This window comes from Palleronia abyssalis, from assembly GCF_900302445.1.
Lineage (GTDB): Bacteria > Pseudomonadota > Alphaproteobacteria > Rhodobacterales > Rhodobacteraceae > Palleronia > Palleronia abyssalis.
Window position 1 is genome coordinate 112356 of sequence record NZ_ONZF01000001.1, and the last position, 56934, is coordinate 169289.

The window sequence follows — 56934 nt, forward strand, 5'->3', positions numbered from 1 at the left end:
CCCATGTCCTGATCGTGGAAGACGAAGCGTCGCAGCGCGAAATCCTTGCCTATAACCTCGAGGCAGAAGGGTTTGCCGTCACGCGCGCGGAAACCGGCGACGAGGCGCTGACCCTGTTCGAGGAAGCCGCGCCGGACATCGTCGTTCTGGACTGGATGCTGCCGGGCGTCTCGGGGATCGAGATTTGCCGACGGCTCAAGCGCAAGGATACGGGGCAGGGGGTCCCGGTCATCATGCTCTCTGCCCGGACCGAAGAAGGCGATCGCGTCCGGGGCCTGGAAACCGGGGCGGACGACTATGTCACCAAGCCCTATTCCGTCGCCGAGCTGATGGCCCGGGTCAGGGCGCAGTTGCGTCGTAGCCGGCCCATCACAGTGGGCGAGGCTCTGACCTTCGACGGTATCATCCTGGACCCGGAAACCCACCGCGTCACACGCGAAGGCCAGGAATTGCGCCTGGGCCCAACCGAGTTTCGCCTGCTTGCCACGCTTCTGGAGCGACCCGGCCGTGTCTGGAGCCGAGAGCAGCTTCTGGACAGGGTCTGGGGTCGCGATATCTATGTCGATAGCCGCACTGTCGACGTTCACGTGGGTCGTTTGCGCAAGGCGCTTGGCGTGCCGAAAATGCCTGACCCGATCCGAACGATCCGGGGCGCGGGCTACGCGTTGGGCTAGGTGCGGAACCTCGGCCAAGCCGCGGCGTTCCGTCGCCATGAATGATGACCAGGCCCGGCGCATACAGACCGCCAGCAATATCGCACTGATCGTTGCCGGCGTGGCCGCAATCTGCTGGGGCCTCTATGTGGCCCAATCGGTTCTGGCACCGACGGTTTTGGCCTTGGTCTTCGGCGTCGTGCTGTCCCCATTGTCCGATTTCTGGGAGAGGCTTGGACTGATGCGCGGCCTTTCCGCGCTTCTCAGCCTCGTTTTGTCGCTGTTCCTCATCGTCCTGATCGCCGGCCTCGCGCTTCCCGTGGCTGAACGATTGATCACGGCATGGCCGACGATCTTGGAGGAGACCCGGGGCTTCGTTTACCAATTCCAGGCGATGCTCCAGGGCCTCGAAGCGGCCGGCGAGGAAATGCGCGAAGCCGTCGCTGGCGCGGAACAGCAGGCCGCCGAAACGGCAAGCGAGGATGCGGCGTCCGGCGGCGCGGCATTCGCTTTGCCGTCGACGGCGGACGCCCTCTTTCTGGCACCGTCTGTCTTGGGCCAGTCGATCACCTTCGTCGGCGTCCTGTTCTTTTTCCTACTGACCCGCAACGAGGTCTACGCCTGGATCGCGACCCATGTCGCGCCGGATGACGCGGAAAAGGAAACTGCCCGACGTCTGAAGCATGCCGAACGCGAAGTCGCCCGGTACTTTCTGACGATTTCAGTGGTCAACCTCGGCTTCGGGATTTGCACCGTCATCGCGATGACAATTCTGGGCGTTCCGTCACCGCTGCTGTGGGGTGTGGCCGTCGCGGTCCTGAACTTCGTCCTGTATCTTGGCCCAGCGATCATTTTCGTGGCGCTTCTGCTGACCGGGCTCGTCGTGTTCGATGGTTGGTTCGTGATCGTGCCTGCGCTTACGTTCCTGGGCCTGAACATGATCGAAGCGCAATTCGTCACGCCCACGGCGATCGGTCGTACTATGAAGGTCAATCCGCTTCTGGTGTTCTTTGCCTTGGTTTTTTTTCTGTGGCTATGGGGCCCGGTGGGTGGCTTCGTGGCCATTCCGATGCTGCTGTGGGCTTTGTCGCTTTCTCAAGAGATTACGGCCACACGAAAGGAGTTACGGCGAGAAATCGAACCAGACCGCAAATGACTGGTCGATCGGTTCTTTACATAATCATGATTATCAGATGCAATGACGCATTGGTGACTGTTAGAGCTTCATGATGACAGGCACCTTCTGCTGCTCAGCATGGCCCCTGTTTTTCCAAGGAACGAGAAAGTCCGACCGAGCCGTACAGATCACCCTGCAGTCTTCGCGTGCAACGCTGCCATGATCGTTTACTCGTCACGCCGACAAACAACGATCTGGAACTTCCATTTCCGTGGTGTGGATCGCTTCGCGTTTGGAGCCGATAAATCGGATACTCCTTGGCGTCCACCATATGACCGGTTGTTCGCCTTGTTCGCCGTGACCTAAGCTGCGCCAAAAATGACGAAGGCGCCCCGTGGGACGCCTTCATGTTTTGTGATAGCGCGTGACAGGCTTAGCCCTTGCCGGCGGCCTTCGCGACTTCGGCCGCAAAGTCTTCCTTCTCGACCGCGATGCCCTCGCCAACTTCCATGCGCACGAAGCCCAGAAGCTCGATCCCGGCTTCCTTGGCGGCGGCGCCGACCGTCAAATCGGGGTTCACGACGAAGGCCTGATTGACCAGCGTGATCTCGGACAGGAATTTCTTCATCCGGCCTTCGATCATCTTCTCGATCACCTGTTCGGGCTTCCCGGACTCGCGCGCGATGTCCATCTGCACGGCCTTTTCCTTCTCCACGATCGACGGGTCGAGCTTCGACTCGTTCAGCGCGGCGGGGTTTACGGCGGCGATGTGCATGGCGATCTGGCGTGCGGTGGCTGCATCGTCACCCGAATAGGCTACGAGGACACCGATCTTGCCCATGCCGTCGGTGGCGGCGTTGTGAACGTAAGCCGCGACGTTCTGGCCTTCGATCTTTTCCATCCGGCGCAGGGTCATGTTCTCGCCGATCTTGGCGATGGCGTCGGTGATCCGCTCTTTCACCGGCTTGCCGCCCATATCCGTCTCGGACAGGTCCGCGACGGTGTTGGCACCCAGGGCCGCGCCTGCGATATCGCCGGCCAACTGCTGGAATTCAGCGTTCTTCGCGACGAAGTCCGTTTCCGAGTTCAGCTCGACCGCGACACCGGTGCCGCCTTCGACCTTGACAGCGACGAGGCCCTCGGCCGCGGTGCGATCGGCTTTCTTGGCGGCCTTGGCAAGGCCTTTCGTACGCAGCCAGTCCACGGCGGCGTCCATGTCCCCGTCGGTTTCGGTCAGCGCCTTCTTGGCGTCCATCATGCCCGCGCCGGTGGATTCGCGGAGTTTCTTCACATCTGCTGCGGTGATCGCCATGGCTCGGCTCTCCTCATATCTTCAAAAGCCCGAAGCAGGGGCTACCCCGCTTCGGTGACAGGTCCGTAACGGAGGTGCCGTTACTCCTTGTTTTCCAGCTCGTACGGCGCATCCTTGGCCTTCGTGTCGTCGTGCACGGCCTCTTTGGATACGTCCAGCGTTTCCTCCGCATTCGCGGGGGTCTCGAGGATCTCTTCCTCTTCGCCGGTGGTTTCTTCCATGGCACCCATGTCGATACCGGCTTGGGCCATCTGCGCCGACATCCCGTCAAGCGCGGCACGCGAAGCCAGATCGCAATACATCTGGATGGCACGGGCGGCGTCGTCGTTGCCCGGGATCACGTAATCCACGCCATCGGGCGAGCAGTTGGTGTCGACCACGGCCACGACCGGAATGCCCAACTTGCGCGCTTCGGCTATGGCCAGGTCTTCCTTGTTCACGTCGATGACGAACAGAAGGTCCGGAACGCCACCCATCTCACGGATCCCGCCCAGCGAAGCGTTCAGCTTGGCCTGGTCCCGCTCCATCGACAGACGCTCGCGCTTGGTCAGACCACCGGCGCCTTCGGCCATGCGCTCGTCGATTTCGCGCAGGCGGTTGATCGACTGGCTGACCGTTTTCCAGTTGGTCAGCGTGCCACCCAGCCAACGGTGGTTCATGTAGTACTGCGCGCAACGCTCGGCGGCTTCGGCGACGGGCTTCTGAGCCTGCCGCTTGGTGCCGACGAACAGGATGCGGCCGTTCTTCGCGACCGTGTCGCGGATGACCTGCAGCGCTTGGTCCAGCATCGGGACGGTCTGCGTCAGATCGAGAATGTGAATGCCGTTGCGGTCACCGTAGATATACGGACCCATGCGCGGGTTCCAGCGCTGGGTCTGGTGGCCGAAGTGGACGCCCGCTTCGAGAAGCTGACGCAGAGAAAACTCGGGAAGAGCCATCTTGGTATCCTTTTCCGGTTTCGATCCTCGACGGGGCCTTGAAAAGAGGCGTTTGCCTCAACCGGTGGACGAATAGGGATGTCTCCCCCATGCGCCCGGACCCCGTCTGTGAAGTGTGCTGGCCCTTAAACGGGATCGCGTGGGGATGCAAGCCCGTCGATCACGGCGCGGGCCGCTCTCAGGCCGGGTGCCTCGCCCCCCTGCCCCAGCGCGGTCATCGTCCGCGCCAGCGCCGCCCCCTGCCGGTCCGGCGCGTCCCAAAGATCGGTCAGCGCCGCGGCGATGGCGTCCGGACGGCAGGCCGGGCCAAGGAGTTCGGGCACGACCTTCGTACCCTCGATCAGGTTCACCAGCGTCACGGTATCGATCAGGGCCATCCGGCTCATGATCTGCCAGCTGAGCCAGCTCATGTCGTAGGCCACGACCATCGGCGTGGCCGCCGCGGCCAGTTCCAGCGACACGGTGCCCGACGCCGCCAGTGCCGCGTGCGCGCCTGCGAAGGCCGCGGCCTTTTGACCGGGATCGGGATGCTCCAGAAGGCGTGTCGCGGGCCAGTCGGCCGTCAGGCTGCGAAGCATCTCCTCGCGCCCTGGGGCGACGGGGATCACGACGCGCGGAGTCTTACCCATCTTGCGAAGCGCGGCGCCGAAAACGGGGGCCAGACGTTCGACTTCGGACCGGCGGGAGCCTGGAAGAACCAGAAGATACGGATCATCGCCAAGGTCATGCGCCATGCGGAATGCCGCAATCCCGTCCTCGGTCGCGACCGGGTCCGAGACGACCGGATGCCCCACGAAATCGCAGCGCATCCCGGCCGCTTCCATGTAGGGAGGCTCGAACGGCAACAGCGCCAGCACATGATCCACGTGACGCGCCATCTTCGCCGCGCGGCCCGGCCGCCAAGCCCAGACGGAGGGGGCGACGTAGTGGACGATCCGCGTGTCCGAAGATGCGCGCACCCGCTTCGCCACCCTCAAGCAGAAATCCGGGCTGTCGATGCCAATCAGGACGTCAGGTCGTTCCGACAGCACTGCATCTGCCGTCTGGAACATGCGGCGCCGCAGATGGGGATAGCGCGGCAGAACTTCGGCGATCCCCATGACCGACAGCTCGTCCATAGGAAAAAGGCTGCGCAGCCCCTGCCCTTCCATTTGCGGGCCGCCGACGCCCAAAAATTTCACGTCCGGACACAAGGTCCGAAGGCCGCCCATCAGGGCAGCGCCAAGCCGGTCGCCCGACGCTTCGCCGGCGACCAGAAAAACCCGCATCAGACCGCCCGCACCCAAAGTCCGGCCGCATCGGCGCGGCCGGCGACTTCGTCCCGGTCCAGAACGAGGACACCGCCCGCCCGGATGGCGATCCCTGTCAGGCCGGCCGCAGCGGCACGGTCAACGGTCTCTGGCCCGATGGCGGGCAGGTCGACGCGCATGTCCTGACCTGGTTTAGGCGCTTTGACGAACACGCCGCCCGCAGGGGTATGCGTCGCCAAGGGCCGGTTTCCACCATCGGATTTCACCGGTCGATCCAGTTCCTCGGACCGGGAGAGACCCAGTGCTTCAAGTGTCTGGCTTTTCAGGTTCATTTCACGGGCTGATCCGGCAATCTCGGCCTCGGCCGTGGCGCGCATCGCGGCAACGCTCGACAGCATCCAGTCAGTCCCGGGAAGCGCCTCGACGGCAAGGACTTGGCCCCCGGCCACCACGCAACCTTGACCCACATCCGCGGGCCCGATCGCGTCGAGCACATGGAAACCGCGGGTAATATCGCCTTCGTCCCGTTCGGTCGCGGTCTGGCTCCCGATGGCGCCCGCGTCGGGCAACAGATCGGGACGTAGGGCATGGGCACCCACCACTTCGATCCCGCGTTCTTCGACCAATTCGATCAGAACCCGCAGGGCCCCGTCGTCTCCCTGCCCCAACGCGGCCACGATACGCTGCACCAAGGGCGCGGTTTCCGTATCGATCAACGACAGGTCGATCACGGGCCGCCGGATCGCGCCAGCCAGGCACAGCCGCCGTACCTTTGACCGCTCCAGATCGGCCAAAAGCGTCCCGAGCGTTTCAAGTCGGAACGTCTCGACCCCCGTGGGCGCATTGCCTTCAAGCGCGATCACACGCGCTTCGGGGTGAACCTCACGCAGGAGGCCCGGCAGACGCCCTTCGCCAACGATCAGGCACAGATCAGTCACGGTGTGAGGAACCCCCGGTCGCTATGGCCCAGAACGAACGACGCGATCTGTTGGACATATTCGCTCTCGCTCTCTTCGCTCAGGCGACGGGCACGGTCCTGGAACGCGCCTTCGCCCTGCTTCAGCATCTGCAACGCGGCGCGAAGGGCCGTGATATCCTCGCGCGCCACACCGCGCCGCTTGAGCCCCACGAGGTTCAACCCGTCAAGAACGCCCCTGGGCCCCTGTACCAGCGCATGGGGGATCACATCGGCGGTCACCATCGTCACGGCCCCGATGATCGCACCTTCGCCGATCCGGACGAACTGGTGGACGCCCGACAGGCCGCCGATGATCGCATCATCGCCGATGACGCAATGCCCGGCGAGAGCGGCGTTGTTCACCAGGATCACCCGGTCGCCGATAATGCAGTCATGGGCAACGTGGCTACCGGCCATGAAAAGGCAATCGTCGCCGACCTTGGTCACGCCACCGCCGCCTTCGGTCCCGACATTCATCGTGACATGTTCGCGAATGCGGTTGCGCACACCGATCTGCAAAGACGTCTTCTCGCCGTCGAATTTCAGGTCCTGCGGGATCTCGCCGACGACCGCAAAGGGGAAGATCACCGTCTCGTCCCCGACCGAGGTCCGGCCGGTCACGATGGCATGGCTGCGCACCTCGACACCTGCGCCAAGCTCGACCTCGGGGCCGATGATCGCGAAAGGCCCCACGGACGACCCCGGACCGATCCGGGCGCCCTGCTCGACCAGGGCCTGCGGATGAACCCGAGCGGAGGCGGCGATGGAACTCACTTCGGGATATCCATCATCGCGGTGAACTCCGCCTCGCAGGCGAGCTCGCCATCCACTTCGGCGCGGCCCTCGAATTTCCAGACCTTGCCGCCGCCGCGCTTCGTCGTGACGTGCATTTCCAAGACGTCGCCGGGGATCACCTTGCGGCGAAACTTCGCGCTTTCGATCCCCATGAAATAGACGAGGAATTCCTTATCCGCCAAATCCTGTCCGACCCCGACCATCACGGCTGCGGTCTGGGCCATCGCCTCGATAATCGTCACGCCGGGCATGATCGGCGCGCCGGGGAAGTGGCCCTGGAAATGAGGCTCGTTGAAGGTGACGTTCTTGAGTCCCGTCGCCGACTTGGTGCCGTCGATATCGCGAACCCGGTCCACCAGAAGGAAAGGATAGCGGTGGGGAATGATGCGTTGGATCAGATGGATGTCGGCGGTCTGAAGCTCGGACATGTGGTGCCTCCCGTGGTCTGGGCGCGGCTTAACGAATGACCGGCGCGGGGGCAAGGAAGCCTCAGTCCGGTGTGGCCGCGGGGGTTTCCCCCTCAGGGGGGGCTTCCTCTATCGCTTCGGCATCGATCCGCGCGATGGCACGGTCGGTGATGTCGACGCCTGCTGCGGCGGCCAGGACGGAACGGCGGTCCAGCAAGACGTCTGCCCCGATCTCGGACAGAAGCGATGACAGAATGGGCGAGACGCGACGTACGAATGTCGCCCGCGCCTCTTCCTGCAGGCGAGACAAAGCGCGGGCCTTGGCGTCCTGCTCCGCCCGAAGTCGGCGGACCTTCTCGTCGAAGGCACGGGCCCGTTCGCGGAATTCGGCGCCGTCCATCTCTGCCCGGGCTTCGGTCAGGGCGCGCTCCTCGGCTGTCAGCTCCGCCTCGATTTCGACATTTTCGGCGACGAGGGCGTCTCCGCGTTGGTCGATCTCGCCCAACAGGGCTTGCCCCAGCTTGCTCTGGCTGAACAGGCGATCCTGGTCGACGGTAGCAACGCCCACGCCGCTTTGCCCCCAGACCGGCAGGGCCGCCCCGAAGGCGGCCCCAAAAATCAAACCGGCGGCCGTGCGCCTAGAAACTCGTGGAGACCGAGACATTAAAAGTCCGGGTGTTGTCATAGTCTTCGGCCTGCAAAGCTTCAGCGAAGTTGAACCGAAGAGGACCCAAAGGCGTGTCCCAGAAGAGCGAGACACCGACAGCCGACCGAAGGTTAAAATCGTCGTCAACTTCGCCTTCCGCGCCGGCCGTATCCTCAAGCCCCCAGACGGATCCGGCATCCAGGAAAACGCCGCCGCGGATGCCGTATTCCTCGGGCAGCCCCAGCGGGAAGTCCGCTTCGACGCGCGCCACCGCGAACATGTTGCCGCCAAGTGCATCGTCGGTGCCCAGGTCGCGCGGCCCGACGCCCAGCGGTTCGAAGCCGCGCAACTGTCGGGTGCTCAGGAAGAAACGGTCGGTGATCCGGGTGCCACCCTCGTCGCCGATCGCGTTGATCGACCCGCCTTCGATGACCGCGCGGACATTCACCTCTTCGTTCAAAAGTGCGGTCGTATACCCGGCGAAGGCCTCGGTCTTGATGTATTCAACATCGCCACCGACGCCCGCGAAGTCCTGTCCGAACCGCAGGACCACGCCGGTGGTCGGATCGATACCGCTGCGCCGCGAATCCCAACTATAGGAGTAGCCGACAGAAGACACGATGGCCTCGCCGGTGTCGCGCTGAATGATCGGCGACGCATTCTCGTTGACGTCGACGATTTCGTCCTGCGCGATGCGGTAGCGCAGTTCGACTCGACCTTTTTCTGACACCGGGAAAGAGACCGACGGGCTGAAACTGATCGTTTCGGTGTTGTACTTCGCCTCGTCGTAATCTGTGGTGGAATAACCCAGGCTCAGCGCGCCGCGAAGGTCACGGCCCAGGAAATAGGGTTCGGCAAAGCTGAACGACGCCGCGTTGCTGTTCGTGCCGGTCGTGACGTTGAACGACAGGATCTGACCCCGACCCAGGAAGTTCCGCTCGGCAAAGCCGATATTCACCCCAAAACCGCTGTCCGACGAATAGGACCCGCCAAGCGACAGGCTGCCGGTCGGCTGTTCGACGACGTCGACGTCGATGACCACCTGGTCGGGGGATGATCCTTCGCGTCCTTCGGCCTGAACGTCGGTGAAATATCCCAGGGCGCGGATCCGTTCGGCCGCGGCGCGGATTTCGCGCGGATTGAACGGATCGCCCTCGACCGTGTCGAACTCCCGGCGGATCACACGGTCCAGCGTCGTCTGGTTGCCCTCGATGTCGATCCGTTCGACGAATATACGGGGTCCGCGTTCGAGGACGAAATTGACATTCAGGCGCAGGGTGCGGGGATCGCGTTCGATCTGCGGCACGGCGCGGATGAAGTTAAGACCCCGCCGCGTGGCAAGGGTTTCCATACGCTTGGTGGCGTTGTCGATGGCGCGCGGCGTATAGGTCTGGCCGGGATCGATCCGTGCCTCGGCCAGGTAATCAGAGGCATCGAGGCCCGGAACGTCGCTCGACGCGGTGATTCGCCCGAAATCCCAGCTTTGCCCTTCGGTGATGTTGAACTGATAGAAGAAGGCGCCTCTGTCCCGCGCAAACTGGGACGACACATCGTTGATCTGAAAGTCGATATATCCGCGGGACCGGTAGAAATCCGTCAGAAGCTGGCGGTCGAACGCGACCCGATCGGCGATGAACGTATCGCTCTGGATCAGCTGGCGCAGCAGTCCGGCCTGTTTGGTGGCTAAAGCACGGCGCAAGCGACGGTCGGAATAATCGCGGTTGCCGACAAACGAGATCCGCTCGATCTCGACCACATCGCCTTCGGCCACTTCGAATACCAGATCGACCTGATTGTCGTCGCGCCGAATGATCCGCGGCGTGACCGACGCAGCCAGACGTCCACGTGCTTCGTAAGCAGAAGCGATAGCGCGGGCATCCTCTTCCGCGCGGCTGGGATTGTAGACCCGGTTGGGCACGGAGCCGATGAGCGCCGTCAGCTCCTCATCGTCGAGCCTGCGGTTCCCCTCGATGCTGATCCGGCGCACGGTGGGATACTCGGTGACCTCAACGACCAGGGTATTGCCCTGCGGGATCAGGTCCGCCGTCTCGAACAATCCGGCCCCGACGAGGCGTTGATACGCGGCGTTCAACTCCCCCGCTGTCAGGGGCTGGCCCCGCGGGATGCCCAGCGTGTTGATCACGGTGGTATCGTCGACGCGGGTGTTCCCGTCGATCCGTATCGCATTGAATTGGAAGGTTTGCGCCTGTGCCGGCGGTGCCATGACCGCCATCGCCCCCAAGCCCAAAGCCGCCACGCCCGCGCCACTGAGGACGGAGGCCAGTAGTGTGGCACGCGTCGAGCGCCCCCTCAATTCGAACATGAGTTCAACCTGTTTCAGACATCCCAAATTCGTGAGTAGCGGGATTGCCGGGGCATGTCAAAACGCCAAAGCGGCCCACGCGACGTAAGCCGGCGGGCCGCCCCACGGAGGACAGAAAGTGGCGGGAAAACGCCGGGTCAAAGACCCAGGATCAAACCGCCCATGCAAAGCGACGCGCCGATCGCCGCGGGAAACAGAACGCGATCAAGATGAATGCGAACCAGCAGACCTATGCCGCGGGAGCCGGAAGAGAGAGTTTGCATGACGCCACCTTAAAGAACCGTTAAATCAGCTTCTCTCAAGGCTGCGCGCGGATTGTGGCGGGAATGCGGCGATGTCCGGGTATTGCAGGGGCGCGGCCCGTCACGGACAAAGGAAATCGTTGCCGATGGCAAACACCATCAGCGTTCCAAGCAGCGCGAGACCGACCGCCATCAGAACGTTCAGCGCCCGATCCGAGGGTGGTCGCCCGCTGATCGCCTCAAAGGCGTGGAACACCAGATGACCGCCGTCCAGAACTGGGATGGGAAAAAGGTTCAGCAGACCCACGGCTGTCGACAGCACCGCGATGAACCACACGAAGCTCAGAAGACCCGCGCTGGCGGCGGCGCCGCTGGTCTGCGCAATGCCGATCGGGCCTTGCAGGTTGCAAGAGGAAATCGCGCCGGCTGCCATGTGATACAGTCCCGAAAGACTGGATTGTATGATGAAGCCCGTCTGCTCGACCCCGTAAGAAAATGCGGACAGAATGCCTGGATTTGCGCGTTCGGGCACCAGGAACATGCCGCCCGTGATGCCGATCAGCCACCGTGTTTCGAATCCGCCCTCTGGCAAAGGCAGATCCATCCGCTTCGGGGTCAGCGCGACCTCACGCGCGGTATCTGTGGCGGGTGACCAGATGGCGAGGGTCATCGTCTCGCCACCCGAATTGCCGACGATTTCGCGCAGTTGCGAAAAGGCGAAAACCGGGGTGCCGTCGATTGCGGTCACGACTTCGCCTTCCCGGATTCCGACGTCCGATGCGGCAGACTGCGGGCTCACACCGCCGGCAATCGGCGGATAGGGATAGGGGGCGGATACGGTGAGGCGTTCGCCCCCCCTTTCGATCAGATAGTCCAGTTCCGCCTCCAGAGGCAGCGTGTCGACGAAGGCGGAAAGGTCGGCCACGCCCGGTACGTCCTGCCCTGCGATCTGCAAAAGCCGGTCGCCCGGCTCGATCTGCTGGGTGACGTCCGGAAGCGGCATGACCTCGTCCACAGTCAAGGGGTCCGTCGCGACCCCGCGCAACATCAGGACGATAGCGAAGACCGCGATGGAAAGGACGAAATTGAAGACAGGACCCGCCGCGACGGTCAGGGCACGCGCCCAGACTGGTGCCCCCGCCATCGTGCTGCGCGCTTCTGCCGGGTCCAGCCCGGGCGTATCTGCCTGCCCCACGCTGGCCGCGTTGGCATCGCCGCGGAACTTCACGTATCCGCCGACGGGAAAGGCCGCGACCTGCCATTGCGTGCCGCGCTTGTCGGTTCGGGACAGCAACACCGGCCCCATTCCAATCGAGAACACGTCCGCCTTGATGCCGCACCAGCGGCCGACGATGTAATGCCCGTATTCGTGGATCGCCACGATGATGCTGAGCGCTGCCACGAAGGCCACCAGCGTGAATGCCAGCGACCCGAAATCCGGGATCAGTCCCATTTTGCCTCCCTCATGACGTCAGACGCGGCAGGACTTCGTCGACCCGCTTGCGCGCCGTCTCGTCGGCGTTGCGCACCATATCGAGTGTGCTTGCGTCGATTCCAAGGCGTTCTGACGACATTATGTTCAGCACTCGCTCGACCGTCTCGGCCATGTGGAGAAACGAGATCCGTCCCGCGATGAAATGATCGAGCGCGCGTTCCTTCGCGCCGTTGAATACCGTTCCCGAAAGCCCCCGGTCGCGCATCACCTCGCGGGCCAGCCGCAGGGCGGGATACTTGACCTCGTCCGGCGCCTCGAAGGTCAGTCGCCCCATTGCGGCGAAATCAAGGCGCTCCACGGGAATATGGGCGCGGTCTGGCCAGTTCAGCGCATAGCCGATGGCGTGGCGCATGTCGTGGGGGCCGACATGGGCCATCAACCCGCCATCGGTGAAGCCGACGATGGCGTGGATCAGGGACTCGGGGTGAACCAGAACCTCGATGCGGGCGGGATCGACGCCAAAGAACTCCCGCGTTTCGATCAGCTCCAGCGCCTTGTTGAACATGGACGCCGAGTCGATGGTGATCCGCTGGCCCATGTCCCAGTTTGGGTGTGTCGCTGCTTCGGCCGCCGTGGCGGTGGCAAGACGCTCGATCGGCCAATCGCGGAAAGCGCCCCCGCTGGCCGTTATGATGACCCGTTCGACCGCCTCCATACGCTCGCCCGTGAGGGCTTGGAAGACCGCGGAATGCTCGCTGTCGACAGGCAGGATCGTCGCGCCATGCCTCCGCGCCGTCTCCATCAGAAGCGGCCCCGCGCAGACGAGGCTTTCCTTGTTCGCAAGCGCCAGGGTTCCGCCGTTGCGCAGCGCGGCCAGCCCGGGCTCAAGCCCCGCGGCACCGACGATGGCTGACATCGCCCAGTCCACCGGGCGGGCCGCAGCCTCGAGGATTGCCTGACGCCCTGCACCGGCCTCGACCCCGCTGCCGCGCAGCGCGTCCCGCAAATCGTCGAGGTCGCCTTCGTCCGCGACCACGGCGATCTTCGCACCGAAGGCCCGCGCCTGCTTGGCCAGCTTGGCCACATTGCGCCCGCCTGTCAGCGCCACGACTTCGTAAGCCTCCGGATCACGTGCGATCAGATCGAGCGTGTTGCACCCGATGGAGCCGGTGGCGCCGAAAATAGAAACCCGCCGCATTGCCTCAGACGGCCAGGCCCGGCGGGAAGCCGACAACGGGCGAAATCAGCAGAAGCGTGACCGACGCGCCCAGCATTCCATCGAAGCGGTCGAACAGGCCCCCGTGTCCGGGCAGCAGGCTCGAACTGTCCTTCACGCCCGCCCGCCGCTTCACCGCGGATTCGGCGATGTCGCCGATCTGGCCGGCCATGGACAGCGTGATCGAGATCGGTATGATCTCGGGGCCCGCCCCGGCGGCAATGCCGAACGCGCCGCCCGCGATGGCTGCGCCGATCCAGCCGGCGATGGTGCCCGACCATGTCTTGTTGGGACTGACGCGGGGCCACATCTTTGGGCCGCCGATCATGCGGCCGAAAATGTACCCGAAAACATCCGTCACGATCACCACGACCGCAAGCCACAGCATCCATATGAACCCATATTCGGTCCTGAGGATATACAGTCCCAGCCCAGCCAGGATGATGAGTACGGTGAACAGCGCGAAGGTCACCCGCCGCTTGTCCAGCCACAAGGCCCCCGCAAAGGCAGGCGCGATACACAGGGGAAGCGCGTAGGCGGGCGGCAGAAGCTCGGCCGCCGTCAGTGCCAGACCCGCCATCACCCCGAGCCACACCGCCGGGGCGTTCACGTCGAGCATGCGCACAAGCTCCCAGACCATGACGCCCGAGATCGCGACCGTGAGCACCATGAAGATGGGGCCACCCAACCAGACGCAAAGCAGACCTACCGCCGCGATGATCGCACCGACGCCGATGCGCTCGCCCAGGTCATTCCAACGGGATGTCGTCATGCGGTGACCGCACCGAACCGGCGCTCACGCTCTCCGAACCGGGCCACGGCCTCGGCAAAGCGGTCTGCCGTGAAGTCGGGCCACAGGGTGTCGATGAATTCGTACTCGGCATAGGCCGATTGCCAAAGCAGGAAGTTCGAGATCCGGGCCTCGCCGCTGGTGCGGACCACGAGGTCGGGATCGGGCAGCACGTGGGTATCAAGGAACCGCGCCAGCACCGTTTCGTCGACATCATTGGGGCACAGCCGCCCGGCAGCGACCTCGGCGGCCAGCCGTTTGGTGGCGCGGCCGATCTCATCGCGGCCCCCGTAATTCAGGGCGATCGTCAGGTTCAGCCTGTCGTTCTTCGAAGTCAGAAGCTCCAGCTCGTCCATCAGCCGGCCCAGCTTGGGGTCCAGTGCCACGCGATCACCGATGAACCGAACCCGCACGCCCGCGGCCAGAAGCTCCCGCGCCTCGGACTGGATGTAGCGCCGGAACAGCGACATCAGTCCCGCGACCTCGCTTTGCGTGCGGCGCCAGTTCTCGGTCGAGAAGGCGAAGATCGTCAGATGCGTCACGCCCAGATCCGGGCACGCACGCACGATTTCCTTGCACCGTTTTGCGCCGGCATGGTGGCCGGCAAGGCGTGGCTTGCCACGCGCGGCGGCCCAGCGGCCGTTGCCATCCATGATACAGGCAACATGGCGTGGACCGTTCTTCACGGGATGGGTCACTGTAGTTTCCTCAAACATTCACCGCTTTACTTACCGTCACGGACAACCTCGGGTCTACCCGCAATACGCGACGAGAGTGACAGATCCGCCCGCGATGCACGTCAAACCTGCATGATTTCCTGCTGTTTGGTCTCCAGCGTGTCGTCAACCCGCTTGATGTACTCGTCCGTCATCTCCTGGATTTCGGTCTGCCAGAGCTTCTGGTCGTCCTCGCCCATGCCGTTCGACTTGGCCTTCTTGAGCTGGTCCATCCCGTCACGGCGGACGTTACGGATCGCGACGCGGGCGTTCTCGGCGTAGGTTCCGGCTACCTTGGCCAGGTCCTTGCGCCGCTCCTCGTTCAGTTCGGGGATCGGCAGACGGATGGTCGTGCCATCGATGACCGGATTGATTCCCAGGCCGGACTCGCGGATCGCCTTTTCGGCCTTCCCGACCAACGTCTTGTCCCAGATCGAGATGGTGACCATCCGCGGCTCGGGCACGTTGACGGTGCCGACCTGGTTGATCGGCGTCGCGGCGCCATAGGCGTCGACCATGATCGGCTCGACCATGGATGCCGACGCCCGCCCCGTGCGCAGCGACGCGAATTCCTGCCGCAGCGCCTGCATGGCGCCGTCCATGCGGCGCTTGAGGTCATCCGTGTCGATATCAAGGTCTTCGTTTGCCATATTTCCGTCCGCCCGTTGATGCGTTCCGCGCGACATATGCCCGACCGTGACGCGGATTTCCAGCCTGTGCCGTCGACCTGCCCCGCGCCCGGGCCCGCAGGGACGAATCGATTTGTTCGGGATGTCCCCGCTTCTGACACAATCCAATCAGGCTCATGCGCGGTTCGTCGGTTCTATCAAACGGGGGTTTGCTTCCGGGGATACGAAAAATGAACGTTAACACGGTCAACATGATCTATCTCGGCAGATTGCCCCTTGTGGACACGGTCGAGGGCAATACCAGGTCCGAGGATGCGTCGAAGCTTCTCGGGACTTACCAGGACAGTTCGGATCTTCGCCTTACGGAGCTGAAGAACCATGACGCCAACCACGACGGCGTCATCTCCGACGACGAAATGGGTCATAGCGATTATGTGACCTACCGCCTCGACGGAACCGACTATGCGGCGCGACCGGATTCTTCGGTCATGTACGAAGCGTCGGTGACCGAGGAAGACGGTACCGTGACGAAGCTTTCAGTCGCCGTGATCCAGTTTCCCAACGGGGATACCTTCGTGACCGACCTGCACGGGGCAAATGATCTCGACGACAAGAAGATCGACAGCATAGAACTGACGAAAGTCGTGAACGCGAACTACAGCGGATATTACGACCATCATAGCGTCGAGAATACCGTGGTCTGTTTCGCCTCCGGCACGCCGATCAGGACTGCCAAAGGTATTTGTCGCGTCGAGGAGTTGTTCCCGGGTGACATGATCCAAACGGCCGACCACGGGCTGCGCGCCCTTCTCTGGGTGGGTGCCTCAACGCTTGAAAGCCCTGGCCGCCATGCGCCGATCCGAATTGCCAGGGGCGCGCTGGGTCCCGGCCTGCCGGACCGCGACCTCGTGGTCTCGCCCCAGCACCGGGTGCTGGTCCGATCGCGAATCGCGCAGCGCATGTTCGACACCGAAGAGGTTCTAATCGCCGCCAAGCGATTACTGCCCCTAGATGGCGTCACCCAAGAGGATCCGAACGTACCGGTGACGTACCACCACCTGTTGTTCGATGGGCACGAACTGGTCGAGGCCTGCGGGCTTTGGGCGGAATCCCTCTATAACGGACCGGCCGCGCGACGGGTGGTCCCGGCGGCGCAACGGGCCGAACTTGCCGCGGTCTTCGGCCCCGCCTGGCCCCATGTTCGCACCATACCCGCAAACGCTCGGCAGCGCAGGCTGGTGGAACGGCACACTCAGAACGACAAGCCGCTGGTCGCCGTGTGACCATGTCGCCTATCGGTCGGACACGCTGGTGAATGTCCCCTCGCCTGCTAGGATTCCCCGGAACCCGCCGGGCTCATCCAAGCTGAACACGATGATCGGCAGCTGGTTGTCCCGCGCCAGGGCGATGGCGGAGGCGTCCATGACGTTCAGGTGTTTTTGCAGCACCTCGTCATAGGTCACGTGATCGAAGCGGACCGCGTCGGGGTGCTTCTGCGGGTCCTTGTCATAGACGCCGTCGACCCCGTTCTTGCCCATGAAGATCGCCTGGCAGTTCATCTCGGACGCGCGCAGCGTCGCGGCGGTGTCAGTCGTGAAATAAGGGTTTCCCGTGCCGGCCGCGAAGATGCAGACGCGCTTCTTCTCCAGGTGGCGTACGGCGCGGCGGCGGATATAGGGCTCGGCCACCTCGTTCATCGTGATCGCGCTGATCACGCGGGTGTGGATGTTCAGCGCTTCAAGCGCGCCCTGCACCGCCAACGCGTTCATCACCGTGGCAAGCATCCCCATGTAGTCGGCGGTCGTCCGCTCCATACCCTGGGCAGATCCTTGCAGGCCGCGGAAGATGTTGCCCCCGCCGATCACCATGCAAACCTCGACCCCAAGGTCGTGGACAGACTTCACCTCGCGCGCGATCCGTTCGACCGTCGGCGGGTTCAGCCCGTAGCCGCGATCGCCCATCAGCGCCTCGCCGGAAATCTTCAGAAGTACCCTGTCGTAGCGCCTTGCCTCTGCCTGCTCCGCCATCGCCCGTAACCCCCTTTTGCGTCGCAGCGATAAATGTCCGAAAAGGCCCTTCGGCACAACACGAAGGGAAAGGGAACATGCGTATCGACGAGGCGCTCGACCGTGCGGCGGCCCCCGGACCGGTTCTGATCGCGGGGCCCACGGCCAGCGGCAAGTCCGCCTTGGCGCTTGCCATCGCCGAGGCACATGGGGGCATCGTCGTCAACGCCGATGCCCTTCAGGTCTATGCCCGTTGGCGCATCCTGACGGCCCGACCGTCCCCCGCGGACGAGGCGCGGGTCCCGCATGCCCTCTACGGCAATGTGCGGGGCACCGAGTATTCTGTCGGCGACTGGCTGCGCGACCTTCCCCCTTTCCTCGACCACCCGAAGCCGGTGATCGTTGGTGGGACTGGCCTTTATCTGACGGCATTGACCGAAGGCCTCGCCGAAATTCCGCCGACCCCGCCCATGATCCGTACCGAGGCCGATGCTCGACCGCTGTCGCAGCTGCTGGACGAGCTCGACCCCGAGACCGTCACCCGGATCGACACACGGAACCGCGCCCGGGTTCAGCGCGCCTGGGAGGTTCTGCGCGCGACGGGCCGCCCGCTGGCGCAGTGGCAGGACGACACCGCGCCGCCGTTGCTGCCGCTCTCGCGCGCCACGGCTTTCGTGCTTTCAGCCCCGCCCGAGGATCTGACGCCACGCATCACGGCCCGTTTCGACGCGATGCTCGACGCCGGCGCGCTGGAGGAAGTGCGCGCGAACCTTGCCAATTTCGATCCCTCCCGTCCCGCGGACCGGGCCATCGGCGCTGTGGAGCTGGCTGATTACCTTGGGGGGCGGATCGACCTTGTGGCCGCCCGGGACCGCGCCGTGGTAGCGACCCGGCAATTCGCCAAGCGCCAGCGCACCTGGTTTCGGGCGCGCATGGGGGGGTGGCAGAGGGTTGATTGCTGATGCGCAGACCGGCGGCGACCGAATTTCCTTGGAGAATCGGGGTCACCTTTCCTAGCCTCGGGACAAGACCGGTCCGCTGCCGCTTTCCGGAGTTCACGATCATGCTCGATCTTCCCCGGCCAGAGGCCGGTCTTCGTATCGTCCCGCTTCACCGTCTGTGCGCCGGGGGCCGTTGGCGTACAGAAGCGATGCGGTCCTATGGACAGGCCGTCCTGTACTGGTTCATCCGCGGTCAGGGTCGGGTGACCGTGCAGGGTATCACGCGGGGCTACGGCGCGCACAATGCCGTGCTCCTGCCGCCCGGTACCATGCACGGGTTTGATACCGCCGGCACGGTGCAGGGTCATGCGGTTTTCTTGCCCAAGGACGCCGAGCCGGACATGCCGTCGATTCCGCTGCATCTCAGGTTGCGTGATGTCCAGCCTCAGGCCGAGCTGACATTCCACATAGAGGCCATGCGCGCCGAACTGGAACGCGGTGCCAACACATCCGAGGTTGCGCTGACCCATCACGTGGGACTTCTGACCGTATGGCTATCGCGCCAAGCTGGAGAAGCCTGGACCCGCGACGAAGACCTCACATCAACCCCGGGCGAGTCGCTGGCGTCGGCCTACACCTCGCTTCTGGAACGGTACTTCCGCGACGGGCATGGGGTGGCGGATTACGCACGCGCGCTGGGCGTGACGCCTGCGCACCTGACCCGGTGCTGCCGCCAGACCTCGGGCCGTGCCGCTTCGGACTTGTTGCACGACAGGCTGCATTTCGAAGCGTGCCGTCTGCTGGGCGAGACGCGAATGCCCGTGAAGGCGGTGGCCGAAACTCTCGGATTCCGCTCCTCCGCCTATTTCACTCGTGCTTTCCGGGCCCGCGCGGGCATGACGCCATCGCAGTTTCGACGCCGCGCCTAGGTCTGCTCGCGACATATCGGCATGTCGTTTTTGCAAGAATGCCCGGCCCGTCGTGTTGACGCTCGCCCCGCGTCCGGCGCATTATGCTAAACAACGAACAAGCAGGCCCCAGGGCAATGCGGCTTAAAAAACGCCGCGCAATCAATCGACACGACCAGGGAGAGACCGATGACCCATTCCACCGACCGGATCCATCCGGCCGCCAAGATGCATGCCGACGAATACCGCGCAGGCCAGATCGACCGCCGGGAATTCCTGACTCGCGCCACGTCACTGGGCGTGGCAGCAACAGCGGCTTACGGGCTGATCGGCGCCACGGCCCCCACCGCGGCCCGTGCGCAAGAGGCCCAGCAGGGCGGAACGCTGCGCATCCAGATGGAGTTGCCCGCGCTGAAAGATCCCCGGACGTGGGACTGGTCCGAGATCGCCAACCAGTGCCGTGGCTGGCTGGAATACCTCGTGGAATACCAGCGCGACGGAACCTTCCGTGGCATGCTTCTGGACAGCTGGGACGTCAATGAGGATGCGACGCAGTACACGTTGAACCTGCGCGAAGGCGTGACGTGGAACAACGGCGATACTTTCACCGCCGAGGATGTGATGCACAATATCGAGCGTTGGTGTGATGCGGGCGTCGAGGGCAACTCGATGGCCGGTCGCATGGGCGGTCTGGTGGATCCCGACACCCAGCAGCTGCGCGAAGGTGCGGTGGAAGTGGTCGACGACATGACCGTTCGCCTGACCCTGCCCAATCCCGACATCACCCTGATCGCGGGATTTGCCGATTATCCCGCCGCCGTCGTACACCGCAGCTATACAGGCGGCGACCCCGCCGAGAACCCCATCGGCACCGGACCCTTCCTGCCGGTCGAAGTCTCGCCCAACGTCCGCACGATCGTCGAGCGGAACGAAGATCACGACTGGTGGGGCGCCGAGGTCTATGACGGTCCGTTCCTCGACCGGATCGAGTATATCGATTATGGTACCGATCCCGCCGCGTGGCTGGCCGCGCTGGAGTCCGAAGAGGTCGACATGCTCTACGAGAGCGTTGGCGAATTCATCGAGATCATGGACTCGATCGGGCTGGAGAAGTCCGAGGTCGTGACCGCCAACACCTTCTGCGTGCGCCCGAACCAGCTGGCCGAAGTCAACGGGCAGCGGATCTATGAGGACAGGACCGTCCGCCGGGCGCTGGCCATGGCGTGCAACAACGATGTCCTCCTCGAACTGGGATATGCCGGGTTGGGCGAAGTCGCTCAGAACCACCATGTCTGCCCGATCCATCCCGAATATGCCGAGATCGAACCGGCCGTCTACGCCCCTGATGAAGCCGCCCAGATGATGCAGGACGCGGGTATCGGCGATGTCGAGCATGAGCTGGTCTCGCTCGACAGCGGGTTCCAGCGCGACACGTGCGACGCCGTCGCGGCCCAGCTGCGCGACGCGGGAATTCCTGTGGCGCGGACGATCCTGCCGGGCTCGACCTACTGGAACGACTGGAACAAGTTCCCGTTCTCGGGGACCGAGTGGAACATGCGCCCGCTGGGCGTTCAGGTTCTGTCGCTGGCCTATCGCTCGGGCGCCGCGTGGAACGAAAGTGGTTTTGCGAACGAGGAGTTCGACCGGATGCTCGACCAGGCGATGTCCATCGCCGATGCCGAGGAACGCTCGCAGCTCATGGCCGATATCGAACGCCTTCTGCAGGAAGAGGGCGTCATCATCCAGCCCTACTGGCGCTCGATCTACCGGCACCACATTCCGGGTCTTCTGGGCGCAGAGATGCACCCGACCTTCGAGATCCATCCTTATAAACTGGCTTTGACCGCCTGACCGTAGCGCGGGGCCTTCACGGGCCCCGCGTTCCAAGGCCCTGATCGAAGGAATCCTGGATGGCCGCGTTCATCCTCCGCCGCCTGGGCGTCATGATCGCCACGGCGCTGTGCCTGACCTTCGTGGTCTTCTACCTGACCAATCTCGACCCCAACCTCGAGAAGCTGGCGAAGACGCAGGGCAATGTGCGCATGACAGACGAGCAGGTGGATTCCTGGCTTGCAGCCCGCGGATACGACCGAAACCTGTTCGTGAAATATGGCGAATGGCTGGGCGTCGTGCCCGGCTACGTAACCCAGCTTGACGACGGGGGCGTTCGGGGCCGTTGCTTCGGCAATGCGGACGAAGTGCCCCCTGGGGCGCCCTCGTTCTGCGGGGTCCTGCAAGGCGACTGGGGCTATTCGACCGTCTTCCGGGACGAGGTGGGCAGCATCGTCGCGACGCGGCTTGGGCTGACGGGCAAGCTCATGGGCTTCGTCATGCTGCTGATGGTTCCCATGGCGCTTCTGATCGGGGTGCTTGCTGGCATGCGCGAAGGCACTCGCATGGACCGATCGTTATCGTCCTTTTCCATCTTGTCGACGGCAACACCGGAATACGTGTCGGGCGTGATCCTGATCACCGTCTTCGCGTCGTCGGCCGTGGGATTGCGTTGGTTCAAGGGCACCGCGACGTCCGCCATGGAGAACGCCACTTTCGAAAATTTCTTTCTGCCGGTGTTGACCATCGCGCTTTTCGGGATGGGTTATATCGCCCGCATGACGCGGGCCAGCATGGCCGAGGTGATGCAACAGCAATACATCCGGACGGCGCGACTGAAGGGCGTCAGCTTTCGGAACGTGGTGCTGAAACACGCGCTTCGCAATGCGCTGATCGCGCCCTTCACGGTCATCATGCTGCAATTCCCGTGGCTCCTGAACGGCGTCGTGATCGTCGAGACCCTGTTCAACTACAAGGGCTTCGGCTGGACGCTGGTGCAGGCCGCGTCGAACAACGATATCGAGCTTTTGCTGGGCGTCTCGGTCGTGTCGGTCTTCGTGGTGCTGATCACTCAGCTGATCTCCGACGTCGGTTATGTCTACCTCAACCCGCGGATCAAGGTTGCATGAGCGCGCCTTTGCCCCTCGCCCGCCTCTTCGCTGAAGGACCCCGCGCATGGAGCCTCTGACCTGGACCGGATCCCTGGCAGTGCTGACCCCCATCCTGTGGACGGCTGCCGCGGCGTTCGTCCTCCTGGCCGCGATCCGCTTGATAGCCGGGCTTTTCCTCGCGTCCGGTGACACCGTGACCCAACCGGATGGCACACTGTCGATGACCCGCGGACCGCTCGAGACGCTGGACCTCGCCACGCGGTGGGCGTTCTACGTCATCCTTGGCGTGCTCGCCGCATTCCTGGTTGGCGGCGCAGTTCTTGGCCTCGGGGCCGGCATCATCGGGGGGATGGCACAGCGGCTGATCCCCGTGTGGATCGCGCTGGCCTTGGTTATTGGCGTGTCCTTAACGTTTCGCCGCCGTCTGGGCCTTTACGGCAAGCTCTTCGGCTCGACCATCGGCTCGGTCGGTTTTGCCCTGGTGATGTTCTGGGTGTTCGCGGCCTTCTTCGGCGCGCTAGACATGATCGTCACGCACGACCCGCTCGCGCAATCGGGCGCGATGAAGAACGAGGTGCCGGGCACCTTCTACACCAAGATGATCGGCGACATCGACGAGGGGGCCTATCCCTATTACCTGCTGGGCGGCGACAATCTGGGGCGTGACGTGTTCAGCCGGATGATCGCCGGCGCGCTGGTCGTCGTGCAGATCGCCCCGATGGCGACAGCCTTCGCCTTCATGGTGGGTATCACCCTTGGCCTTCCGGCGGCATATTACGGCGGTCGGCTCGACACGACGCTGACGTTCCTCGCGAACCTGATCCTCGCCTTTCCGGTCATCCTGCTATTCTACCTGCTGGTCACACCCGAAATCGTGGCGACCGGCATCCCGACCTACATGGCGGCGGTCATGTTCGTCTTTCCCATCGTCTTCTTCACGATCCTTCTGAACTCGCGCTATCATACCCGTCCGAAACTGCGGCTTCCGCTGCTGATCATCGTGATCGGCGTGCTGGGCTGGCTTTACCTGTCGCTGATCTCCAAACGGTTCGGCGTGCTTGAGGTTCTGCCGCGCTGGCTGGACCTGTTCGATATTCCGGGCGGCATCCTGGTCGTCTTCGTCTCGGTCGTCTTCGTGAACTCGCCCACGGTGTTCCGCATCGTTCGGGGCCTCGGCCTCGACATCAAGACGCGCGATTACGTGGCCGCCGCACAGACCCGCGGCGAGGGTCCGTGGTACATCATGCTGTGGGAGCTTCTGCCCAATGCCCGAGGTCCCCTGATCGTCGATTTCTGTCTGCGCGTCGGCTACACGACCATCCTTCTGGGTACGCTCGGTTTCTTCGGCCTCGGGCTGCCCCCTGAAAGCCCTGACTGGGGGTCGACCATCAACGACGGACGCAAGCTCCTGGCGATCTACCCGCATCCCGCGCTTGCACCTGCGCTTGCGCTTCTGAGCCTTGTCCTTGGCCTCAACCTTCTGGCGGATGGCCTGCGTGAGGAATCCCTACGCGACTAGGTCTTGAGAAATCCTCAAGATCGCCGATCGAACACCGCTTTCACGGCCTAACCGGAGCCGCAAGATGTCCACCGAGCCCCCCATCCTCGAGATCGAGAACCTCTCGATCTCGTTCTTCACCCGCCTGCGAGAGATCCCGGCCGTCATGGATTTCTCTTGCGCGGTCCGCGCCGGAGAGGCGATGGGCCTTGTCGGCGAATCCGGCTGCGGGAAAAGCACCGTGGCATTGGGGGTCATGCGCGATCTGGGCGTGAACGGTCGCATCACCAGCGGCAGCGTCAAGTTCAAAGGACGCGACATGGCCTCAATGTCGGACGCCGAGCTGCGCGCCATTCGCGGCCGTGAGATCGCGATGATCTACCAGGAACCCATGGCTTCGCTGAACCCGGCCATGAAGGTCGGTCGGCAGTTGATGGAGGTGCCCCTCATTCATGAGAATATCGCGAAGAAAGAGGCGCGCGCCCGCGCCTTGGAGGTTCTGACCGACGTCAAGCTGCCCGACCCCGAGCGGATCATGGACGCCTATCCCCACCAGCTTTCGGGTGGACAGCAGCAGCGGATCGTCATCGCCATGGCGCTGATGTCGAAACCGTCCCTGCTGATCCTGGATGAACCGACGACCGCACTCGACGTAACTGTCGAGGCCGCCGTGGTCGAGCTCGTTAAGGATCTTGGGCGGAAATACGGCACGTCGATGCTGTTCATCTCGCACAACCTGGGCCTTGTCCTGGAAACCTGCGATCGGCTGTGCGTGATGTATTCCGGCGAGGCGGTCGAGACCGGCAATATCGCCGACGTCTTCGACAAGATGCGAAACCCCTATACGCAGGCCCTGTTCCGCTCGATCCCGTTGCCCGGTGCTGACAAGAACCTGAAACCGTTGGTGGCCATTCCGGGCAACTTCCCCCTGCCCCACGAACGTCCGCCCGGGTGCAATTTCGGACCGCGCTGCGACTATTTCCAGGATGGTCTATGCGACGCCCAGTCCATCCCGATGTTCGATGTCGAAGGTCAGTCCCGGCATGAAACCCGGTGCCTGCGCCATGACGAGATCGATTGGTCCCGGCAGGAAATCCGCGCGATCGAGACCGAAAAGACCGAGATCGGTGATCCCATCCTGCGGATGGAGGACTTAAAGAAGTACTACGAAGTCAACGCGTCCAGCCTGTTCAAGGGCGGGGACAAACGCGTGGTGAAGGCGAACGAAAGCCTCAGCTTCGAGGCCCGCGAGTCCGAGACGTTGGCCATCGTGGGTGAATCCGGCTGCGGCAAGTCCACCTTTGCCAAGGTGCTTATGGGGCTGGAAACGGCGACCGACGGGACGATCACGCTGGACAACCAGTCCATCGGCGACACTCCGATCCAGGACCGCGATACCGACACCGTGGCCGATGTGCAGATGGTGTTCCAGAATCCGTTCGACACGCTGAATCCGTCCATGACGGTCGGGCGTCAGATCATGCGGGCCCTGGAAATCTTCAAGATCGGAGGGACCGAGGCGGCACGGCGGGAAAAGATGCTGGACCTGCTGGATCTGGTCAAGTTGCCCCGGGAGTTCGCCGACCGGATGCCTCGCCAATTGTCCGGCGGCCAGAAGCAGCGCGTCGGGATCGCCCGCGCCTTTGCCGGCGGGGCCCGGATCGTGGTCGCGGACGAGCCAGTCTCGGCACTCGACGTCAGTGTACAGGCGGCTGTCGCGGATCTTCTCATGGAGATTCAGCGCACGCAGAAGACGACACTGCTGTTCATCAGCCACGACCTAAGCATCGTGCGGTATCTGTCGGACCGCGTGATGGTCATGTATCTGGGCCACGTGGTCGAGATCGGCGATACGAACGACGTCTTCGCCCCGCCCTATCACCCCTATACCGAAGCCCTTTTGTCCGCCGTGCCCATCGCCGACACCCGTGTCGAGAAAAAGCATATTGTTCTGGAGGGCGATGTCCCCTCTGCCATGAACCCGCCTTCTGGCTGCCCGTTCCAGACCCGGTGCCGCTGGAAATCCGAGGTTCCGGGCGATCTGTGCGAACGCGAGGTTCCCCCGATGGTCCGGTTCGGGGCGGAAGGCCAACATCAGATCAAGTGCCACCTGACGCGCGAGAAGCTCGAAGGGATGGAGCCCGTGATCACCATGGCAGCCGAGTGACTGGACCCGGCCGATGGTTCTGCTAGCAACGGCTGAGACACCATCGAAAGCCCGAAATGACCGAAGCTCTTGCCCTGCGCCGCGCCGCCTTGTGGATGATCGGGGCAATCGTGTCGTTCTCGGCCATGGCGGTCGCCGGGCGCGCCGTGGCGTTCGAACTGGATACGTTTGAACTGATGACGTACCGATCGCTGATCGGGGTCCTGCTCGTCGTTTCCGTGTCATGGGCTACCGGCGCCGCGGGTCAGATCAGGGCGCAGCGAATGGGCCTTCATCTGGTTCGGAACGTCTTCCATTTCGGGGGGCAGAACCTTTGGTTCTATGCGATAACGGTGATCCCCTTGGCGCAGGTCTTCGCGCTTGAGTTCACCTCTCCGATCTGGGTGGCTCTGGGCGCGCCTTTGGTTCTGGCCGAACGCCTGACGCGCACGCGTCTAATTTCGGCTCTGATTGGCTTTGTCGGGATTCTGGTCGTCGCACGGCCCGATACGGCCGCCTTGGGGCCGGGCCAACTGGCGGCGGCCGGGGCCGCGATCGGCTTTGCAGGCTCGGCGCTTTTTACCCGGCGCCTTACGCGGACTGAAAGCATCGTATCGATCCTCTTCTGGTTGACCGTGCTGCAAGCGGGGTTCGGACTGATCTGTGCGGGAATTGACGGAGATTTTGCAATTCCCTCGGCCGTATCGTGGCCGTGGCTGGTCCTGATCGGGTGCGCCGGGTTGAGCGCGCATCTGTGCCTTACCACCGCATTGTCTCTCGCACCCGCTTCGGTCGTGATGCCCATAGACTTCATGCGGCTTCCCGTCATCGCCTTGATAGGAATGGCATTCTATGGCGAATCGCTTAACGCGTGGGTCTTGTTGGGCGGGGCAATCATCTTCGCCGCGAACTGGCTGAATATCCGCCGGGCCAATCGAACTGTTACATAATCGTAACGTTGGACTTCAGCGGATTGCGGTGACGTTCCGTCATTTTTTGGGGCGGCGCAGAGTGCGCTAAGGCTTGGCGCAGTTTGTTCTGGGAGGTTCCATGAAATCCACACTTCTCGCCGGGGTTGCGACGGTCGCACTGTTCCCCGCGGCGGCAATGGCGATCGGCCTTGACCGGTCCGGCCAGCCGGTCGACATCCTCTTCGAGGAAGGTAACTATTTCGAACTCAGCTTTGGCCGGGTCTTTCCCAGCATCGACGGTGAGGATGTCGCCCTGCCCGAGGTCGGGTATACCGGCGGCGCAGAGACCGGTGACGTGGGCGAAGACTTCACCCAGTTGGGTGCTGCCATCAAGTTCCAGGTAACCGAACAGCTGTCGTTCGCGATGATCGCGGATGAGCCCTATGGCGTCGATGTCAACTATCCAGGAGATGGCGGTTCCTTCGTGCCCTCCGGCTTTCCGCTGCCGTTTCCGCAAGTCCTGCCGGTGACGACGGATGAAGGCTCAAACAATCTGGGTGGCTCGTCCGCGCATGTGGAAAGCTCGTCCCTGATGGCGCTGGCACGCTACGAGATCAACGACAACTTCTCGGTCCATGGCGGGTTGCGGTATCAGCGGCTGCAGTCCGAGATTTCGCTGTCCGGTTTCGGTTATGGCCCGACACTGTCGGGCTACTCGGCCACCTTCGGGGAAGATCACGCTTTCGGCTATGCCGTCGGTGCCGCGTACGAACGCCCCGAGATCGCGCTTCGTATCGCGGTGACCTACTTCTCGTCGATCGAGCACGAGCAGGACACTGTCGAGACGCTGCCCCTGCTGGCCGGCGGCGGCACGATCGAGTCGGTTACCGAGGTCGAGACCCCCGAGGCGATCAACATCGATTTCCAGACCGGTCTGAACCAGCGCACGCTGTTGTTCGGGCAGTTGCGTTATGCCTGGTACGAGGATGTCCGTGTCGCCCCGCCCTATTTCGACAGCCAGAGCGATCCGACAATCCCGGGAACCAGCCTAACCGATATCGAGGACAACTACGCCGTCTCGATCGGGGTCGGGCGCGCGTTGACCGACCGGCTCTCGGGGTCGGTGACCCTTGGCTATGAGGCGAAGGGCGACGACCTCGTTTCCCCGCTTTCGCCGACGAACGGTCAAAAGTCTATCGGACTTGGGCTGAGCTATGACGTGAACGATCAGGTTACCGTTGCCGGCGGCGTGCGGTACGTCTCGCTCGGGGATGCGGGCGCCGAAACCGGAACCCCGGATACCGAGCGCGCCTTCTTCGACGACAACCACGTTGTCGGCGTCGGCTTCCAGGTCGGGTATCGCTTCTGACCCTGTTGGGATATCAACCAACGGCCCCGCTTCGGCGGGGCCTTTTCGTATGGACCCGCCTCGGCTAGGAACGGCCCATGATCTACGCATCCGCAGATGATTGGCACGCGGCGCAACACAAGCGCGTCATGCTGTTCGGCATGTCGGGGTTGGGCAAGACCTACCTTTCCGACATGCTGCGCGCGGCCGGCGACTGGTTTCACTACTCGGTCGATTACCGCATTGGTACCCGGTACATGGGCGAGCACATAGCAGACAACTTCAAGCGTCACGCGATGCAGGTGCCGCTTCTGCGCGAACTTTTGATGAGCGACTCGATCTATGTCGGATCGAACATCACGTTCGAGAACCTCGCGCCCTTGTCCACGTATCTCGGCAAGCCGGGTGATCCAGCGAAGGGCGGTCTGCCCTTCGACGAATACCTGCACCGACAGGAACAGCACCGCACGGCCGAGCAGCTTGCGATGCGCGACACCGATCTGTTCGTCCGTAAGGCGCGCGAGATCTATGGCTACGACAATTTCATCTGTGACACGTCGGGCTCGATCTGCGAGGTGGTCGACCCCGAGGATCCGGGCGACCCGCTTCTGTCCTTGCTGGAGCAGACTTTGCTGATGGTGTGGATCAAGGGGTCGGATGACCACACGGCGGAACTGGTCCGCCGTTTCGACCGGGCGCCTAAGCCCATGTATTACCAGCCAGAATTCCTGGAATCCGCTTGGACGGCCTACCTTGATCAGTCGGGCAAAGCGCCCGAAAGCGTTGACCCTGACGATTTCATCCGCTGGACCTATGCCCGGGCACTGGCACATCGCCAGCCGCGATATGCCGCGATGGCGCGGCGCGGCATCACGGTCTCGGCCGACGAGGTGGCGGCCATCCGAAATCCTGCCGATTTCGATGCGATGGTCGCCAGCGCCATCGACAGGACAGCCGTGCAGGCTTGAGACGCGGCGCATTGCACCCTATCTCGACCGTTCCGCGCCTGCGAGGTTTCTGATGCCCATCAAATTGCCCGAAGACCTGCCTGCATTCACGGTTTTGCGCCGCGAGGGCGTACAGGTCATGGGCGAGGCCGAGGCGATGCGGCAGGACATTCGCCCTCTGAAGATCGCGCTTCTGAATCTCATGCCCAAGAAGATCCAGACCGAGAACCAGTTCGCCCGGCTGATCGGTGCGGGTCCGATCCAGATCGACTTCCACCTCGTGCGCATGACCGAACACCAGACCCGGAACACCGCCGCCGATCACATGGAAGCGTTCTATCGACCCTTCCAGGAGGTCAAGAACGAGAAGTTCGACGGCCTCATCATCACCGGCGCCCCGATCGAGCACTTGCCGTTCGAGGCCGTGACATACTGGGACGAACTGGAAGAGGTCATGGACTGGACGCAAACCCACGTACACAGCACTTTCGGCGTGTGCTGGGGCGGCATGGCGATGATCAACCATTTCCACGGTGTGCCGAAGCATGTTTTGCAGGCCAAGCTGTTCGGGTGTTTTCGGCATAACAACCTCGATCCCGCCTCGCCGTACTTGCGCGGGTTCTCGGACGATTGCGTCATTCCCGTCTCGCGCTGGACCGAGATGCGCCAGGAGGACATCGATCTCGCTCCGGGTCTTCGGACCCTTCTCGCCTCGGACGAGGCCGGACCTGCGCTCGTGTCGGACCCACAGCACCGCGCCCTCTATATCTTCAACCATTTCGAGTATGACGACGATACGCTGAAGCAGGAATACGACCGCGACATCGCCGCGGGCACGCCCATCAATGTGCCGTGCAACTATTATCCCGAGAACGACCCGGGAAAACCGCCGCTGAACAGGTGGCGCAGCCACGCCCATCTTCTATATGGAAACTGGGTCAACGAGATTTACCAGTCCACGCCATATGACATCGAAGAAATCGGTTCTTAGCGCCTCCCTCCTGCTGCTTCTGGTGGCCGGATGCGGCGTGGTCGTCGACCGCCGGGCCGAGGCGCGTGCCGAAACCTCAGAGCGCATGTATCCCCCCATCGGCCAGTTCGTCGAGGTTCGGGGCCGGCGCGTGCACTATGTGCAGGCCGGGGAAGGCCCGGATCTGGTGCTGATCCACGGGGCCAGCGGGAACCTGCGGGACTGGACCTTCGATTTCGTGGACCGGATCGCCCACAGGTATCGTGTCACCGTCTTTGACCGGCCCGGCCTTGGCTATACCGACCCCGATCCGGTCTATACCGGGGCCTTGGATGCCCGCGCGGAAGGTCCCGAAGCGCAGGCCGCCTTCCTGCACGAGGCCGCGACGCAGATTGGCATCGACCAGGCGATCGTGTTGGGCCATTCCTTTGGCGGTTCCGTCGCGATGGCCTGGGCACTGAACCACGACCCAGCCGCGGTGGTGGTGGTCTCGGGCGCGACGCAGCCTTGGCCGGGCGGGCTGGGCTTCATGTATCAGCTGACCGGCACATCCGTAGGCGGGGCAACGGTAGTGCCCCTGATCTCGGCCTTCGTGCCGCGCGGCTTGGTGAAATCGGCGATCGGATCGGTCTTTGCGCCCCAGAAGCCCCCCGAAGGGTACGAGGAGTATGTCGGCGCTGGCCTGACCCTGCGAACCCGTTCGTTCCGCACCAACGCCCAACAGGTCAAGACTCTGCGGCCTCACCTGGTTCGGATGTCGCAGGTTTACGGCACCCTCGACCTGCCGGTCGAGATTGTCCACGGCACGGCAGATGACGTCGTGCCCATCGACATCCACTCCGAACGGCTGGCCGAACAGGTGCCGGGGGCCAATCTGGTTGCCTTGGACGGTATCGGCCACATGCCCCAACATGCAGCGACCGACGCCGTTATCGCCGCGATCGACCGCGCCGCGGAACGGGCCGGATTGCGCTAGCCCGGCACGAACCCTAGGTTGCACGAACCCTCAGGAGACCGCCATGCCCCTGCCCTTCGACGGCGCGATCAGTGCTTTTTACCAGACCGCGCCCGATAGCGTCCGGGATGCCATCGGCGGGCGCGATGCCAAGCGGATCATCACGGCGGGCTATCCCTACGACACCCGCATGAACAAGAAAGAGTACGAGGCGACTCTCCAGGCCCTGCAGCACGAGCTTGTCCGCCTGCAAGCCGATGTGCAGGCCACCGGCAAGCGCTTGGTCGTGCTGTTCGAGGGGCGCGACGCGGCCGGGAAAGGCGGCGCAATCGAGCGGTTCCGCCAGAACATGAACCCGCGCGTCGCCCGCACCGTCGCCCTGCCCGCGCCGACCGAACGCCAGCAGCGCCAGTGGTATTTCCAGCGTTACGTCTCCGAGCTTCCGGCCGGGGGCGAAATCGTCCTGTTCGACAGGTCCTGGTACAATCGCGCCGTGGTCGAGAAGGTGTTCGGATACACCACCGACGCCGACCGGGCGCGTTTCTTCGACCAAGTCGTCCCGTTCGAGAAGATGCTGGTCGATGACGGGATCATACTGGTGAAAATCTGGCTGACCGTGGGCCGAGCCGAGCAACTTCGCCGTTTCCTGGACCGCGAAGCGGATCCCCTGAAGCAGTGGAAGCTGTCCCGGATCGATGTCGAGGGGTTGTCGCGATGGGACGCCTATACCGACGCCATCGAAGAGACGTTCAACAGGACCCATTCGCACCACGCCCCGTGGACGGTAATCCGCGCCGACGACAAGCGGCGCGCCCGGATCGCCGCAATTCGCGCCGTGCTGTCCCACGTGGATTACGAGGGACGGGACGCCGATCTCGCGGCCGTCCCGGACCCCGCAATCTCCGGCGGGCCAGATATCTGGGCACCCGACCGACATGCCTAAACGCGGTTACCATCACGGAAATCTGGCGCAGGCGCTCGTGGACGCCACCCTTTTGTTGATCGAGAAGAAGGGACCCACTGGCTTCACGGTGTCCGAAGCCGCCAAGGATGCTGGCGTGACGCCCGCGGCAGTGTATCGCCACTTCGACGGGCGTGACGGTTTGATCGCCGAATGCGCCCGACAGGGATACGAGGTCTTCGCGGATCGCATGGAGGAAGCCTATGCCCGTGGTCTGCCCTCGGCCATGCGGGCATTCTCCGAAACCGGCCGGGCCTATCTGGAGTTCGCCCGAAAGAATCCCGGGCACTACGTCGCCATGTTCGAAAGCGGGATCTCTGTCACGCGTTCGCCAGAATTGCACAGCGTCGCCACCCGGGCGAACGGCGTCCTCGAACGGGCGGCTGCGGCTTTGTCAGAGCACATCCCGGTCGAGAAGCGTCCTCCGCCTTCGATGTTCGCCAGCCATATTTGGGCGATGAGTCACGGGGTCGTCGAGTTGTTCGCCCGAAATTCACCGGGCACGAACGTCGCCTTTCCGCCCGAAGATTTGCTGGAAACCGGGATCGGCATCTATCTGCGTGGACTGGGATTGATCCCGCCTGACAGCTAGGCTTTGGGCCGGGTGGGCGCCATGGGTTCCCTTGGCATGACGGGCGTCCCGGGCACCATTCCGCGGGACGTGACCCCGACACCTTTCTTGGCGACCTGCGCGACGGTGCAAGCGGCCAGAACGCCGGTCAGGCCTATCGCGACCCCAACGGTGCCATGAACGGCCCCGAGCGCGGCAAGACGCAGGATCATCGCTTAGGCTCCAATGCAAGGGCCGTATGCGCAGCGACGGCCAACCCCGTTCCAAGGGCAAGTCCTATGCCTACGCCGAGGACCGAGGCCCCTACTGCGACAAAACTGTTGATTGGATTCAGCATGTTCTCTCTCCCGATGCTTGGAGAGACAACCTGCGTTCGCCGGCTTGGGGTTCTGCGGCAAATTGCCTTCGTTAGTCCGCCAGCTCGGCCTCGATCGTTCGCAAGAGGTGCTTGGTCGCGACGGGCTTGCCCAGCCGTGTCGTTCCGACCAGCGTGTCAGGAACGTCGATGGTGGCTTCGGAATACCCTGTCAGGAAGAACAATGGGATATTGCGGTGCCGAAGCTCTTTTGCGATGCCGAAGCTATCCGTATCACGGCCCAGATGGACGTCCAGAATTGCGATATCGGGCGTCTCGCGCGTCAGCAAATCGAATGCCTCTGCCTCGTTGCGCACGGGTCCGCTGACGGTATAGCCTTGATCCTGCAAGGACATCGCGATGTCCATTGCTATCAGGGTATCGTCTTCAACCAACAAGATACGTTTACCCTGCAACTGCCTGAACTCCATGCAGACTACAACAAACGGCAAGACTAAAGCGTCCCTGCCCCCCGGGAACTATTCTACGCTAAGTTGAATGCCCTTTGCATGGAACCCAGAAAGTTCCACGAAATGAAAATATTCTACTCTTCAGAGGGAAGGGTAACCCCACAAAGGAAAAAGCAGGACCGCCTCCTCCCTAGCGGTCCTGCCCATCGCTCGACCGCAGCCGAGCGTCGAAGATGTCGCTGCCGGAAGACTATTCCAGCGCGTCTTCTTCTTCCATAGCTTCGACGGCTTTCTGAAGCTCGTCCTTGGTCACGAAATTTTCCGAAACCTGCGCTTGGTCGAAGATGAAGTCAACGACCTTGTCCTCGAACAAGGGCGCCTGGATCTGCTGGCGCATCTGCGGGTTCTGCTGAACGAATTCAAAGAACTGCCGCTCTTGCCCGGGGTACTGACGGGCTTGGTTCATCACGGCTTGGGTCATTTCGGCATCGCTGACCTGGATCTCGTTCTTGCGTCCAAGCTCGGCAAGAAGCAGTCCCAGACGCACGCGGCGCTCGGCCAGTTTCATGTGCTCGTCGGTCGGCTCGACCTTCTCGTGATCATGCCCCTGAACGTCGGGGTTTTCCTCGTGCCACAATTGGTGGGCGATCTGATCGGCCTCGGCCTGAACCAAGCTCGGAGGCAGGTCGAACGAGACCTTGTCATCCAGGATATCCAGTAGGCGCCGCTTCATCACCGCGCGGGCAGCCTGGCCATATTCAGCGGACAGACGTTCGCGAATCTGACCTTTCAGACCTTCAAGATCCTCGGCGCCATAGTTCTTGGCCATGTCGTCGTCGATCTCGGCCTGTTTGGGCGCCTTCACTTCTTTCACGGTCGTCGCGAAGGAGGCTTCCTTGCCAGCCAGATGCGCGGCCTGATAATCCTCGGGGAACGAGACCTTGACCTCGATCTCGTCGCCGGCCTTGGCGCCTTTCAGCTGTTCCTCAAACCCGGGGATGAAGCTGTTCGAGCCCAGAACCAACGGGTAATCTTCGGCAGTTCCGCCTTCGAACACCTCGCCATCGACCGAGCCGGTGAAGTCGATCACCACCTGATCGCCGTCTTCCGCGGCGCCGTCCTTGGCGTCATAGGATTTCGCGTTCTCGGCCAGCGATTGCAGCGCCTCGTCCACGGCCTCTTCGTCGGGGGTGACGACCATCTTCTCGATCTCGATCTCGGACGCGTCGAAATCCGGAATCTCGGGCAGCTTTTCGTAGTTCAGGTCGACCTGGACATCGTCGCCCTTCTGCCAGTTCTCGTTGGCCATCTTGACGTCGGGCTGCATCGCGGGACGGTCGCCGGTCTCCTCGAAATGCTGGTTCATCGCGCCATCGACGGCTTCCTGCATCGACTCGCCCAGCAGACGCTCGCCGAACTGCTTCTTCAGCAGTGCCATCGGGACCTTGCCCTTGCGGAAGCCCTTCATCTCGACGTCGGGCTGCGCCTCGGCCAGTTTCTGGTTTACCTTAGCGTCGAGCTCATCGGCGGTGACGGTGATCTTGTAGCCGCGCTTCAGCCCTTCGTTGACGGTCTCTGTGACCTGCATATCGCCCTCTTGTCATCTAAAAACGGTCCGGCGCCGGAGGACCGGCGCGCGATTTCGCCGTCTCTTACGGTGCCGTGCCCTGTACTGCAAGGTGATGCCGACAGAGGATGGTGCGGGTGAAGGGACTCGAACCCCCACGCCTTGCGGCGCCAGAACCTAAATCTGGTGCGTCTACCAATTCCGCCACACCCGCACGCGTCCGGCGGTGCCGGGATCGCGGGCCGTGCTTAACGTAGCCGCGCTTCGGATGCGAGAGGCAATTCGACAAGAAATGGGACCGCGGGCAACCCAATTTCGCCACAATCCCGCGCCATTCCCTTACTCATCGGAATGGAGCATGATTGATGACCCAAACGCGTCCCGCAGCCCATAAAACCACGGTCCAGACCGGCCTGACCGCCGGCGTTCGCATCATGACGTTGGAAGGTCCGGTCGGGATCGAAGACCTCCAGACCGGCGACCGGATCGTCACCCGACAGGGGTTGAGGGTTCTGCGCGCTGTGCGGGTCCAGGAACGCGAGGCTGCGAAGCTTGTCACGATCAACGCGTCGGTGCTTGGGCATGATCGGCCCGAAGCGCCGATCACGGTTGCTGCTGACCAGCCGATTCTCCTGCGCGACTGGCGGGCCAAGGCCCTCTATGGTCAGAAGACGGCGATGGTCGCCGCTCACCGCCTTGTCGACGGCGACTACATCACGGCCACCACGGTCAGCGATCTGCGAACCTTCGTCCTCGTCTTCGACACGCCTCAGATCATCTATGCCGAAGGCACGGAATTTCCGATGGGCACCACTGCCGATGAGGCAGCCTGAAACCTAGTTGCCAAGCGCTTGCAGGATGTCACCGGGGTACGAGACGACCCCACCTCCAACGGCCGCAGCCACGCCGGTCGTGCCAGGCGCACTCGTCGGCCAGCCCCGCAACACCCGTACAGCGAGATAAGCGAAGGCCTGTGCTTCCATCTTGTCGCCGTCGAGGCCAATATCCTCGACCGGCAGGACGTCGACATTGGCCCCGGCGCGGATCATCTCCATCATCGTGGCATTCCGACGACCATCCCCGATAACCAAAAGGCGCGCGGGCATGCTGGGCAGATGTTCAAGCGCCAATACGACGGCCGCGGCAGCCGCGGCTGTTACCGTTGCACAGGCATCGGCGTCGGATAGCTCGCTCACCGCTTGTGATAGCCAACCGAAATCGGTCTCGATCAGCGACTTCGGCGGCATCTTGCGGAAATACCCGTCTGCCGCGAACTGGTCCAGAATACCGCCATCGGCTGCTCCACGGGCCGCCAGATCGCTCGCCGTGTCAAGATCCAGACCCGGGCGCGCCTGTATCAGATCCCGGATCAGTGCATTTGCAGGGCCAGTGTCGAGGGCAAGGCAGCCACCAGTATCTGACGGAATCTCTACCGTTGGATCGACGAAACTCAACCTGCCAATATCGCCCAAATCGACGATGACCGCAGGCGCCATATTCCCCATATTTCGCAAAGCTGCGTGGTGGAAAAAGGGTATCAGAGGGGTTCCTTGCCCGCCCATTTCGATATCGGCCGAGCGGAAATCCCAAACGACGGGGATATCAAGCACATGCGCCAACAGCCGGCCATCGCCGATTTGGCAGCTGCCCCGTCCATGCGGCTCGTGCGCCGTCGTCAGCCCGTGAAACCCGACCAGATCGGCGCCTGGGATGGTGCTCAGAAGCTCGGCATGGACAGACTCAACCACTGCAGACGCCTCTTCCAGCTTATCCCAACGGCCCATCGCTGCGGACAGAACCGCGCGTTCCTCCGGCTGAAAAGGGCGATGCGCGGTCTGACCGAATCCGAAGATCTGCGCCCCGTCGGTCAGCACCATGGCAGCATCGACACCGTTCAGGGACCGGTCAGGCGCCGCACCCAATGCCCAGATCGACCCGTCACGCAGCGCGTCCTTCAACATGGCTTTCCTCTGCCTGACCTGCCCGTTATAGCGGGGCGTGCCGGAAAATGGACCGAAACGACGATGACCTACCAGCCGAAATCGGATTTTCTTCACGTAATGCACGAACGCGGCTTCGTCGCGGGCTGCACCGATCTGGAGGGGTTGGACGAACGCCTGCTGACCGGCACTGTCCCCGCCTATATCGGCTACGACGCTACGGCCAAATCTCTGCATGTCGGGCATCTGCTGAACATCATGATGTTACGCTGGCTACAGAAGACCGGCCATCAACCGATCACGCTGATGGGCGGTGGCACCACCAAGGTTGGCGATCCGTCCTTTCGCGCCGACGAACGCCCCTTGCTCGACGATGCCGCGATCCAAGAGAACATCGACGGGATGCAAGGCGTTTTCGCCAAGTATCTCGACTATGGCGACGGGCCGACCGACGCGCGGATGCTGAACAATGCGGAATGGCTGGACGGCCTGAACTACCTTGCCTTCCTGCGCGACATTGGCCGCCATTTCAGCGTGAACCGGATGCTGTCCTTCGAAAGCGTCAAATCGCGTCTGGATCGGGAGCAGTCGCTGTCGTTTCTGGAATTCAACTATATGATCCTGCAGGCTTACGACTTCCTCGAGCTGAACCGCCGTTATGGCTGCATGTTGCAGATGGGCGGATCCGACCAGTGGGGCAACATCGTCAATGGCATCGACCTGACCCGCCGCGTCGCCGAGACGGAGATTTTCGGCCTGACCACCCCCCTTCTGACCACCAGCGACGGTCGCAAGATGGGAAAAAGCCAGGGCGGCGCCATCTGGCTGAACGCCGATATGCTGAGCCCTTACGAGTTCTGGCAGTTCTGGCGTAACACCACGGACGCCGATGTGGGCCGGTTCGCCAAGCTTTATACCGAGCTGCCGGTGGACGAATGCGAGCGCCTCGGCGCGTTGGAAGGCTCTGAGATCAACGAGGCCAAGGTGATTCTTGCCAACGAGGTCACTTCACTGTGCCACGGGCGCGCAGCAGCCGACGCAGCCCACGCCACGGCCCGCGAGGTCTTCGAACAGGGCGGCCTGGGTGAGGATCTGCCGACGCTCGCCCTGCCAGCGTCCGAAATCGGGGACGGGATCTCGATCGTTCAACTCATCGTACGGTCCGGCCTCGCGAAATCCGGCAAGGAGGCGAAACGCCTCATCTCCGAAGGGGGCGCGCGGATCGACGACGATGCGGTGACCGATGCGGGGCTCATGATTCCGCCGGACCGCCTTGCCTCGCCCGTGAAGCTGAGTGCGGGTAAAAAGCGTCATGCCCGCGTGACGATGGAGGGCTGAATGGCGACAGTTCTGGACCGGATCAAGGCGTACAAGCTGGATGAAGTCGCGGCACGCAAGGCGGCGCGCCCCTTTTCCGATATCGACGCGGATGCACGCGCGGCCGGACCCGTGCGCGGCTTCGGCGCCGCGCTGGATCGGCACGCAACTGATGGATATGGCCTGATTGCCGAGGTCAAGAAGGCCAGTCCCTCGAAGGGCCTGATCCGCGCAGACTTCGATCCGGCGAAAATTGCCCGGGCTTACGAGACCGGCGGTGCGGCCTGCCTGTCGGTGCTTACCGATGCACCCTCCTTTCAGGGACACGAGGATTTTCTTGTTGCTGCAAGATCGGCGTGTAAGTTGCCGGTTTTGCGAAAGGATTTTCTCTATGACCCTTGGCAGGTTGCAGAAGCCCGGGCCATTGGGGCGGATTGTATCCTGATCATCATGGCCAGCGTTCACGACGGACAGGCCGCGGAACTCGAAGCGGCTGCCGAGGATTATGGCATGGACGTTCTGATCGAGGTCCACGACGAGGTCGAGCTCGAGCGTGCGCATCGTCTTCGCTCCCGTTTGATGGGGGTAAACAACCGCGATCTGCACACGTTCGAAACGTCTCTTGATGTGACGCGCCGCCTCTCGAACCAAGTCGAAGCAGAGCGTAGCGTCGTTTCGGAATCCGGGCTGTCCTCCGCAGCTGACCTGCATCGAATGGCGGATGTCGGTGTGCGACGGTTCCTGATTGGGGAAAGCCTGATGCGCCAGGACGATGTCGCTGCAGCGACGCGAACCATTCTGGCCGATCCCGTCCCAACCGGGGCACTCTGATGGCCCTGACCCATTTCGACGCCGAAGGCCACGCCCACATGGTCGATGTGTCGGATAAGCCTTCCACTGCTCGGGAAGCACGGGCTTCTGGTTGGGTGAAGATGTCTCCGGAAACCCTTGAAATGATTACCGAACGGCGCGCGAAGAAAGGCGACGTTTCGGGGGTGGCGCGCTTGGCAGGTATCATGGGGGCCAAGCGGACATCCGACCTGATTCCCCTATGCCACCCCCTGCCGATTACGAAGGTCACAGTTGATATCTATCCTGATCCTTCACTGCCGGGCTTGCAGGTCGTCGCGACGGTCAAGACCGCCGGCCAGACCGGGGTCGAAATGGAGGCATTGACCGCCGTCTCGACCGCGTGCCTGACGATCTACGATATGGTCAAGGCCGTCCAAAAGGATATGGAGATTGGGGGTATCCAACTTCTGTTCAAGGATGGTGGAAAATCAGGACGTTACGAGGCCGAGCGTTGATTTCGGTTGAGGACGCGCTTGACCGGGTCCTCTCCCTGGTGGGGCCGCTCGGTTCCGAATACGTCCCGCTGAGGCAAGCCGCCGGCCGTGTCCTGTCTCAGCCGCTGACGGCACAGCGCGCGCAACCACCCTTCCCGGCCTCGGCCATGGACGGCTATGCGATTCCAACCGCCGATCCCCGACCGGGCCACACGTTCCACGTGATCGGAGAAAGCGCGGCCGGGCACGGGTTCGGCGGTTGCCTCAAGGACGGCGAGGCTGTTCGCATCTTCACTGGTGCCCCCGTGCCGGAGGGCGCCAAGCGGGTCGTGATACAGGAAGATGTGGTCCGACAGGGCGCGCGCGTCACTCTACGCGACAGGATCGATCACCAGACATACATCCGGCCAGTGGGCAGCGATTTTGCTCAAGGCGATGTTTTCGACCCAAGCGGACCTTTGCGGCCTGCGAATCTTGCATTGGCGGCGGCGATGAACCACGCCGAGCTACCCGTTCGCCGCCGTCCCGTGGTTGCCCTCATCGCGACCGGGGATGAGTTGGCAATGCCCGGCGAGACGCCCCGGCACGATCAGATCATCGCCTCCAACACGTTCGGTCTCGCCGCGATGATCGAGGCGGCAGGTGGCCGTGCAAGGGTGCTGCCGATTGCCCGCGATACGCTTCTATCGCTCGACGCCGCCTTCAACCTCGCAACGGGCGCGGATCTGATCGTGACGATTGGCGGGGCTTCGGTGGGCGATCATGACCTCGTTGCCGCGGCTGCCGAGGCCCGGGGCCTGGAGAGGTCTTTCTACAAAGTCGCAATGCGCCCGGGCAAGCCGCTGATGGCCGGTCGCCTTCACGGAACACCGATCGTTGGCCTTCCGGGAAATCCTGTATCTTCAATGGTTTGCGGTGCGATCTTCGTTCGACCTATGCTTCACGTCATGCAAGGTCTTCCCGCCGGTCCAGTCTTGCGCCATCGCTCCGTCCTGTCCGCGCCCTTGGCCGCCAACGGTCCCCGGGAACACTATATGCGTGGCCGGCGCACGGCATCGGGGGTCGAGGCGTTCGAAAGCCAGGATAGCGCGCAATTGGGCATCCTCGCAGCGGCGGATGTACTGATCGTGCAATCGCCGCATGATCCGGGCCGCGAGATCGGCGCCGAGGTCGATATCATCCCGATCTGACCCCGGCCGTTGACACGAAGGGGGAACGGCCGTAGAACATTGCGCAAACACATGGATCATGGGGCGGCGCGCATGTTGACACGGAAGCAATTGGAATTGCTGACCTTCATCAATAAGAGGATGCAGCGCGACGGCGTGCCGCCATCCTTCGATGAGATGAAGGAGGCGCTGGATCTTCGATCCAAATCGGGCATCCATCGCTTGATCACGGCGCTGGAGGAGCGGGGTTTCATCCGGCGGCTTGCCCATAGGGCCCGTGCGATCGAGATCGTGAAATTGCCGGAAAGCCTGGATACCGGGGGTGGTTTCAGCCCACGGGTTATCGACGGCGATCGTCCAGATCTTGATCCCCCGGCAACCGCAATCGCGGTCGAGGCCGCGGCGACAGAGCTTCCTGTGATGGGCCGGATCGCGGCTGGCGTCCCGATCGAGGCGATCTCGGAAGTGTCCCACAATGTCGCCGTTCCCAGCCAGATGCTGTCGGGGGCCGGCTCTCATTACGCGCTCGAGGTCAAAGGCGACTCGATGATCGAGGCCGGGATCAACGATGGCGACGTTGTCGTGATCCGTGAGACTTCTGTGGCCGACAACGGAGATATTGTCGTGGCGGTCGTCGAAGGTTTCGAGGCGACGTTGAAGACCTTCCGCAAGCAAGGCAGTTCGGTAGCCTTGGAGGCGGCGAATCCTGCCTACGAGACCCGGGTATTTCGGGACGATCAGGTTCAGGTGCAAGGCAAGCTGGTCGGTCTGATCCGCACCTATTAGGGCATTGCTGCGGCGATCCGGTCACCGACCTCTTCGCCGCGGATCGCTTGATCCGGGCTTTTGTATCCCGTCCAAGGACGTCGCGATGCCTCTCCGATGGCCGTCTTGATGCGAATGCCGGAATGCTGACGCGATATCGCAACGGCGCCTGTGCGTGCCAGCGTCGTTTCGTCGAACATCAGGCACGGCCCTGTCCCCGCCAAGTCCCCCGTGGTGACCACGATCGTCTGTTCGGTGCACATCGCGCGGGCACGTGCTTCCCATCCGCGTCCGTAGACATGGTGCACCGTTTGGCCTGCGAAGGCGAAAGTGTTGTCGACCCAGCCTTGCCTTGCTGCGGCAGTCGGCTGATCGGCGGAATCGCCGTCGTTTTCCAGCCAGACCCTGGCCGCGAACCCCGCCCCACGGGGTTTGGACAGCACCCGTCCCTCCGGCCCCATGATCCCGACAAGGGACCCGCCGGGATCGATCAGCAAGGCGGGACGGTCATGTACCATCCAAAGTCCGGCCGCCGCCGCCAGCGGGATCACACCAACCCACCGCCCCACGCCGTTCCAGGCCATGACCATCAACCCGCCCACCGCCAATAGCGGTAAAGCCGCGGGTCCCGGCGCAGGAACGGCAATCACGGCCCCGCCCAGCCCCGCGACCCAATGGGCCACGCCCAGGATCCAGTCGATCCCGATCGCCATGAGCCAAAGGCCGATCCAAGCCCCGCCAATGGGCGCGAGAACGGCCGAGAGTACGGCTGCCGGCATCACGAGGACGCCCATCACCGGAACGCTGAGTAGGTTCGCCAGAAGGCCGTATTGAGCGATCTGGTTGAAATGCGCTGCCGAGAATGGAGCGGTCGCGGCCCCCGCCACGGCGGAAGAGATGATCAGCGCGACGATCCATCCCAGGATCCCGCGGCGCGGCAATCCCGGGATGCCGCGCAACCATCGAAACACGGCCACGAGGGCCGTGGTCGCGGCGAACGACATCTGGAACCCAGGTTCGGTCAGTGCTTCGGGTCGCAGGCACAAGACGATCACCGCCGCCACCGCGACCGCCCGCAACGTTACTGCGCGACGGCCCAAAAGGATCGCGGTCAGCATCACTGCGACCATGACGAAGGCCCGCTGTGTGGCAACATTGCCCCCTGATAGCGCAAGATAGAACGCCGCCGCCGCCAGCGCCCCCACCGCAGCAAGGGATTTCGTCGGCCAGCGCAGCGCCACGCGTGGCACTGCGACCAGCACCAACCTCAGCGCCCCGAAGACCACGCCGGTCAAAAGGCCCATATGCAATCCGGAGATCGCCAGAAGGTGCGCAAGGTTCGAGGCGCGCAGCGTCTCCATTGTGACTGCGCCGATATACGACCGATCACCGGTGGTCAGCGCAGTCGCGACTGCCCCCGTCTCTCCGGGAAGGGTCGCCCGAATATAGGCCCCGATCCGGGTGCGCAGCCGCGCCACGATTTGTCCGTCAGGGGCGTCGGCGATCAGAAGCGCGGGCGTCCGCGTGTACCCGACCGCCCCGATCCGGTCGAACCAGGCCATTCGGCGAAAGTCGAAGCCTCCCGGCTCGACCGGGCCTTCTGGGGCTGAAAGATGAGCGGTCAGGATCACGGTCTGCCCGGGTTTTGGATCGATCCAGTCCTGAGCACCATGTAGCGAGACGCGGACGCGCAAGGGAACGCGGGCGGGGTCCGTCCGCTCCAGCACCACCCGGTCCAGCGTCAGACGGGTCTTTTCCGATGCGGACCGGTCGATCGTCACGATCCGCCCCTGCACCGCGCCATAGTATCGGAAATCCAGCGTCGGGCCTGCGACCATGTCGGTACGCAGCCCGGCCAAGCCAACGCCGATCCCCACCAGAAGCAGACCGCCGAACAGGGGCCAGTGCCAAAGCCCAGCCGCCAAGGCGACGGCCCCCGCCCCGATCGCCCCTGCCAACAGCAGCCAGTCGCGGCGGTCAGGTTCGACCGGCAGCAGGAAGTAAAGACCGATGCCGCAGCCCAGGCAGACCGGCACCCACAGAAACAGCGATCCCCGCTGCCGGTCCAGGGCAAGCCATCGGCCGAGACGCGTCACCCTTGTCACCTATCCGACGATTGCCTACACCACGGCGACGATCCCACATCCAAAGTTAAGAGCTTATGAACGACGCCGAGATTTCCACCCCGGTCGTGACCCGCATCGCGCCCTCGCCCACGGGATTCATGCACGTAGGAACGGCCCGTACGGCGCTGTTCAACTGGCTTTATGCGCGCGGACGCGGGGGGAAATTCCTTCTTCGAGTCGAGGATACGGACCGCGCGCGGTCCACCCCTGAGGCGACCGAGGCGATCGTGAAAGGCCTGCGGTGGCTGGGCCTCGACTGGGACGGCGATGCGGTCAGCCAGTCCGACCGTGCTGACCGCCATGCGGAAGTCGCGCGTGCCATGCTGGACACTGGCGCCGCCTACAAGTGTTTCGCTACACAAGAAGAAATCGAGGCCTATCGAGAGGCCGCGCGGGCCGAAGGACGCTCGACCCTGTATCGCTCGCCCTGGCGCGACGCCGATCCGGCCGACCACCCCGACGCCCCTTACGTGATCCGGGTGAAGGCGCCGCTAGATGGCGAGACCGTGATCGACGACCAGGTGCAGGGACGGGTGACGGTGCGCAACGACCAGCTCGACGACATGATCGTCCTGCGCTCGGACGGCACGCCGACTTACATGCTGGCCGTGGTCGTGGACGATCACGACATGGGCGTCACGCATGTGATCCGGGGCGACGATCACCTCAACAACACGGCGCGCCAGGGGCTGGTCTACGACGCGATGGGTTGGGACCGCCCCGTCTATGCGCATATCCCGCTGATCCATGGCGAGGACGGCAAGAAGCTGTCCAAGCGACACGGCGCGCTTGGGGTCGAGGAATACGTCGCCATGGGCTATCCGGCCGAGGCGATGCGCAACTATCTGGCGCGGTTGGGCTGGGCGCATGGCGATGACGAGGTGTTCACGACCGAACAGGCGCTGGACTGGTTCGACCTTTCGGGCATCGGCAAGTCGCCGGCGCGGCTGGATTTCAAGAAGCTGGACCACGTATCTGGCCAGCATATAGCCCGGATGGAGGACGACGCCCTGCTGTCGGCCATCGCATCCTGGCGGGCGGCGGCCGAGCTGCCGCCGCTGTCGCCCGAGGATCGCGACCGGCTAGCTTCGGCCCTGCCGATCATCAAGGGTAGCGCCCGTAAATTGCCCGACCTGCTGGACAAGGCACAGTTCGCGATGGCGCGGCGCCCCATCGTGGCTGAACCCAAGGCGGCCAAGGCGCTGGACGCTGTATCCATCGGTATACTGTCAGAATTGACGCCGCAGTTGCAAAATGCTAGCTGGGAACGCGACACGCTCGAAGCCATTGCCGGACGGATCGTCGAGGCGCGTGGGTTGGGTCTGGGAAAGATCGCGGCCCCGCTTCGTGCGGCCCTCGCAGGAAAAACAGCCACCCCGAGTGTCTTCGACATGATGATCGTCCTCGGCCGCGAAGAGACGCTGGCGCGGATCGACGACGCCGCTTCCTCGGGCCCTCGACTTGGGGCTACCGAAAATTAAGTTCGCCCCGATAAGGGGCCGCATAGGCAACAGGATAAAGGGTTTCGCAACATGGCCGATGACAGCAAGTCCGCCAAGCTCATCTATGACGGCGCCGAATACGATCTGCCCGTTCACTCGCCCACTGCGGGGCCCGACGTGGTCGACATCCGCAAGCTCTATGCCCAGGCGGGCGTGTTCACATACGATCCCGGCTTCACGTCGACAGCGGCCTGCGACTCGACCATCACCTTCATCGACGGCGAGAAGGGCGAATTGCTGCACCGCGGCTATCCCATTGATCAACTGGCGTCGAAGTCCCACTTCCTCGAAGTTTGCTATCTGCTGCTGTACGGCGAATTGCCCACGGCCGAGCAGATCGAGGATTTCGAGTTCCGCGTGACCAACCACACGATGCTGCACGAGCAGATGCAGTATTTCTTCCGTGGATTCCGTCGCGACGCTCACCCAATGGCCGTCATGGTCGGCGTGGTCGGCGCGATGTCAGCCTTCTATCACGACAGCACCGACATCAGCGATCCGTGGCAGCGCGAGGTCGCCTCGATCCGCCTGATCGCCAAGATGCCGACGATCGCCGCCTGGGCCTACAAGTATTCCATCGGCCAGCCATTCGTCTATCCGCGTAACGACATGGACTATGCGTCGAACTTCCTGCGCATGTGCTTTTCGGTCCCGGCCGAGGACTACGTGGTCAACCCGATCCTGTCGCGCGCCATGGACCGGATCTTTACGCTGCACGCGGATCACGAGCAGAACGCATCGACCTCGACCGTGCGTCTTGCATCTTCCTCTGGTGCGAACCCCTTCGCCTGCGTAGCGGCAGGCATCGCCTGCCTCTGGGGCCCGGCACATGGCGGCGCCAACCAGGCCTGCCTTGAGATGCTGCGCGAGATCGGGACGCCCGACCAGATCCCCGAATATATCGAGCGTGCAAAGGACAAGAACGATCCGTTCCGCCTGATGGGCTTCGGCCACCGCGTCTACAAGAACCACGACCCACGCGCGACGGTGATGAAGCAGTCCGCCGACGAGGTGCTCGAGCTTCTGGGGATCGAGAACAACCCGACACTGCAGACCGCCAAAGAGTTGGAGCGCATCGCGCTGGAAGACGACTATTTCCGCGAGAAGAAGCTGTTCCCGAACGTCGACTTCTATTCGGGCATCATCCTCGACGCGATGGGCTTCCCGCAGTCGATGTTCACGCCGATTTTCGCGGTGGCGCGCACGGTGGGCTGGATCAGCCAGTGGAAGGAACAGATCAGCGACCCGCAGCACAAGATCGGCCGCCCGCGTCAGCTGTACCTTGGCGAGACCTATCGCGACTACGTGGACGTCGAAAACCGCTGAGCCGACGGACCCGGCAACACTACACCGGGGCCGGACAAGCGAGACAAAAGAAAGACCCCCGAGGATGCTCGGGGGTCTTTTTTCGTCGCCAGGCGCAGAAGATCAGACCGGCTTGATCGCGTCCAGGAACGGATAATCGGTATAGCCTGTCTCGTCGCCACCGTAGAACGTGTCCTGATCCTGCGCATTCAGCGAAGCCCCCGTGCGGAACCGCTCGGGCAGGTCCGGGTTCGCGATGAAGTCGCGGCCGATCGTCCCCGCATCGGCATGGCCGTCGCGGATCACCTCGGCCAGCTTGTCGCCGTCCAGCTCTCCGTTTGCGATGTAGAACCCGTCATAGAGCTTGCGCAGACGCTTCAGCATCTGTTCTTCCTCGCTCTTCGTGTCGGTGCCGTAGAAGCTTTCGACCACGTGCAGATAGGCCAGCTTCTGCCCCGACAGCATCTTGTAGACCTCCGAGAACGTCGCCTCGGGATCGCTGTCGCCCATGTCGTTGGCCTGCCCCAAAGGCGACAGGCGCACGCCGACCCGGTCGCGATCCCAGACGCTGGTCACCGCGTCGATCACCTCGCGCAGGAAACGCATCCGGTTGTCGATGCTGCCGCCATATTCGTCGTCGCGATGGTTTGTCTTGTCCTGCAAGAACTGGTCGATCAGGTAGCCATTCGCGGCGTGGATCTCGACACCGTCGAACCCGGCGTCTTTCGCGTTTTGGGCGCCCTGGCGATAGATTTCGACAAGCTCGGCAATCTCGTCGGTCGTCACGGCATGGGGCTCCGAGCAATCCTCGAATCCGTTCGCGGTGAAGGTCTTCTGATCGGCCCGGATCGCCGACGGGGCCTGCGGCGTCTGCCCCTCGGGCAGAAGCGAGACGTGGCTGATCCGTCCCACGTGCCACAACTGCATGTAGATGCGACCGCCCTGCGCGTGCACCGCGTCGGTGATCTTCTTCCACGCCGCGACATGGCCGGGTGTATGGATGCCGGGCGTGTTGATGTATCCTTTCCCCATCGCGGTGACCTGGGTGGCCTCGGTCAGGATCATCCCGGCGCTGGCCCGCTGGGCGTAGTAGGTCTGCGCCACGTCCCAGGGGGTGCCGTCGGGATGCGCGCGGTTTCGCGTCAGCGGCGCCATCAGCACGCGGTTCGGCAGGTCGAGGCTGCCCATGCGCACGGGCGAGAATAGAATGGAACGGTCGTACATGGAAAACTCCTGTCTTTGCCCGCATCCAACCGCCTGAATGGCATCGCGTTCCCGCGTCCGTCCGTGTACAGACGCACGACATCTCTGCATTGCCGCAAGGACCTCGCATGAAACTCAAGATCACCGCCGAACTCGACTACGGCATGGAAACGGAAACCGACGTCCTTCTGCAGATCGAGACGGCCGCCATGCCCGTCCAGCGGATCGAGCATGAGCGTCTGGACGCGGGATCGACCACCTATCTCAGCCGGATCTCGGCCGAGGATTCCATCGGCACCCGAGTGTGGCTTTCCTGCCAAGACAGCCTGACGGTCCGCTACGAGGCGACCGTCGATATCACGCGCACGAACGAGGACATCACCAAGCTTCAGTCCGACCCCGTCCACCGTCTCCCGCACGAAGCCGTGCGCTATCTGATGGCCTCGCGCTATTGCCCCTCCGACGAATTCCAAAGCTTCGTCGCGGCCGAGTTCGGTCATTCCAGCGGCGGTCAATGCATCATGGAGATGGCGAACTGGGTGGGTGAACGCTTCACCTATTCGCCCGGCGCGTCGGGTCCGTCGACCACCGCGCTGGAAACCTTCGTGCAGCGCCGCGGGATCTGCCGCGACTTCGCGCATGTGCTGATCTCGTTGGCCCGCGCCAAGGCGATCCCGGCCCGCATGGTCAGTTGCTACGGCCCCAACGTGACCCCGCAGGATTTCCACGCCGTGGCCGAAGTCTGGCTGGAGGGGCGCTGGCACCTCGTCGACCCGACCGGTATGGCGACACCCGACCAACTGGCGATCATCGGGGTCGGCCGGGACGCGGCCGATATCGCGTTCCTGACCAGCTATGGCTGGGTGACGCTCAACCGCCAGCAGGTTCAGGTCACCGAGGCCTGACCGCGCAATCTCGGTCGTGGGGCGGCGCGATACCGTGCCGCCCTGCCCCCTTCATCCTTGTCCAAATACCCAAAAACGGTGCAACGGATGTCACCGGGACACCCGCCCGGCCTAGCGCCCTTCGTATCGCGCCGGGCGCTTTTCCAGGAACGCCAGAACCCCCTCGCGGAAGTCACGGGTGGTGCCCATCCGCCCTTGAAGCCGCGCCTCGAGCTCCAGCTGCTCGGGCAGATCGTTCGCAAAGCTCGTGCGCAATGCTTCCTTTACGCCGCGATAGGCTTCGGTCGGACCGGTCGCCAGGTGTAGCGCCCTGCGCCACCAATGGTCCGCGAAGTCCTCGTCGGGCACGCATTCCCAGATCATGCCCCAGGCTTCGGCCTGCGTCGCGGTGATCGGCTCGGCGAACAGGGCCGCGCCCATGGCCTTGGCCAGCCCCATCTGACGCGGCAACCAATAAGTGCCGCCCGCGTCCGGGATCAGACCGATCCGAGTGAAGGCCTGAAGGAACACCGATGATTCAGCGGCGATGACGATGTCAGCCCCCAGCGCCAGGTTGGCCCCGGCCCCCGCCGCCGCCCCTTTGACGGCCGAGATCGTGGGCACCGGGCAATCGACGATGGCGCTCAGCATCGGCTCGTACTCGTCCCGCAGGACCCGTTCCAGGTCCATGTTCGCGGCGTTGGCCCCGTCCGCCAGATCCTGCCCCGAACAGAAAGCACCCCCGGCCCCTGTGATCACCAGAACCCGCGCGGTCTGCCCGGCCTCTTTCACGGCATGGGTGATCTCGGCCCGCATCTGGCTGTTCAGCGCATTCTTCCGGTCGGGCCGGTTCAGCGTCAGGATGGCGACGTCGTCGCGGACGGCGAACTTAATGGCCTCGTACTGCATGTCGGCTCCTACGGTATATGTTGCGCCGACCATGGCAAGAAAGCGTCGTGCGGGGAAGTCCGACGCGCCGTCACTCGGCCATCGAAGACGTCCGGCCGCGACTCCCGGCGTTTCGATTGACCGTTCCCAAGCGCGGCATATCGATCCAAAGGAATGCAGCCAGAGGCGTCATCGTTCGAGATCCCGAGGCTGAGGAAACGCGGATCGCCCTGAAATTTCCGCTCGAGCGCGCGGTTCTACGTGTCAAACCACAAAACAAGGTAGTCCATGCGCCTGCCGCCCCCGCGGCAATCCGGGACAGTCCGACTTCATGGCGCGGCCTTGGAGATCGTACCACCGCGCCAAATTGTCCGCGATCAGGGCCGGATACCGGCGGTCGAGAAGCCGGCGAAGGCCGGGAAAAAGCTGTCGAGGTTCAAGCAGAAGCTGGCAAGCAGAAATCCAGCCGCGTGATCGCATCGCGCCCCATCGAAATGAGATAGGGGATCGCCGCGATTGTACCGCCCGCCATAGGCCTGTCGGTCAACCGGTTCGCCGTTCCATTTTTAATGAACCGTTGCCGGGTCCGCCTCGATCAGGGCCGCCTGGATCATACAGATGCCGGACTTGGGAAGCCCGATCACCACGATCAAGGGCTTCCGCCTCGGATCATCCGCGCCCGTCACTCCTTGAGGATTGCGTTCAAGCGGGCCTGTTCCTCGGGGCTGAGCGCCGCGTCGTTCTGCGTGGCTGTGGGCTTGCGCCGCAGGGCTACCGCCGCCACACCGATTCCGCCCAGAAGCATGGCGGGGCCGGCCAACCACAGGATCAGGTTGACCCCGTTCGCGCGGGGCTGAAGCAGCACGTATTCCCCGTACCGATTGACGAGGTATTCGATGACCTCCTCGTCGCTGTCGCCCGCGACCAGCCGTTCGCGTACCGCCAACCGCAGATCGCGCGCCAAGTCGGCGTTCGACTCGTCGATATTCTCGTTACGGCAGACCAGGCACCGCAGACCCTTGGAGAGTTCCCGCGCCCTCTCTTCCAGCCGCGGGTCGTCCAGAACCTCGTCAGGTTGAACCGCGAGGGCGGGCGATGCCAGAAGCACCAGGGTCAGGACAAGCCACCTCATTCCGCAGGCACCGCTGCTCTCGGGGCCTTCGCTGCCCCTGCCGCGACCCGGTGACGCCTGTCGGACAGCGACAGGCCCCCCCCAAGCGCCATGATGATCGCCCCAGCCCAAATCCAGTTCGCGAACGGCTTGATATAGGTACGGACCGCCCATCCTCCCGCGTCCTGCGGGTCGCCGATCACTAGGTACAGGTCGCGCAGGATGCCATTGTCGATCGCGGCCTCGGTCGTGGGCATGCGGGCGACGGGATAAAAGCGCTTTTCCGGGAACAGCGTGGCGACCGGATTGCCGTTTCGCGTGACCTCCATCCGGGCCAGCGTCGTCTGGTAGTTCGAGACCTGACGCTGCTCGACCGAGACCAGCGTGATCTCGTAGGGGCCGACAGCGAAGCTTTGGCCTTCTTGGGCCACGCGAATATCCTCGACCTGCCAAGCCGTCAGGGCGGCGACGCCGAACAGAGTGATGCCGAACCCCGCATGGGCAACGGCCTTCCCCCAGTCCGCGCGCGGCAAATAACGCAGACGCCGCAGACGCGCCGAAAGGTCGCCTCGACCCGCCCGAGCCTTCAGATCGACCAGCGCGCCCAGAACCAGCCACGCGGCCAGAACTGCGCCGGCGGGGGCCAGGATCGATCCGCCCGTCTGCATCACCCACACCAGCGCGCCAAGCGCCAGCGACAGGGCCAGGATCCCCCAAAGCTGCCCCATCACGCGATCCAGCTTCCCCCGCTTCCACGGCAACAGCGCGCCGATGGGCATGATGGCGGCAAGTGCGACCATGAAGGGCGTGAAGGCTGCATCGAAGAACGGCGCGCCCACCGAAAGCTTTCGGTCGAACGCCATCTCGGCCACCAGGGGCCAGACAGTGCCGACGAACACCACGAAGGCCGAGACAGCCAGCAGGATATTGTTGGCGACCAAGGCCGACTCCCGACTGGTCAGAGAGAACACGCCCTTCGCTTCAAGGCTTGCCGCCCGCGCGGCATAGAGGGTCAGCGCACCACCCATGAAGACCCCGGTGATCGCCAACAGGTATACGCCCCGTTCAGGATCATTCGCGAAGGCATGAACCGAGGTCAGCACGCCCGAGCGCACAATGAACGCGCCGATCAGCGAGAATCCGAAGGCCAGGATCGCCAAGAGGATCGTCCAGGATTTCAGAGCCTCGCGCTTTTCCACCACGATGGCCGAATGCAGCAAGGCCGCCGCGATCAGCCAGGGCATGAAGCTGGCATTCTCGACCGGGTCCCAGAACCAGAATCCGCCCCAGCCCAGCTCGTAATATGCCCACCACGACCCCAGCGCGATGCCGATGGTCAGAAAAACCCAAGCAACAAGCGTCCAGGGACGAACCCAGCGCCCCCATGCGGCATCGACCCGCCCTTCGATCAATGCGGCGACCGCGAACGAGAACGCCATCGAAAGCCCGACATACCCAAGATACAGGAACGGCGGATGGAACGCCAAGCCCGGGTCCTGCAAAAGCGGGTTCAGATCCTCCCCGTTCAGCGGGGGCACCTCCAGCCGCCAGAACGGGTTCGACGTGAAGATCAGGAACCCCAGGAACGCGACCGAGATCGCCCCCTGCACCCCCAAAACCCGCGCGCGCAGAGTGTCGGACAGGTTGCCGCCGAACCAAGCTGCCAGCGCTGAATAGAACGCCAGAACCAGACACCACAGCAACATCGAGCCCTCGTGGTTCCCCCAAACGCCCGTGATCTTGTAGATCAGCGGCTTCGCGGTGTGCGAGTTCAGGGTCACCAGTCGGACCGAGAAATCCGAGGTCACGAAGGCCCAGGTCAGAACCGCGAAGGAAAACGCCAGGAACAGGAACTGCGCCGTCGCAGCCGGCTCGCCCGCGGCCATGTAGCCGCGCCACCCCTTCTGTGCCCCGACCATGGGCAGGACGCATTGAACCGCCGCCATGATGAAGGCGAGGATGAGGGCGAAATGACCGAGTTCTATAAGCATGGGGTCTGTGTACTCTCACCCGGCGCGAACGCCAATGGTTCGGATCGCCGCGCGCCACTGACGCGCGGTTTCGTTACCGCACGGGGTCGTGGAACCGTGTGCGCGTTTTCCATGGCCGCAATCGGCAATGATGGATGACGTCCGCAAAGCTGTCGGCGCGCACGAGCTTTTCGTCCAGGCGGACGGAAAGTCCGGTCCAACTCAGCGACCCGATGCCGCGCACCTGGGGCGCATCCCGGAACATAGCCGGGACAGCGACCCGCGCACCACGTCTTTGGCCCAGATACCATTCGACACGCTCGAACACGCATCCCCGCAGTTTTCTCGACGTCGCCGCAAACATCGTGGAGCCGTCGGGCTGCCCCTCGCCCGTGCCCAGCACCACGGGTCCAACGACGGGAAACAGGCGCCCCTCGATCACGCCGCCGAACTCCAGCGCGAAAACAGCGCAAACCGCGGCGAAGGCCGCCGTCAACGACCTAGCCATTCGCGAATCCCCCGCTCAGGGCATAGGCGACGATTCCAAGGATCAGCGCCCCCAGGATCAGCCGGACAAGCCATTTCAGCGTGTCCTCGATTGCCGTCAGACGGGTTTCGACATTGCCGCGATGAACGTCTTCGACGGCGTTACGGGTCTCGACGATGTTCAGCCGGCGTTCGATGGCGCGCATCCAGTCTTCGTTCATTAGCCCGCCCTCCATGCATCCAGCGCTGCGTTGGGTCCGGCGAGGCCCTCGTCCTCACCCCGTGTGCGTTCGACCCGGTCGCCTTCCGGCTCCACCTGGGGCGTGTCGGGCGTCTGAACGACCGGCGGCAGCATCCGGGCGGCGGCGATGACCGACCGGCGGAACTCTTGCCCCTTGGCCTGATGACGCGCGCCGAAGTAGAACGACACGATCGCCCCAAGCAGCCACCACAGCGGATCGGGCACCGTCGCGAGCCCGTCCATCCGGGCGCCGAACCAGACCGGATCGACCATCGCAGCCCCGAACAGGCCCATTGTGCCCAGGGCCATCGCCGGCCGCGGCACGCGGTTCAGCCCGTCCATGAACCGGTCGAACCCGCCCTTGTCGGCATGCTGGAACTCGGCCGCGAACTGCCCTAGCGCTTCGGACCGCATCTCGACGTCCCGGACAGCGCGGTTCTCGGCGTTTTCGCGGAAGAGCTCGGCGGTCTCGGTCAGAACCTTGCCGCCCGATCCGAACAATACTCCCATGCCTCTGTCGATCAGCCCCATGATGCGATCCTCCGGGCATGTTCGGTCGCGCTGAAATGATACCGGTCCGAGATGAAGCTTTCAGCCCGCACGATCCAGCCGCCCTTGCCCCCGTCCCGCCGCCTGCAGAACTTGCGCAGCGGCGCACGCGCGTCACCCAACCGGTAGTAATAGTTTCGCCGTGCGATCCCGTAAGCATCCGCCAGATGCCGGGGGGCTGCCGCTTGCGCAGCCTCGGCGGCCGCGATGGTCTGCGGCCCGATCGCGCCGTCGACCACGACCGTCTGGCCCATGTCGCACAGCAGGCGCTGCAGGATTTTCACCGCGTTCGCACCGGCATTGACGTACATGTCAAAGACCGTCGCCCGTAGTGCTTCAGGCAACCGGCCGATTCCCGGGCGCTGATAATATTCGCGCACAAAAACATCGGCCGCTGCGGACGGATCCATGCGGTGGACATCGGCCACATCGACATCCCCGTCACCATCAAGATCGAGGCCGAGACGCCGCATCGTGCCCAGCGTCACCCCATGCTTCGTCGCCCCACCGGGATCATCGGGATCGTGGACGAACCCGCCCTCTCGTTCGACGATCTCTTCGGCTATTTCCCTTACACTCCGCATGGCCCCTCCGCCTCGTCAGAAAACGAGGGGCAACCTCCGCGGCAAAGGTTAATTCATCGAAATCTCGGCGTCCGGTGCCTGGTAAACGTCTTGCTCCTTTAACGAATCGATAACCTCTTTGGGCATGTAGGACTCGTCGTGTTTCGCAAGAATTTCAGATGCCTGGAAGGTGCCGTTCACGTAGCGCCCCGTGCCGACCATCCCTTCGCCCTCGCCAAACAGGTCCGGCAGGACACCCGTATAGGACACCGGGACCGACGCGCCGCCATCGGTGACGCGAAAGCTCACCGTCTCGCCCTGCCCGCGGATCAGGCTTCCATCCTCGACCAGGCCGCCGATTCGAAACACCTCGTCGGGCCCCGGCGGAAGCTCGGCCACCTGGCTGGGCGAGCGGAAGAAATTGATCCCGTCGCGCATCGCGTATCCGATCAGCGCAGTCGACGCGATCAGCGCGACCACGGCCACCAGGATGACCTGGATCCGGCGTTTCTTCTTCAAACCCTTCATCGGCGCCTCACGGAAAGACCGGGGCCAGCATCAGCCCCGCCGTCTCCTCTATACCTAGCATCAGGTTCGCGTTCTGCACAGCCTGACCCGATGACCCCTTGGTGAGGTTGTCGAGCGCTGCGACCACGATGGCCCGGCCATCGCGCCGGTCCTGCACCACGCCCAGGTGGCAAAAGTTGGATCCGCGAACATGGCGGGTCGACGGGGCCTCGCCCATCGGAAGCACCTGCAGGAACGGCTCATCGGCATAGGCCCCGGACAGCGTGCGGTGAATCGCCGCCGCGTCGCCCTGCACATAGACGGTCGCCAGGATACCGCGGTTCGCCGGGATAAGATGCGGGGTGAACTGCACCTCGACCTTGCGCCCGGCGATCTTGGAAAACTCCTGATCGAACTCGCCCAGATGCCGGTGGATGCCGCCCACGGCATAGGCGTGATACCCCTCCGACAACTCGGCGTGCAGCAAGTTCTCCTTCAACGCCCGCCCGGCGCCCGAGACGCCGCATTTCAGATCCATGATGATCTGATCGAGGTCGATGACCCCCGCCTCTATCAGCGGCCGCAGCGCGAATTGCCCGGTTGCCGCGTTGCACCCCGTGCCCGCCACCAACCGCGCGGCGCGGATTTCCTCGCGGTAGAACTCGGTCAGCCCATAGACGGCCTCACGCTGCAGATCGGTCGCGGTGTGGGGTTTGCCGTACCATTTCTCGTAATCCGCAGCCTCGCGTAGACGGAAATCGGCCGACAGGTCCACGACTTTCAGATCGCGCGGCAACTCGGCGATCACCGCCTGCGAGGTTGCGTGGGGCAGCGCGCAGAACGCCAGATCGATTCCGGAAAAGTCGATTTCCTCGATCTTCACCAGATCCGGTAGGTCCAGATGGCGCAGGTGCGGGAACACCTCGCGCATCGCTTGACCCGCCTTGCGCTCGCCCGACAGCGCGGCAACGCGCATGTACGGGTGCGTGGCGATGATCCGCACCAGCTCGGCGCCGGTATAACCAGATGCCCCTAGGATCGCGATATTGCGTATCATATCAGTCTCCTGCCCGGTCGCGCCTCAGGCCTTCTCGAAGGTAATGCTGCGTTTCAGGAACTGCGTCGCCCGCCCCGACACGCGTTTCGGGTCGCCGGTCGTCAGGAACTTGCGCTCCGTCCCCGATCCCAGCATCTCGGGCCTGCGCTTGAGGTAATCCTCAAGGCTTGCGGCCACCAAGTTCGCCTGACTATAGACCTCGACATCCGGCCCCAGCGCGTCCTGGAACACCTCCTCGACCAGCGGGTAGTGCGTGCATCCCAGGATCGCGGCCTGCGGATGGGGCATCTTGCGCTTCAGCGCGTCCACGTGGCTGCGAACCAATGCCTCGGCCAGGATCATGTCGCCCTCCTCGATGGCATCGACGACGCCGCCGCAGGCCTGCGCCTCGACATCGACGCCGATGGCGCGGAACGCCAGCTCGCGCTGGAAAGCGCGGCTCGATACCGTTGCGGGGGTCGCGAACAGGGCCACATGGCTCACGGCCACCTCCCGCGGGGGGCTGTTGTCGCCCCAGTTCCGTTCGGTCAGGGCCTCGATCAGTGGCACGAAAACGCCGAGCACGCGCTTGTCCTTGGGCAGCCACGTCTCCTGCATCCGGCGCAGCGCCGCGGCCGAGGCTGTGTTGCACGCCAGAACCACCAGGTCGCAGCCCTCGTCCCAAAGGCGTTCGATGGCGGGGCGCGTCAAGTCATAGATATTGTCCGCCGTCCGCACGCCATAGGGCGCATGGGCGCTGTCCGCGAAATAGACGAACGGCACCTCCGGTAACCGCTTTTCCAGAGAGCCAAGGACGGTCAAGCCGCCCAGACCGCTATCGAATACGCCCACCGCCATTGCTTGACCTGTACCTGTCCTCGAACTCGAATCCGTATGCCGCCGCACCGACATGGTTCGGGGACAGGGCATAGGTCGTCGCACGCAGGAAGTCCATGAGCGCCCGGCTGTCCCCCGCCCGCGCCTTCAGCTCCGAAGGCGGTACCGGGGTACCCACGGTGATGCGTACCGGTGCGTCAACCCGACCGCGGAATTCTTTGATCAAAAGCGCCAGGCGCAACGTGGAATGAAGATGACTAGCCATCTGGAACACGCGGCTGTTCGACCCGTGGAAATAGATCGGCACCACGGTCGCACCTGATTTCGCGATCATCTTCGCCGTGAATCCGCGCCACACGGGATCGAACGCCTGCCCGAACGGCTTC

57 protein-coding genes and 1 tRNA gene (2 of these 58 running past the window's edge) are annotated in these 56934 nt (G+C 63.5%); 26 read left to right on the plus strand and 32 right to left on the minus strand.

All coding sequences use genetic code 11. The features are described 5' to 3' along the window. On the plus strand, window positions 1-674 hold the 3' portion of the coding sequence (phoB, locus tag PAA8504_RS00550) for a phosphate regulon transcriptional regulator PhoB (protein WP_108892229.1). The gene continues 13 nt to the left of window position 1, outside the view; only the last 674 of its 687 coding nucleotides appear in the window; its start codon lies beyond the left edge, outside the window; its stop codon occupies window positions 672-674. Between the two features lie 37 nt (window positions 675-711). Beyond that, the gene (locus PAA8504_RS00555) at window positions 712-1809 is read left to right on the plus strand and encodes an AI-2E family transporter (RefSeq protein ID WP_181375655.1); all 1098 of its coding nucleotides are present in this window, start codon (window positions 712-714) and stop codon (window positions 1807-1809) included. Between the two features lie 394 nt (window positions 1810-2203). On the opposite strand, the gene tsf is transcribed toward PAA8504_RS00555, so the two are convergent. From tsf to frr, 13 genes are all read right to left on the minus strand, one after another. Further along, window positions 2204-3082, minus strand: coding sequence for a translation elongation factor Ts (tsf, locus tag PAA8504_RS00560; protein WP_108892231.1), 879 nt, complete (start codon window positions 3080-3082; stop codon window positions 2204-2206). 80 nt (window positions 3083-3162) lie between these two features. Beyond that, window positions 3163-4020 (minus strand): 30S ribosomal protein S2, encoded by an 858-nt coding sequence (rpsB, locus tag PAA8504_RS00565; RefSeq protein WP_108892232.1) that lies wholly within the window; start codon window positions 4018-4020, stop codon window positions 3163-3165. A 125-nt stretch (window positions 4021-4145) separates the two neighbouring features. Then, on the minus strand, window positions 4146-5288 hold the full coding sequence (gene lpxB / locus PAA8504_RS00570) for a lipid-A-disaccharide synthase (RefSeq protein ID WP_108892233.1): 1143 nt from the start codon (window positions 5286-5288) through the stop codon (window positions 4146-4148). After that, entirely contained in the window at window positions 5288-6208 is a 921-nt protein-coding gene (locus tag PAA8504_RS00575; protein WP_146190428.1) for an LpxI family protein, read from the minus strand. The genes lpxB and PAA8504_RS00575 overlap by 1 nt, the downstream gene beginning before the upstream one ends. Further along, window positions 6205-7002, minus strand: coding sequence for an acyl-ACP--UDP-N-acetylglucosamine O-acyltransferase (gene lpxA / locus PAA8504_RS00580; protein WP_108892234.1), 798 nt, complete (start codon window positions 7000-7002; stop codon window positions 6205-6207). The genes PAA8504_RS00575 and lpxA overlap by 4 nt, the downstream gene beginning before the upstream one ends. Continuing rightward, complete coding sequence (gene fabZ / locus PAA8504_RS00585) at window positions 6999-7451, minus strand: 3-hydroxyacyl-ACP dehydratase FabZ (RefSeq protein WP_108892235.1); 453 nt, start codon at window positions 7449-7451, stop codon at window positions 6999-7001. The genes lpxA and fabZ overlap by 4 nt, the downstream gene beginning before the upstream one ends. Before the next feature lie 61 nt (window positions 7452-7512). Beyond that, window positions 7513-8052: an OmpH/Skp family outer membrane protein gene (locus PAA8504_RS00590; protein WP_181375656.1), complete on the minus strand. Its 540-nt coding sequence runs from the start codon at window positions 8050-8052 to the stop codon at window positions 7513-7515. A gap of 16 nt (window positions 8053-8068) precedes the next feature. Continuing rightward, window positions 8069-10399 (minus strand): outer membrane protein assembly factor BamA, encoded by a 2331-nt coding sequence (gene bamA, locus PAA8504_RS00595; protein WP_245897473.1) that lies wholly within the window; start codon window positions 10397-10399, stop codon window positions 8069-8071. Window positions 10400-10762: 363 nt separating this feature from the next. After that, window positions 10763-12094 (minus strand): RIP metalloprotease RseP, encoded by a 1332-nt coding sequence (gene rseP, locus PAA8504_RS00600; protein ID WP_108892237.1) that lies wholly within the window; start codon window positions 12092-12094, stop codon window positions 10763-10765. A gap of 10 nt (window positions 12095-12104) precedes the next feature. Continuing rightward, entirely contained in the window at window positions 12105-13274 is a 1170-nt protein-coding gene (dxr, locus tag PAA8504_RS00605; RefSeq protein ID WP_108892238.1) for a 1-deoxy-D-xylulose-5-phosphate reductoisomerase, read from the minus strand. 4 nt (window positions 13275-13278) lie between these two features. Then, window positions 13279-14064: a phosphatidate cytidylyltransferase gene (locus PAA8504_RS00610; protein WP_108892239.1), complete on the minus strand. Its 786-nt coding sequence runs from the start codon at window positions 14062-14064 to the stop codon at window positions 13279-13281. Further along, window positions 14061-14798: a polyprenyl diphosphate synthase gene (uppS, locus tag PAA8504_RS00615; protein ID WP_108892240.1), complete on the minus strand. Its 738-nt coding sequence runs from the start codon at window positions 14796-14798 to the stop codon at window positions 14061-14063. The genes PAA8504_RS00610 and uppS overlap by 4 nt, the downstream gene beginning before the upstream one ends. Before the next feature lie 83 nt (window positions 14799-14881). Next, on the minus strand, window positions 14882-15448 hold the full coding sequence (frr, locus tag PAA8504_RS00620; protein WP_108892241.1) for a ribosome recycling factor: 567 nt from the start codon (window positions 15446-15448) through the stop codon (window positions 14882-14884). Window positions 15449-15657: 209 nt separating this feature from the next. Here frr and PAA8504_RS00625 point away from each other — a divergent pair, with 209 nt between their 5' ends. After that, window positions 15658-16710, plus strand: coding sequence for a Hint domain-containing protein (locus PAA8504_RS00625; RefSeq protein ID WP_181375657.1), 1053 nt, complete (start codon window positions 15658-15660; stop codon window positions 16708-16710). A gap of 9 nt (window positions 16711-16719) precedes the next feature. On the opposite strand, the gene pyrH is transcribed toward PAA8504_RS00625, so the two are convergent. Continuing rightward, on the minus strand, window positions 16720-17454 hold the full coding sequence (pyrH, locus tag PAA8504_RS00630; RefSeq protein ID WP_108892243.1) for a UMP kinase: 735 nt from the start codon (window positions 17452-17454) through the stop codon (window positions 16720-16722). 77 nt (window positions 17455-17531) lie between these two features. Here pyrH and miaA point away from each other — a divergent pair, with 77 nt between their 5' ends. The 13 genes from miaA to PAA8504_RS00695 all read left to right on the plus strand — a co-directional run bounded on the left by miaA (window position 17532) and on the right by PAA8504_RS00695 (window position 32552). Beyond that, on the plus strand, window positions 17532-18395 hold the full coding sequence (miaA, locus tag PAA8504_RS00635; RefSeq protein ID WP_108892244.1) for a tRNA (adenosine(37)-N6)-dimethylallyltransferase MiaA: 864 nt from the start codon (window positions 17532-17534) through the stop codon (window positions 18393-18395). Between the two features lie 101 nt (window positions 18396-18496). Then, window positions 18497-19303, plus strand: coding sequence for a helix-turn-helix transcriptional regulator (locus PAA8504_RS00640; RefSeq protein ID WP_108892245.1), 807 nt, complete (start codon window positions 18497-18499; stop codon window positions 19301-19303). A gap of 168 nt (window positions 19304-19471) precedes the next feature. Further along, window positions 19472-21133: an ABC transporter substrate-binding protein gene (locus PAA8504_RS00645; RefSeq protein WP_108892246.1), complete on the plus strand. Its 1662-nt coding sequence runs from the start codon at window positions 19472-19474 to the stop codon at window positions 21131-21133. 59 nt (window positions 21134-21192) lie between these two features. Beyond that, window positions 21193-22242 (plus strand): ABC transporter permease, encoded by a 1050-nt coding sequence (locus tag PAA8504_RS00650; protein WP_108892247.1) that lies wholly within the window; start codon window positions 21193-21195, stop codon window positions 22240-22242. Between the two features lie 46 nt (window positions 22243-22288). Beyond that, a complete protein-coding gene (locus PAA8504_RS00655) occupies window positions 22289-23743 on the plus strand; it encodes an ABC transporter permease (RefSeq protein ID WP_108892248.1) in 1455 nt (484 codons plus the stop codon). Between the two features lie 64 nt (window positions 23744-23807). Next, window positions 23808-25889, plus strand: coding sequence for a dipeptide ABC transporter ATP-binding protein (locus PAA8504_RS00660; RefSeq protein ID WP_108892249.1), 2082 nt, complete (start codon window positions 23808-23810; stop codon window positions 25887-25889). A 56-nt stretch (window positions 25890-25945) separates the two neighbouring features. After that, complete coding sequence (locus PAA8504_RS00665; protein WP_108892250.1) at window positions 25946-26818, plus strand: DMT family transporter; 873 nt, start codon at window positions 25946-25948, stop codon at window positions 26816-26818. A 100-nt stretch (window positions 26819-26918) separates the two neighbouring features. Then, complete coding sequence (locus PAA8504_RS00670) at window positions 26919-28148, plus strand: OmpP1/FadL family transporter (RefSeq protein ID WP_108892251.1); 1230 nt, start codon at window positions 26919-26921, stop codon at window positions 28146-28148. Window positions 28149-28225: 77 nt separating this feature from the next. Next, window positions 28226-29095: an ATPase gene (locus PAA8504_RS00675; RefSeq protein WP_108892252.1), complete on the plus strand. Its 870-nt coding sequence runs from the start codon at window positions 28226-28228 to the stop codon at window positions 29093-29095. A gap of 52 nt (window positions 29096-29147) precedes the next feature. Then, window positions 29148-30065: a homoserine O-acetyltransferase MetA gene (gene metA, locus PAA8504_RS00680; RefSeq protein WP_108892253.1), complete on the plus strand. Its 918-nt coding sequence runs from the start codon at window positions 29148-29150 to the stop codon at window positions 30063-30065. Continuing rightward, a complete protein-coding gene (locus PAA8504_RS00685; RefSeq protein WP_108892254.1) occupies window positions 30040-31020 on the plus strand; it encodes an alpha/beta fold hydrolase in 981 nt (326 codons plus the stop codon). The genes metA and PAA8504_RS00685 overlap by 26 nt, the downstream gene beginning before the upstream one ends. 43 nt (window positions 31021-31063) lie before the next feature. Next, a complete protein-coding gene (gene ppk2, locus PAA8504_RS00690; protein ID WP_108892255.1) occupies window positions 31064-31942 on the plus strand; it encodes a polyphosphate kinase 2 in 879 nt (292 codons plus the stop codon). Then, window positions 31935-32552 carry a TetR/AcrR family transcriptional regulator gene (locus PAA8504_RS00695; protein WP_108892256.1) on the plus strand — a complete coding sequence of 206 codons (618 nt, stop codon included), beginning with the start codon at window positions 31935-31937 and terminating at the stop codon, window positions 32550-32552. Before ppk2 ends, PAA8504_RS00695 begins: the two co-directional genes overlap by 8 nt. On the opposite strand, the gene PAA8504_RS00700 is transcribed toward PAA8504_RS00695, so the two are convergent. From PAA8504_RS00700 to PAA8504_RS00715, 4 genes are all read right to left on the minus strand, one after another. Further along, a complete protein-coding gene (locus tag PAA8504_RS00700; protein WP_108892257.1) occupies window positions 32549-32743 on the minus strand; it encodes a hypothetical protein in 195 nt (64 codons plus the stop codon). The genes PAA8504_RS00695 and PAA8504_RS00700 overlap by 4 nt on opposite strands. Window positions 32744-32939: 196 nt before the next feature. Further along, a complete protein-coding gene (locus PAA8504_RS00705; RefSeq protein ID WP_181375658.1) occupies window positions 32940-33284 on the minus strand; it encodes a response regulator in 345 nt (114 codons plus the stop codon). A 262-nt stretch (window positions 33285-33546) separates the two neighbouring features. Next, window positions 33547-34884, minus strand: coding sequence for a trigger factor (tig, locus tag PAA8504_RS00710; RefSeq protein WP_108892259.1), 1338 nt, complete (start codon window positions 34882-34884; stop codon window positions 33547-33549). A 108-nt stretch (window positions 34885-34992) separates the two neighbouring features. Next, a tRNA-Leu gene (locus PAA8504_RS00715) sits at window positions 34993-35077 on the minus strand. 151 nt (window positions 35078-35228) lie between these two features. On the opposite strand from PAA8504_RS00715, the gene PAA8504_RS00720 reads away from it, so the two are divergent. After that, the gene (locus PAA8504_RS00720; protein ID WP_108892260.1) at window positions 35229-35696 is read left to right on the plus strand and encodes a Hint domain-containing protein; all 468 of its coding nucleotides are present in this window, start codon (window positions 35229-35231) and stop codon (window positions 35694-35696) included. A 3-nt stretch (window positions 35697-35699) separates the two neighbouring features. Here PAA8504_RS00720 and PAA8504_RS00725 read toward each other — a convergent pair whose 3' ends face one another. Then, window positions 35700-36740 (minus strand): anhydro-N-acetylmuramic acid kinase, encoded by a 1041-nt coding sequence (locus PAA8504_RS00725; RefSeq protein ID WP_306419509.1) that lies wholly within the window; start codon window positions 36738-36740, stop codon window positions 35700-35702. A gap of 147 nt (window positions 36741-36887) precedes the next feature. Between PAA8504_RS00725 and tyrS the strand changes: the two genes are divergently transcribed. The 5 genes from tyrS to lexA all read left to right on the plus strand — a co-directional run bounded on the left by tyrS (window position 36888) and on the right by lexA (window position 41361). Beyond that, window positions 36888-38141, plus strand: coding sequence for a tyrosine--tRNA ligase (gene tyrS / locus PAA8504_RS00730; protein ID WP_108892262.1), 1254 nt, complete (start codon window positions 36888-36890; stop codon window positions 38139-38141). Next, complete coding sequence (gene trpC / locus PAA8504_RS00735) at window positions 38142-38951, plus strand: indole-3-glycerol phosphate synthase TrpC (protein WP_108892263.1); 810 nt, start codon at window positions 38142-38144, stop codon at window positions 38949-38951. It begins immediately after the preceding gene. Further along, window positions 38948-39427: a cyclic pyranopterin monophosphate synthase MoaC gene (moaC, locus tag PAA8504_RS00740; protein WP_108892264.1), complete on the plus strand. Its 480-nt coding sequence runs from the start codon at window positions 38948-38950 to the stop codon at window positions 39425-39427. The genes trpC and moaC overlap by 4 nt, the downstream gene beginning before the upstream one ends. After that, a complete protein-coding gene (locus tag PAA8504_RS00745; protein ID WP_108892265.1) occupies window positions 39424-40596 on the plus strand; it encodes a molybdopterin molybdotransferase MoeA in 1173 nt (390 codons plus the stop codon). Before moaC ends, PAA8504_RS00745 begins: the two co-directional genes overlap by 4 nt. 72 nt (window positions 40597-40668) lie before the next feature. Next, complete coding sequence (lexA, locus tag PAA8504_RS00750; RefSeq protein ID WP_108892780.1) at window positions 40669-41361, plus strand: transcriptional repressor LexA; 693 nt, start codon at window positions 40669-40671, stop codon at window positions 41359-41361. Here lexA and PAA8504_RS00755 read toward each other — a convergent pair. Further along, complete coding sequence (locus PAA8504_RS00755) at window positions 41358-43436, minus strand: ComEC/Rec2 family competence protein (RefSeq protein WP_108892266.1); 2079 nt, start codon at window positions 43434-43436, stop codon at window positions 41358-41360. The two genes, lexA and PAA8504_RS00755, sit on opposite strands and share 4 nt — an antisense overlap. 65 nt (window positions 43437-43501) lie before the next feature. On the opposite strand from PAA8504_RS00755, the gene gltX reads away from it, so the two are divergent. Both gltX and gltA read left to right on the plus strand, forming a co-directional pair. Next, window positions 43502-44947 carry a glutamate--tRNA ligase gene (gltX, locus tag PAA8504_RS00760; RefSeq protein ID WP_108892267.1) on the plus strand — a complete coding sequence of 482 codons (1446 nt, stop codon included), beginning with the start codon at window positions 43502-43504 and terminating at the stop codon, window positions 44945-44947. A gap of 51 nt (window positions 44948-44998) precedes the next feature. Further along, window positions 44999-46294, plus strand: a complete 1296-nt coding sequence (gene gltA, locus PAA8504_RS00765) for a citrate synthase (RefSeq protein WP_108892268.1) — start codon at window positions 44999-45001, stop codon at window positions 46292-46294. Between the two features lie 102 nt (window positions 46295-46396). On the opposite strand, the gene PAA8504_RS00770 is transcribed toward gltA, so the two are convergent. After that, a complete protein-coding gene (locus PAA8504_RS00770; RefSeq protein WP_108892269.1) occupies window positions 46397-47497 on the minus strand; it encodes an alkene reductase in 1101 nt (366 codons plus the stop codon). Window positions 47498-47604: 107 nt separating this feature from the next. On the opposite strand from PAA8504_RS00770, the gene PAA8504_RS00775 reads away from it, so the two are divergent. Then, window positions 47605-48381 carry a transglutaminase-like domain-containing protein gene (locus PAA8504_RS00775; protein WP_108892270.1) on the plus strand — a complete coding sequence of 259 codons (777 nt, stop codon included), beginning with the start codon at window positions 47605-47607 and terminating at the stop codon, window positions 48379-48381. Between the two features lie 111 nt (window positions 48382-48492). Here the strand turns inward: PAA8504_RS00775 and PAA8504_RS00780 are convergent, their stop codons facing one another. After that, window positions 48493-49269 (minus strand): enoyl-CoA hydratase-related protein, encoded by a 777-nt coding sequence (locus PAA8504_RS00780; RefSeq protein ID WP_108892271.1) that lies wholly within the window; start codon window positions 49267-49269, stop codon window positions 48493-48495. Window positions 49270-49385: 116 nt separating this feature from the next. On the opposite strand from PAA8504_RS00780, the gene PAA8504_RS21740 reads away from it, so the two are divergent. Then, window positions 49386-49751, plus strand: a complete 366-nt coding sequence (locus PAA8504_RS21740; RefSeq protein WP_146190429.1) for a hypothetical protein — start codon at window positions 49386-49388, stop codon at window positions 49749-49751. Between the two features lie 179 nt (window positions 49752-49930). Here PAA8504_RS21740 and PAA8504_RS00785 read toward each other — a convergent pair whose 3' ends face one another. The 10 genes from PAA8504_RS00785 to PAA8504_RS00830 form a co-directional block, all read right to left on the minus strand. After that, entirely contained in the window at window positions 49931-50380 is a 450-nt protein-coding gene (locus PAA8504_RS00785) for a cytochrome c-type biogenesis protein (protein WP_108892272.1), read from the minus strand. Beyond that, window positions 50377-52350: a heme lyase CcmF/NrfE family subunit gene (locus tag PAA8504_RS00790; RefSeq protein ID WP_108892273.1), complete on the minus strand. Its 1974-nt coding sequence runs from the start codon at window positions 52348-52350 to the stop codon at window positions 50377-50379. The genes PAA8504_RS00785 and PAA8504_RS00790 overlap by 4 nt, the downstream gene beginning before the upstream one ends. Window positions 52351-52423: 73 nt before the next feature. After that, window positions 52424-52837 (minus strand): hypothetical protein, encoded by a 414-nt coding sequence (locus PAA8504_RS00795; RefSeq protein ID WP_146190430.1) that lies wholly within the window; start codon window positions 52835-52837, stop codon window positions 52424-52426. Continuing rightward, window positions 52830-53036 carry a hemolysin XhlA family protein gene (locus PAA8504_RS00800; protein WP_108892275.1) on the minus strand — a complete coding sequence of 69 codons (207 nt, stop codon included), beginning with the start codon at window positions 53034-53036 and terminating at the stop codon, window positions 52830-52832. Before PAA8504_RS00800 ends, PAA8504_RS00795 begins: the two co-directional genes overlap by 8 nt. Further along, window positions 53036-53587: a holin family protein gene (locus PAA8504_RS00805; protein ID WP_108892276.1), complete on the minus strand. Its 552-nt coding sequence runs from the start codon at window positions 53585-53587 to the stop codon at window positions 53036-53038. The genes PAA8504_RS00800 and PAA8504_RS00805 overlap by 1 nt, the downstream gene beginning before the upstream one ends. After that, window positions 53578-54189 (minus strand): holin-associated N-acetylmuramidase, encoded by a 612-nt coding sequence (locus PAA8504_RS00810; protein WP_108892277.1) that lies wholly within the window; start codon window positions 54187-54189, stop codon window positions 53578-53580. The genes PAA8504_RS00805 and PAA8504_RS00810 overlap by 10 nt, the downstream gene beginning before the upstream one ends. Before the next feature lie 48 nt (window positions 54190-54237). Next, window positions 54238-54696, minus strand: coding sequence for a cytochrome c maturation protein CcmE (ccmE, locus tag PAA8504_RS00815; RefSeq protein WP_108892278.1), 459 nt, complete (start codon window positions 54694-54696; stop codon window positions 54238-54240). Between the two features lie 7 nt (window positions 54697-54703). Beyond that, window positions 54704-55732 (minus strand): N-acetyl-gamma-glutamyl-phosphate reductase, encoded by a 1029-nt coding sequence (gene argC / locus PAA8504_RS00820; protein WP_108892279.1) that lies wholly within the window; start codon window positions 55730-55732, stop codon window positions 54704-54706. Window positions 55733-55756: 24 nt separating this feature from the next. Further along, window positions 55757-56569 carry a glutamate racemase gene (locus tag PAA8504_RS00825; RefSeq protein ID WP_108892280.1) on the minus strand — a complete coding sequence of 271 codons (813 nt, stop codon included), beginning with the start codon at window positions 56567-56569 and terminating at the stop codon, window positions 55757-55759. Further along, window positions 56547-56934: the final stretch of a lysophospholipid acyltransferase family protein gene (locus PAA8504_RS00830; protein WP_108892781.1), read on the minus strand. The gene runs 509 nt beyond the window's last position; only the last 388 of its 897 coding nucleotides appear in the window; its start codon lies beyond the right edge, outside the window; it ends in the stop codon at window positions 56547-56549. Before PAA8504_RS00830 ends, PAA8504_RS00825 begins: the two co-directional genes overlap by 23 nt.

Coding starts and splice junctions, on each gene's coding strand:
- PAA8504_RS00670 (WP_108892251.1), top strand. CDS start 26,919: ATGAAATCCACACTTCTCGCCGGGGTTGCGACGGTCGCACTGTTCCCC.
- tyrS (WP_108892262.1), top strand. CDS start 36,888: ATGACCTACCAGCCGAAATCGGATTTTCTTCACGTAATGCACGAACGC.
- PAA8504_RS00805 (WP_108892276.1), bottom strand. CDS start 53,587: ATGGGGCTGATCGACAGAGGCATGGGAGTATTGTTCGGATCGGGCGGC.
- PAA8504_RS00780 (WP_108892271.1), bottom strand. CDS start 49,269: ATGCAGTACGAGGCCATTAAGTTCGCCGTCCGCGACGACGTCGCCATC.
- PAA8504_RS00775 (WP_108892270.1), top strand. CDS start 47,605: ATGAAACTCAAGATCACCGCCGAACTCGACTACGGCATGGAAACGGAA.
- dxr (WP_108892238.1), bottom strand. CDS start 13,274: ATGCGGCGGGTTTCTATTTTCGGCGCCACCGGCTCCATCGGGTGCAAC.
- gltX (WP_108892267.1), top strand. CDS start 43,502: ATGAACGACGCCGAGATTTCCACCCCGGTCGTGACCCGCATCGCGCCC.
- PAA8504_RS00725 (WP_306419509.1), bottom strand. CDS start 36,740: ATGGTGCTGACCGACGGGGCGCAGATCTTCGGATTCGGTCAGACCGCG.
- PAA8504_RS00700 (WP_108892257.1), bottom strand. CDS start 32,743: ATGATCCTGCGTCTTGCCGCGCTCGGGGCCGTTCATGGCACCGTTGGG.
- PAA8504_RS00660 (WP_108892249.1), top strand. CDS start 23,808: ATGTCCACCGAGCCCCCCATCCTCGAGATCGAGAACCTCTCGATCTCG.
- PAA8504_RS00695 (WP_108892256.1), top strand. CDS start 31,935: ATGCCTAAACGCGGTTACCATCACGGAAATCTGGCGCAGGCGCTCGTG.
- tsf (WP_108892231.1), bottom strand. CDS start 3,082: ATGGCGATCACCGCAGCAGATGTGAAGAAACTCCGCGAATCCACCGGC.
- miaA (WP_108892244.1), top strand. CDS start 17,532: ATGCGTATCGACGAGGCGCTCGACCGTGCGGCGGCCCCCGGACCGGTT.
- PAA8504_RS00795 (WP_146190430.1), bottom strand. CDS start 52,837: ATGGCTAGGTCGTTGACGGCGGCCTTCGCCGCGGTTTGCGCTGTTTTC.
- ppk2 (WP_108892255.1), top strand. CDS start 31,064: ATGCCCCTGCCCTTCGACGGCGCGATCAGTGCTTTTTACCAGACCGCG.
- gltA (WP_108892268.1), top strand. CDS start 44,999: ATGGCCGATGACAGCAAGTCCGCCAAGCTCATCTATGACGGCGCCGAA.
- metA (WP_108892253.1), top strand. CDS start 29,148: ATGCCCATCAAATTGCCCGAAGACCTGCCTGCATTCACGGTTTTGCGC.
- PAA8504_RS00625 (WP_181375657.1), top strand. CDS start 15,658: ATGAACGTTAACACGGTCAACATGATCTATCTCGGCAGATTGCCCCTT.
- PAA8504_RS00555 (WP_181375655.1), top strand. CDS start 712: ATGAATGATGACCAGGCCCGGCGCATACAGACCGCCAGCAATATCGCA.
- PAA8504_RS00665 (WP_108892250.1), top strand. CDS start 25,946: ATGACCGAAGCTCTTGCCCTGCGCCGCGCCGCCTTGTGGATGATCGGG.
- pyrH (WP_108892243.1), bottom strand. CDS start 17,454: ATGGCGGAGCAGGCAGAGGCAAGGCGCTACGACAGGGTACTTCTGAAG.
- rseP (WP_108892237.1), bottom strand. CDS start 12,094: ATGGGACTGATCCCGGATTTCGGGTCGCTGGCATTCACGCTGGTGGCC.
- trpC (WP_108892263.1), top strand. CDS start 38,142: ATGGCGACAGTTCTGGACCGGATCAAGGCGTACAAGCTGGATGAAGTC.
- lexA (WP_108892780.1), top strand. CDS start 40,669: ATGTTGACACGGAAGCAATTGGAATTGCTGACCTTCATCAATAAGAGG.
- PAA8504_RS00675 (WP_108892252.1), top strand. CDS start 28,226: ATGATCTACGCATCCGCAGATGATTGGCACGCGGCGCAACACAAGCGC.
- frr (WP_108892241.1), bottom strand. CDS start 15,448: ATGGCAAACGAAGACCTTGATATCGACACGGATGACCTCAAGCGCCGC.
- rpsB (WP_108892232.1), bottom strand. CDS start 4,020: ATGGCTCTTCCCGAGTTTTCTCTGCGTCAGCTTCTCGAAGCGGGCGTC.
- PAA8504_RS00785 (WP_108892272.1), bottom strand. CDS start 50,380: ATGAGGTGGCTTGTCCTGACCCTGGTGCTTCTGGCATCGCCCGCCCTC.
- PAA8504_RS00800 (WP_108892275.1), bottom strand. CDS start 53,036: ATGAACGAAGACTGGATGCGCGCCATCGAACGCCGGCTGAACATCGTC.
- fabZ (WP_108892235.1), bottom strand. CDS start 7,451: ATGTCCGAGCTTCAGACCGCCGACATCCATCTGATCCAACGCATCATT.
- PAA8504_RS00790 (WP_108892273.1), bottom strand. CDS start 52,350: ATGCTTATAGAACTCGGTCATTTCGCCCTCATCCTCGCCTTCATCATG.
- PAA8504_RS00685 (WP_108892254.1), top strand. CDS start 30,040: ATGACATCGAAGAAATCGGTTCTTAGCGCCTCCCTCCTGCTGCTTCTG.
- PAA8504_RS00655 (WP_108892248.1), top strand. CDS start 22,289: ATGGAGCCTCTGACCTGGACCGGATCCCTGGCAGTGCTGACCCCCATC.
- PAA8504_RS00640 (WP_108892245.1), top strand. CDS start 18,497: ATGCTCGATCTTCCCCGGCCAGAGGCCGGTCTTCGTATCGTCCCGCTT.
- ccmE (WP_108892278.1), bottom strand. CDS start 54,696: ATGAAGGGTTTGAAGAAGAAACGCCGGATCCAGGTCATCCTGGTGGCC.
- argC (WP_108892279.1), bottom strand. CDS start 55,732: ATGATACGCAATATCGCGATCCTAGGGGCATCTGGTTATACCGGCGCC.
- PAA8504_RS00825 (WP_108892280.1), bottom strand. CDS start 56,569: ATGGCGGTGGGCGTATTCGATAGCGGTCTGGGCGGCTTGACCGTCCTT.
- PAA8504_RS00720 (WP_108892260.1), top strand. CDS start 35,229: ATGACCCAAACGCGTCCCGCAGCCCATAAAACCACGGTCCAGACCGGC.
- tig (WP_108892259.1), bottom strand. CDS start 34,884: ATGCAGGTCACAGAGACCGTCAACGAAGGGCTGAAGCGCGGCTACAAG.
- PAA8504_RS00650 (WP_108892247.1), top strand. CDS start 21,193: ATGGCCGCGTTCATCCTCCGCCGCCTGGGCGTCATGATCGCCACGGCG.
- PAA8504_RS00770 (WP_108892269.1), bottom strand. CDS start 47,497: ATGTACGACCGTTCCATTCTATTCTCGCCCGTGCGCATGGGCAGCCTC.
- lpxB (WP_108892233.1), bottom strand. CDS start 5,288: ATGCGGGTTTTTCTGGTCGCCGGCGAAGCGTCGGGCGACCGGCTTGGC.
- bamA (WP_245897473.1), bottom strand. CDS start 10,399: ATGTTCGAATTGAGGGGGCGCTCGACGCGTGCCACACTACTGGCCTCC.
- PAA8504_RS00645 (WP_108892246.1), top strand. CDS start 19,472: ATGACCCATTCCACCGACCGGATCCATCCGGCCGCCAAGATGCATGCC.
- PAA8504_RS00610 (WP_108892239.1), bottom strand. CDS start 14,064: ATGACGACATCCCGTTGGAATGACCTGGGCGAGCGCATCGGCGTCGGT.
- PAA8504_RS00810 (WP_108892277.1), bottom strand. CDS start 54,189: ATGCGGAGTGTAAGGGAAATAGCCGAAGAGATCGTCGAACGAGAGGGC.
- uppS (WP_108892240.1), bottom strand. CDS start 14,798: ATGTTTGAGGAAACTACAGTGACCCATCCCGTGAAGAACGGTCCACGC.